Annotated in this window: 40 protein-coding genes and 1 tRNA gene (1 of these 41 only partly in view); 24 read left to right on the forward strand and 17 right to left on the reverse strand. The window is 34.4% G+C overall.

The features are described from left to right. Window positions 1-510: the beginning of a M1 family metallopeptidase gene (locus BLP44_RS08955; RefSeq protein ID WP_091131859.1), read on the reverse strand. Its footprint begins 1,551 nt before the window's first position; only the first 510 of its 2,061 coding nucleotides appear in the window; its start codon is at window positions 508-510; its stop codon lies off the left edge, out of view. Between the two features lie 94 nt (window positions 511-604). Here BLP44_RS08955 and BLP44_RS08960 point away from each other — a divergent pair, with 94 nt between their 5' ends. Genes BLP44_RS08960 through BLP44_RS08970 form a run of 3 tightly spaced genes read left to right on the forward strand, consistent with a single transcriptional unit; the run spans window position 605 to window position 2,235 of the window. Next, a complete protein-coding gene (locus tag BLP44_RS08960; RefSeq protein WP_091131862.1) occupies window positions 605-1,348 on the forward strand; it encodes a Dph6-related ATP pyrophosphatase in 744 nt (247 codons plus the stop codon). 1 nt (window position 1,349) lies between these two features. Next, window positions 1,350-1,730: a peptidase associated/transthyretin-like domain-containing protein gene (locus BLP44_RS08965; RefSeq protein WP_091131866.1), complete on the forward strand. Its 381-nt coding sequence runs from the start codon at window positions 1,350-1,352 to the stop codon at window positions 1,728-1,730. Between the two features lies 1 nt (window position 1,731). Beyond that, on the forward strand, window positions 1,732-2,235 hold the full coding sequence (locus tag BLP44_RS08970) for a hypothetical protein (RefSeq protein WP_091131870.1): 504 nt from the start codon (window positions 1,732-1,734) through the stop codon (window positions 2,233-2,235). 2 nt (window positions 2,236-2,237) lie between these two features. Here BLP44_RS08970 and BLP44_RS08975 read toward each other — a convergent pair whose 3' ends face one another. From BLP44_RS08975 to BLP44_RS08990, 4 genes are all read right to left on the reverse strand, one after another. Continuing rightward, window positions 2,238-2,633, reverse strand: coding sequence for a DUF4348 domain-containing protein (locus BLP44_RS08975; RefSeq protein ID WP_066034688.1), 396 nt, complete (start codon window positions 2,631-2,633; stop codon window positions 2,238-2,240). Then, on the reverse strand, window positions 2,633-3,172 hold the full coding sequence (locus BLP44_RS08980) for a DUF1697 domain-containing protein (protein ID WP_066034689.1): 540 nt from the start codon (window positions 3,170-3,172) through the stop codon (window positions 2,633-2,635). Before BLP44_RS08980 ends, BLP44_RS08975 begins: the two co-directional genes overlap by 1 nt. A gap of 30 nt (window positions 3,173-3,202) precedes the next feature. Then, the gene (locus BLP44_RS08985) at window positions 3,203-4,972 is read right to left on the reverse strand and encodes a hypothetical protein (protein WP_244511709.1); all 1,770 of its coding nucleotides are present in this window, start codon (window positions 4,970-4,972) and stop codon (window positions 3,203-3,205) included. Between the two features lie 145 nt (window positions 4,973-5,117). After that, window positions 5,118-5,549: a hypothetical protein gene (locus tag BLP44_RS08990; protein ID WP_066034690.1), complete on the reverse strand. Its 432-nt coding sequence runs from the start codon at window positions 5,547-5,549 to the stop codon at window positions 5,118-5,120. Window positions 5,550-5,823: 274 nt separating this feature from the next. Between BLP44_RS08990 and recG the strand changes: the two genes are divergently transcribed. Further along, window positions 5,824-7,932 carry an ATP-dependent DNA helicase RecG gene (gene recG / locus BLP44_RS08995; protein ID WP_091131873.1) on the forward strand — a complete coding sequence of 703 codons (2,109 nt, stop codon included), beginning with the start codon at window positions 5,824-5,826 and terminating at the stop codon, window positions 7,930-7,932. A 199-nt stretch (window positions 7,933-8,131) separates the two neighbouring features. On the opposite strand, the gene BLP44_RS09000 is transcribed toward recG, so the two are convergent. The 4 genes from BLP44_RS09000 to BLP44_RS09015 form a co-directional block, all read right to left on the reverse strand. Beyond that, on the reverse strand, window positions 8,132-8,737 hold the full coding sequence (locus BLP44_RS09000; protein WP_066034694.1) for a PAS domain-containing protein: 606 nt from the start codon (window positions 8,735-8,737) through the stop codon (window positions 8,132-8,134). A gap of 62 nt (window positions 8,738-8,799) precedes the next feature. Then, the gene (locus tag BLP44_RS09005; protein WP_091131877.1) at window positions 8,800-9,144 is read right to left on the reverse strand and encodes a hypothetical protein; all 345 of its coding nucleotides are present in this window, start codon (window positions 9,142-9,144) and stop codon (window positions 8,800-8,802) included. 49 nt (window positions 9,145-9,193) lie between these two features. Next, window positions 9,194-10,048 carry a histidine kinase gene (locus tag BLP44_RS09010; RefSeq protein WP_091131880.1) on the reverse strand — a complete coding sequence of 285 codons (855 nt, stop codon included), beginning with the start codon at window positions 10,046-10,048 and terminating at the stop codon, window positions 9,194-9,196. Between the two features lie 33 nt (window positions 10,049-10,081). Further along, window positions 10,082-10,681: a TlpA family protein disulfide reductase gene (locus tag BLP44_RS09015; RefSeq protein WP_091131884.1), complete on the reverse strand. Its 600-nt coding sequence runs from the start codon at window positions 10,679-10,681 to the stop codon at window positions 10,082-10,084. 472 nt (window positions 10,682-11,153) lie between these two features. Between BLP44_RS09015 and BLP44_RS09020 the strand changes: the two genes are divergently transcribed. The 6 genes from BLP44_RS09020 to BLP44_RS09045 all read left to right on the forward strand — a co-directional run bounded on the left by BLP44_RS09020 (window position 11,154) and on the right by BLP44_RS09045 (window position 20,181). After that, window positions 11,154-12,212 (forward strand): efflux RND transporter periplasmic adaptor subunit, encoded by a 1,059-nt coding sequence (locus tag BLP44_RS09020; protein ID WP_091131888.1) that lies wholly within the window; start codon window positions 11,154-11,156, stop codon window positions 12,210-12,212. A 119-nt stretch (window positions 12,213-12,331) separates the two neighbouring features. Beyond that, entirely contained in the window at window positions 12,332-15,430 is a 3,099-nt protein-coding gene (locus BLP44_RS09025) for an efflux RND transporter permease subunit (RefSeq protein ID WP_091131892.1), read from the forward strand. Between the two features lie 36 nt (window positions 15,431-15,466). Then, window positions 15,467-16,777: a TolC family protein gene (locus tag BLP44_RS09030; protein ID WP_091131895.1), complete on the forward strand. Its 1,311-nt coding sequence runs from the start codon at window positions 15,467-15,469 to the stop codon at window positions 16,775-16,777. A 271-nt stretch (window positions 16,778-17,048) separates the two neighbouring features. Then, complete coding sequence (locus tag BLP44_RS09035; protein WP_091131899.1) at window positions 17,049-17,912, forward strand: bestrophin family protein; 864 nt, start codon at window positions 17,049-17,051, stop codon at window positions 17,910-17,912. 177 nt (window positions 17,913-18,089) lie between these two features. Then, entirely contained in the window at window positions 18,090-19,091 is a 1,002-nt protein-coding gene (locus BLP44_RS09040; RefSeq protein WP_091131903.1) for a hypothetical protein, read from the forward strand. Window positions 19,092-19,248: 157 nt separating this feature from the next. Then, window positions 19,249-20,181, forward strand: a complete 933-nt coding sequence (locus BLP44_RS09045) for an AraC family transcriptional regulator (RefSeq protein ID WP_091131906.1) — start codon at window positions 19,249-19,251, stop codon at window positions 20,179-20,181. Between the two features lie 61 nt (window positions 20,182-20,242). Here the strand turns inward: BLP44_RS09045 and BLP44_RS09050 are convergent, their stop codons facing one another. Then, complete coding sequence (locus tag BLP44_RS09050; RefSeq protein ID WP_091131910.1) at window positions 20,243-20,617, reverse strand: DUF779 domain-containing protein; 375 nt, start codon at window positions 20,615-20,617, stop codon at window positions 20,243-20,245. Window positions 20,618-20,842: 225 nt separating this feature from the next. Next, window positions 20,843-22,348, reverse strand: a complete 1,506-nt coding sequence (locus tag BLP44_RS09055; RefSeq protein WP_091132865.1) for an aldehyde dehydrogenase family protein — start codon at window positions 22,346-22,348, stop codon at window positions 20,843-20,845. A 274-nt stretch (window positions 22,349-22,622) separates the two neighbouring features. On the opposite strand from BLP44_RS09055, the gene pheT reads away from it, so the two are divergent. Further along, window positions 22,623-25,043, forward strand: a complete 2,421-nt coding sequence (gene pheT, locus BLP44_RS09060; protein WP_091131914.1) for a phenylalanine--tRNA ligase subunit beta — start codon at window positions 22,623-22,625, stop codon at window positions 25,041-25,043. Window positions 25,044-25,266: 223 nt separating this feature from the next. Here pheT and BLP44_RS09065 read toward each other — a convergent pair whose 3' ends face one another. Continuing rightward, window positions 25,267-26,088 carry an N-acetylmuramidase domain-containing protein gene (locus BLP44_RS09065; RefSeq protein WP_091131917.1) on the reverse strand — a complete coding sequence of 274 codons (822 nt, stop codon included), beginning with the start codon at window positions 26,086-26,088 and terminating at the stop codon, window positions 25,267-25,269. 438 nt (window positions 26,089-26,526) lie between these two features. Between BLP44_RS09065 and BLP44_RS09070 the strand changes: the two genes are divergently transcribed. The 4 genes from BLP44_RS09070 to BLP44_RS09085 all read left to right on the forward strand — a co-directional run bounded on the left by BLP44_RS09070 (window position 26,527) and on the right by BLP44_RS09085 (window position 29,004). Next, window positions 26,527-26,955: a hypothetical protein gene (locus BLP44_RS09070; RefSeq protein WP_091131920.1), complete on the forward strand. Its 429-nt coding sequence runs from the start codon at window positions 26,527-26,529 to the stop codon at window positions 26,953-26,955. Window positions 26,956-26,961: 6 nt separating this feature from the next. Further along, window positions 26,962-27,609: a hypothetical protein gene (locus tag BLP44_RS09075; RefSeq protein ID WP_066034705.1), complete on the forward strand. Its 648-nt coding sequence runs from the start codon at window positions 26,962-26,964 to the stop codon at window positions 27,607-27,609. An 86-nt stretch (window positions 27,610-27,695) separates the two neighbouring features. Then, entirely contained in the window at window positions 27,696-28,364 is a 669-nt protein-coding gene (locus BLP44_RS09080; RefSeq protein ID WP_244511710.1) for a sensor histidine kinase, read from the forward strand. Then, window positions 28,354-29,004, forward strand: a complete 651-nt coding sequence (locus BLP44_RS09085; RefSeq protein WP_091131925.1) for a response regulator transcription factor — start codon at window positions 28,354-28,356, stop codon at window positions 29,002-29,004. The genes BLP44_RS09080 and BLP44_RS09085 overlap by 11 nt, the downstream gene beginning before the upstream one ends. Here BLP44_RS09085 and BLP44_RS09090 read toward each other — a convergent pair. Then, window positions 29,001-29,513, reverse strand: a complete 513-nt coding sequence (locus BLP44_RS09090) for an adenine phosphoribosyltransferase (protein WP_091131926.1) — start codon at window positions 29,511-29,513, stop codon at window positions 29,001-29,003. The genes BLP44_RS09085 and BLP44_RS09090 overlap by 4 nt on opposite strands. Window positions 29,514-29,627: 114 nt before the next feature. On the opposite strand from BLP44_RS09090, the gene BLP44_RS09095 reads away from it, so the two are divergent. Further along, a tRNA-Arg gene (locus BLP44_RS09095) sits at window positions 29,628-29,701 on the forward strand. A gap of 160 nt (window positions 29,702-29,861) precedes the next feature. On the opposite strand, the gene BLP44_RS09100 is transcribed toward BLP44_RS09095, so the two are convergent. Together BLP44_RS09100 and BLP44_RS09105 are read right to left on the reverse strand one after the other, a co-directional pair. After that, window positions 29,862-30,890, reverse strand: a complete 1,029-nt coding sequence (locus tag BLP44_RS09100) for a saccharopine dehydrogenase NADP-binding domain-containing protein (protein ID WP_091131930.1) — start codon at window positions 30,888-30,890, stop codon at window positions 29,862-29,864. A 37-nt stretch (window positions 30,891-30,927) separates the two neighbouring features. After that, the gene (locus BLP44_RS09105) at window positions 30,928-31,641 is read right to left on the reverse strand and encodes an NIPSNAP family protein (protein ID WP_091131934.1); all 714 of its coding nucleotides are present in this window, start codon (window positions 31,639-31,641) and stop codon (window positions 30,928-30,930) included. A 203-nt stretch (window positions 31,642-31,844) separates the two neighbouring features. Between BLP44_RS09105 and BLP44_RS09110 the strand changes: the two genes are divergently transcribed. From BLP44_RS09110 to BLP44_RS09145, 8 genes are all read left to right on the forward strand, one after another. Further along, window positions 31,845-32,177 (forward strand): winged helix-turn-helix transcriptional regulator, encoded by a 333-nt coding sequence (locus tag BLP44_RS09110; protein WP_091131938.1) that lies wholly within the window; start codon window positions 31,845-31,847, stop codon window positions 32,175-32,177. A 648-nt stretch (window positions 32,178-32,825) separates the two neighbouring features. Next, the gene (locus BLP44_RS09115; protein ID WP_091131942.1) at window positions 32,826-33,371 is read left to right on the forward strand and encodes an RNA polymerase sigma factor; all 546 of its coding nucleotides are present in this window, start codon (window positions 32,826-32,828) and stop codon (window positions 33,369-33,371) included. A gap of 75 nt (window positions 33,372-33,446) precedes the next feature. Further along, on the forward strand, window positions 33,447-34,499 hold the full coding sequence (locus BLP44_RS09120; RefSeq protein ID WP_091131947.1) for a FecR family protein: 1,053 nt from the start codon (window positions 33,447-33,449) through the stop codon (window positions 34,497-34,499). A gap of 176 nt (window positions 34,500-34,675) precedes the next feature. Next, the gene (locus tag BLP44_RS09125) at window positions 34,676-38,236 is read left to right on the forward strand and encodes a SusC/RagA family TonB-linked outer membrane protein (RefSeq protein ID WP_091131951.1); all 3,561 of its coding nucleotides are present in this window, start codon (window positions 34,676-34,678) and stop codon (window positions 38,234-38,236) included. Between the two features lie 18 nt (window positions 38,237-38,254). Further along, entirely contained in the window at window positions 38,255-39,613 is a 1,359-nt protein-coding gene (locus BLP44_RS09130; RefSeq protein ID WP_091131954.1) for a RagB/SusD family nutrient uptake outer membrane protein, read from the forward strand. An 8-nt stretch (window positions 39,614-39,621) separates the two neighbouring features. Continuing rightward, a complete protein-coding gene (locus tag BLP44_RS09135) occupies window positions 39,622-41,598 on the forward strand; it encodes a TlpA family protein disulfide reductase (protein WP_091131957.1) in 1,977 nt (658 codons plus the stop codon). Window positions 41,599-41,622: 24 nt separating this feature from the next. After that, the gene (locus BLP44_RS09140) at window positions 41,623-44,220 is read left to right on the forward strand and encodes an alpha/beta hydrolase family protein (protein WP_091131960.1); all 2,598 of its coding nucleotides are present in this window, start codon (window positions 41,623-41,625) and stop codon (window positions 44,218-44,220) included. A 267-nt stretch (window positions 44,221-44,487) separates the two neighbouring features. Continuing rightward, complete coding sequence (locus BLP44_RS09145) at window positions 44,488-47,283, forward strand: M16 family metallopeptidase (protein ID WP_091131963.1); 2,796 nt, start codon at window positions 44,488-44,490, stop codon at window positions 47,281-47,283. 1,019 nt (window positions 47,284-48,302) lie between these two features. On the opposite strand, the gene BLP44_RS09150 is transcribed toward BLP44_RS09145, so the two are convergent. Next, window positions 48,303-51,326 carry a PAS domain S-box protein gene (locus tag BLP44_RS09150; protein ID WP_091131967.1) on the reverse strand — a complete coding sequence of 1,008 codons (3,024 nt, stop codon included), beginning with the start codon at window positions 51,324-51,326 and terminating at the stop codon, window positions 48,303-48,305. A gap of 2 nt (window positions 51,327-51,328) precedes the next feature. After that, window positions 51,329-52,468 (reverse strand): FIST signal transduction protein, encoded by a 1,140-nt coding sequence (locus BLP44_RS09155; RefSeq protein WP_091131970.1) that lies wholly within the window; start codon window positions 52,466-52,468, stop codon window positions 51,329-51,331. Between the last annotated feature and the right edge of the window lie 821 nt (window positions 52,469-53,289).

Here is a 53,289-nt window from a genome sequence, read left to right on the forward strand (position 1 = left end):
TCCGTTTGCAGTTTTTGCTTTTAAAACTCCGTTAGAGACCACCTGATAATCTTTATCATAAGAAATCCCTAAATTGAAAATCAATTTTTCATTTACATCGTCAAAACTCGGAAACCAATTGCTTGTATATCTGCCCTGCCCTTGTGTCCAGATTTGCACTTCATCATTTCCCATGTCAACAAAATAAAGCGCTTGTTTTGGTTTTGCTGTGTAATTGAATGTCAAATGATTTTGCCCTTTACTAAACGGAAAAACCAATTTTAACTCTTTATTGGTATTAACAAACATGATTTCGTTTTCATTGACTTTCACATTCGAAAATTCCATGTTTTTAGCGTCAAGCGAAATTGTATCGGTGTTTTGCAATACCTCAAATTGAAAATCGACAGCTCCAGAAATAAGTTTATCTTTTGGATTTATAGACAATTGCCCTGAAACCGATTTAAAATCAACGTATTGCGTTTGCTGAGCAAATAGAAAACTGGTGAATAATAGAAAAATGTATTTCATTGAAACAATTTTGAAGGCGAAATCCCAAAGTTACAAAGGTTTCCTTTACAAATAGAATGAAATTTGTATGTTTACAGTATTAAAATGACAAATCGTGTCTGAACCTCAAAAAGCCTTATTTAACTGGAGCAGCGGAAAAGATTCTGCTCTGGCTTTATACAAAATACTCCAAAATACTGATTTTAAAATCGAATGCTTACTGACAAGCGTAAACCAGCAATATCAGCGTATTTCGATGCACGGAATTCGTGTTGAATTGCTGCACGAACAGGCGCAGAGCATCGGAATTCCGTTAAAAATTCTAGAAGTACCCGAAATGCCGACAATGGAAGTTTACGAAAAAGTGGTGACTGAAACGTTAACCAAAATAAAGCAAAATGGCATAACGCATTCTATTTTTGGAGATATTTTTCTGGAAGACTTACGTCAATACCGAGAAAATCAATTGGCAAAAATCGGATTAACAGGTATTTTTCCGATTTGGAAAATCCCAACTCAAGATCTAATTCAAGAATTTATTTCATTGGAATTCAAAACCATTGTGGTTTGTGTAAACGAAAAATATTTGGATAAAAGTTTTGTCGGCAGAATAATCGATCAAGATTTCATAAATGATTTGCCTGAAAATGTTGACGTCTGCGGTGAAAACGGTGAATTTCATACTTTTACTTTTGATGGTCCGATCTTCTCAAAACCAATAGATTTTGAAATTGGCGAGATTGTTTATAGAAAATATGAAAAGCCAGAAAAGCAAGATTCATCAAATACAGCCTGTGATACTAATAATGAAACTGCTTTCGATTTTGGATTTTGGTATTGTGATTTAATTAAAAAGTAAAATGAAATTATTGTTTAGGCTCTTATTTGTCATTTTTATCTCTTTGTCTTTCCAAAGCTGTTTGGTCAACAGATGCAAGAGACCTCAAATAACAGGATACATTTATGATGCAGAAACAAAACAGCCTATTGAAAATTGTAAAGTTGGTGAGACTTTAACTCAGTTAAACGGTTCTTTTTCATTAAAAGAAAAACGGTATCGCCAATTTACTTTTTTTGGTTTTGAAGCGCCTACTTTGTCTGTAAATGAACCTATACAAAAAGAAGGTTACGAGCCTCAAAACATTCAATTTATGCAGCCTTTTGGAGGCGGAATGAAAAAAGGAGCGTTACATCATGCAGATACTATTTACATCAAGAAAAATATTTTAAAAACAAACTAACATGGATTTAAAAGAAAATGATGAAGTAAAAAAAGTAATATTCTTTCTGAAAGAAATTGGAATTGATATTATTGAAAAAGAGCTTGGAGAAACTTTTTTGCCAGGATTAGAATTAGGTCCTAACTGCATATATATCGATTACAGTAAATTATTATATCCTGGCGATATTTTACATGAAGCTGGACATCTAGCTGTAACGCTTCCGGCTGAAAGAAAACTAGTTGGAACCGTAGAAATCTCTAAAGATTGGCCAACACAAGGCGACGAAATTGCTGCGCTTTTATGGTCTTATGCAGCTTTAAACCATTTAAAGCTTTCACCTGAATTCGTATTCCATCCAAATGGGTATAAAGGTAGTTCTGAATGGTTTATTTCAAATTTTACTTCAGGAAATTATATGGGATTGCCTCTTCTGGAATGGATGGGACTATGTTTGGGGAAAGAAAAAGCTGAAAAAGAACAAAAAATGCCTTTTCCAGCTATGCAAAAATGGATTCGAGAATGACATTAAGTCGATTGATCGTCAAAAGTTTTCAAAAACCATTTGTTATCTTTTAATTCGAAAATATAATCAATATAAATCCCATTATCTAGCCCGCGCTCTTCAAGAGTGGCTTTGTTTTTCTTTACTAACAATGTACGCTTTAAATATCTTTCATCAGCCTTATTGTTGAGATGAAGCACTTTATATTTTTCCTTTGTCATTGTATAATCTGACAATTCAAAATCTTCATTGTTCGCTTTGTATTTTAAAGGAAAAATAACTCTAGTTATTTGAAATTTAGGATCTGAATTGAATTTCTTAAAAAACTCATTAAAATCTTCTGAAGTTGCTTTTGAGGTTTGCGCCAGAGTCACTGAGCTTAGTCCTAAAAGGAACATCATAAAAAAAAACTTTTTCATTACTCATTATACATTTTAAGCAAGTTCGTAACCGTGTTCCAGTTTCGAATTGTTGCTGTTACGTTTAGTTTTTTCTCGATATATTTTTGATCGAAACGGGTTTTTCCGGCACCAATGTCATATTTAATAAAAATTCTATTTTCATCAATGCTGGCTTCGTCTGGCTTGAATTGGCTTATTTTCAAATCGTTTATACTTTCCTTTTTCAAATTCATTGAAACAAAAGCAACATATAGTTTTTTCATATCGATATCCTTCTCTTTCAAGAACGGATTATTGGCAAAACACGATTCCAAATTTTCTTTGGTAATCATTACTACAGGAACTTCGTGACCAAAAACTTTAAAAATTTCCTGTTTAATCATGAAACCAACTTTTGAAGCTTCTTCTTCGCTATCCACAAAAACATTTCCAGATTGCAAATACGTTCGTACATTTTGAAAGCCAAGATTCTCCAGCATTGCTTTCAAAGCTTCCATTTTCATCATATTATGCCCAGAAACGTTGATTCCGCGCAAAAGCGCTAAATGTGTTTTCATTTTTTTAATTTTTTTCAAAGATAAAAAACACTATTCATCTTCCTCACTGATTTCAATGCCAAACTTTACTAAAAAGTCGTTAAACTTTTGTTTATATTTTGTCTGTGCTTCTTCTACAATTTCATCTGCTTCTTCGTTAGAATCTATTGCATCCAAATTAAACTTTTCTTTCACCCATTCGCGAAACTCTTCCTTATTTTCACTTTCTTCGTAATATTCTTCGTCTTGATAAAAATAAGCTTTATCAAAATCAACAGAAATTTCAGTATCGAATGTTAGAAGCTGAATCAGTTTTTGAGTGTTTTCTGCTACAACATGAACTCCCCCTTCGTCTCCAAAAACAACAATTGGGCAATTATTCAAATCTTTATCAATAATCCAGTATGCATAAGAGCTTCCTGAACCGTTTGCACCTGCAAATTCGATAAAACTATTATAGAATTCTTCTTCTTCAGACCAAGTTTTTATACCCGTTTTATCATCAGTTATGGTAAGCCCAAAACATTCTGAATACGTTTCTACACCATATTCCTGCTCAAATTCAAATAGCTTCACTAAATCTTCAGGCAGTTTATAATTGCCAAATTGAGAAGCATATTCTTCCAATGAAAATCTATTACTGTAATCTGAATACTCTGTTTCATCATCAGCTTCACCGCCTTCCTCAACAACTTCAGCGGTCAATATTTCAAAAGTTTTCATGACCGCATTTTTCACGCAGAAAAGTTCAATTCCTGGAGCATTTTCATCATTCATCCATTGGTATTTCGGATCTCCGTTTTCATCTAGATATTCCAAAATAAGCATAATTTCTTGGTCTTCATGACACCATAAAGCGCGCATTCTTATGCCAAAACCATTCGCAATTTCTTCAGAAATCTGGCTGTATTTTTTTCCTTCATAATCAAAAGGAATAAACAAATAAGTTGTTCCCGAAATATGTCTAACGATTTTTCCGTTTTCTTTCTGTTCTTCAGTTTCAGACAGAACTTCAACCATATTAATAAACTGACTTCGGAAATCAGCATACATATATTTATCCTTTTTGTCGTAATCTAAAATTGAAAGACCTTCTTTAAAAACATCTAAATAATTATTGCCTAATATTTCTTCGTTATAATCTGAATTTTCTACAAAAGAATCTTCTACAATATCAGATAATTTATGCGTTGAAGGCAGATAATTCTCAACAGTTATAATAGATCCGTCGGTATCTTGAACATTGCTGCAAATTAGAATATCTGGTCTGTTGGCGCTTATAATTGTCTGAACGTCTGTGAAACGTTCAAAATGAAACAGCATATCATCACTATAAACCAGCCACGCTGTAAGATCTCCTTTTACAAAAAGTTCACCGTGATTGTATTCACCTGCAAGCGTGTCACATTGCAGACCGCCGCCCAAATAATGCACACTTCCAAACAAGTTAATATTTACTGTTGTAGTTTTACCTAAAACAATTAAAGCCGGAGAATTATCCGTGTCATAAGAACTGATCAGTTTTGTAACGGTTAGATTTCCTTTAAAAATAAAACCTAAAATGAAAATATCGGGATGTTCTTCGGTACTGAAATCCATCTCAAACAAATCCATTTCCACATCATTTTCCGCTAACAGAAATATCGGATTTTCTTCGTAATCGGGAAAACGCCAAGTATCTTCAAAAACATTGTAGATTTTCTGATTCTTGAAATCGGTTAGATCTCCAATGATATTGTGCGCTTCGTGTCTGTTAATTACTTTGAATGTAATACCAGAAAATATCATTGTTTCAAAAGGAACTTTTTCTTCTTTAATCATAATTTGAGGCTTATAATTTAAATGTTTTAACAAATCTAGTAATTATCTTTTTTTATTAAAACAATACTGACTTTTAATTCAAAAAAAAACTCCGCTGGGAAACCAACAGAGTTTTACACTTGAGATATTAAAATAAATATCCCGTTTACCTAACTTTTTTATATTCAAATCCGGGACCGTCACAATTCCTCCATGTACTGAATAATACTCCTTTATTGTCAAGAATCAGTTCCTCAGTTAAATTTCCTAAACAGCTACCAATAATATCACTAGTTTCAGAATAAGTTAATTTAAGATTAGTCTGATCGCTGTTTTTTGTTGCTAAAAAGGTACCTGATGCCGTTGTGGTTGTTCCGTTTATTATTCTCGTTTTCAAAAATGTATTGTCGGTTTTAAAATCATAATACTCTTGCCATTGCGGCTCGCCAGGAATATAAATTGCTAAAACAAAACTAGTTGTATAGGTCGTTAATTTCCATTTTCCGTAATAACCTAGTGCATTTTTTGAAGTCGCATCATCGCTTGAACAAGATACAATGCTTAACATGATGATAAAAACAGTGGCAAACTTTTTCATTTTGATTTTGGTTTTAAGGTTAATCTTTACCTAATTAGACGATTAAATTCTCAAAAGGTTGCGTAAATCAATATTTTATGCGTCTCAAACCAACAAAATATTACCTAACCATTGATCAATTGAAAACTATAATTCATTTTTAAAATTCCCAATTAAAATTTATCTTCGCTTTCTAAAAAGAGAAAAGAATATAGAAGAAAGAAAAAGATAATGCTTGTCTTTTTTCTTTCTTCTTGCCTGTTTTAATCTTGCTTCTATAAAATCTAATCTTCGAATGTCTAATAATCTTCTCGAGACTCCAATTGAATACTTAAAAGGCGTTGGTCCAAGCCGTGGCCAGCTGCTTCGTAAGGAATTGGGTATTCATAAATATGGAGATTTAGTCAATCTTTTTCCGAATCGATACATTGACAGAACGCGTTATTATAAGATTAATGAATTGCAGAATACAGGCTCTGAGGTTCAAATTATTGGAAAAATAATTCACATCAAAACAGTTGAATTTGCTAAAAACAAAAAACGTCTCGTGGCTAGTTTTGTTGATGATACGGGGCAAATTGACTTAAACTGGTTCCAAGGGCATAAATGGATTCGTGAAAGTTTAAAACTTAATGAACCTTTGGTTATTTTTGGAAAATGTTCACTTTACGGAAGCCAATTCAGTATGGCACATCCAGAAATTGAACTATTAAGCGAACACGAAAGAAGTTTGCGTTCGGCTATGCAACCTGTTTATCCTTCGACAGAAGCTTTAGCTAATAAAGGCATTTCGAACCGTACGATAAACAAATTGATGGAACAGCTTTTTTTGGAAACACAAGCGTTGTTTACCGAAACTTTTCCGCCATTTTTAATAGAAGAATTAAAGCTGATTCCGAAACGTGCTGCTTTATTCAATATTCATTTTCCTAAAAGCGCTGAAATTTTGGCGAAAGCACAATTTAGACTGAAATTTGAAGAATTGTTCTTTATTCAGTTGCAACTAATTACAAAGAATCTCATTCGGAAACATAAAATAAAAGGGCATCCATTTGACAAAGTGGGCGAACTTTTTAATGAATTTTATAAAAACCACCTTCCTTTTGATTTAACGAATGCTCAAAAAAGAGTAATCAAAGAAATTAGAACCGATATGGGAAGCAATGCTCAAATGAACCGTTTGCTTCAAGGTGATGTGGGTTCTGGAAAAACGATTGTAGCATTTATGAGCATGCTTTTGGCTATTGACAATGGTTTTCAAGCTTGCTTGATGGCACCTACAGAAATCTTGGCCAATCAGCATTTTTTGGGTTTGTCTGAATTTGCCAAAACATTAAATATCAATATTCGAATATTAACGGGTTCTACAAAAACTTCTGAAAGAAAAATTATTCATGACGAACTGGAAAGCGGAGAACTTAAAATTCTGATTGGAACACATGCTCTGTTAGAAGATAAAGTACAGTTTCAGAATTTAGGTTTGGCCGTGATTGATGAACAGCATCGTTTTGGTGTGGAGCAAAGATCGAAGTTGTGGAAGAAAAATGATATTCCGCCACACGTTTTGGTTATGACCGCCACTCCTATTCCGAGAACATTGGCAATGAGCTTATATGGTGATTTGGATATTTCGGTTATTGACGAATTACCGCCAGGAAGGAAACCGATTCAAACTGTACATCGATACGATACGAATCGCTTGAAAGTATGGAAATTTCTTCGAGACGAAATTGCAAAAGGAAGACAGATTTATATCGTGTATCCGCTGATTCAGGAATCTGAAAAAATGGATTATAAGGATTTGATGGATGGTTACGAAAGCATTTCTCGTGATTTTCCATTGCCTCAATATTCTATTTCAATACTTCACGGAAAAATGAAACCTGCAGATAAAGATGCAGAAATGAAGCGTTTCTCTGAAGGAAAAACCAATATCATGGTTGCTACAACCGTAATTGAAGTTGGTGTAAACGTGCCAAACGCCAGTGTAATGATTATAGAAAGCGCCGAAAGGTTTGGACTTTCGCAATTGCACCAGCTGCGCGGACGTGTCGGTCGTGGTGCGGAGCAAAGTTATTGCATCTTAATGACTGGCCATAAATTAAGTTCTGACAGTAAAACCAGAATGGAAACTATGGTGCAGACCAATGACGGCTTTGAAATTGCAGAAGTGGACTTAAAACTTCGTGGTCCAGGCGACATGATGGGAACACAGCAAAGCGGTGTATTAAATCTACAGATCGCGGATATTGTCAAGGATAGAGAAATTCTTTCTTTAGCTCGAAATTATGCCATGAAAATCCTAAAAGAAGATTCCGCTCTTCAAAAACCTGAGCATTCTGTTTTAAGAAACATCTTCATTGAGTTAACTAAGAAAAAGAATATTTGGAATTATATTAGCTAGGTTCTAAGATGCTTTAAAAAGAAAGGCTGAAAAGGGTAATTAATTAACCTTTTCAGCCTTTTGTAGATTAAACTAAAAAGCTTAGCATCTTTAAAAAAAAAATACTTCATTGAATTCTAATATTCATGTGATTTAGTTTTGCTGGGGGGCAAATTTTGGGGTTGAATATTTTTTTAGAAACAATGAAGTATGTAGTTCATTATTTCTTTTTAACATCACTCTTTTTTTCAAAAAGACCGCTAAATATGCCTTTGCTTATTTTGTTTTTATCATCTTTTCCAGTTGCAATCAAATGATCGATATATTCCATGTAGGTTTTCTTTCTTTCTTCAAGAAAACCCACCAAATACTCCTCTGAAGCGTGCATGCCACTCGTTTCTTCAATCTGCAAAAGTTTCTTGTACAAAGGCTCTATAAATTTTACAATGATATCGTTCGGAACCGATTTTCGGGTACAAAAGAAACCTACAATTTCACCATCGGTATCTGCTACGATTTTAAAATCGGTTACAACCCAGTAATAACGTCCCGTTTTGGCCATGTTCTTTATAATAACATGAATGTTCTCGCTGGATTTGATACTGTCCCATAAGAATTTAAAAATAACCTTGGGCATATCTGGATGGCGAATTATATTATGTGGCTGGCCGACAAGTTCAAATTCATCGTAACCAGAAACATCTATAAAGTCTTCATTCGCGTATAAAATGGTTCCCTTTTTGTCAGTTTTACTAAGCAGTACTTTATTCTTATTCCAGTCCACTTCTCTATCAGAAGGTGTAGGACGGTGCAATCTGGTATCCATAAATTTTACATTTAAATTAATTTACAATTCAGTAAGTATAAAATGAATCCTTTAAACCATTTTCAATTTGACTCGATCTCCAAGACAAGAAGAATATTTCTGATTTTACGAAAAACGGTTTCAAGTTCATTTTCAAGCCATTCAGGAATCTCATTATCAACCGCAAGATTAAGCTGGCGAATATCGTTCACGATCTGAATCAGCTTTTTATACTGAAAATCGAGATCATAAACATGAGAGCTAGTTTGGTAATTTTTAAAAATCTCTCTTACCTCTATTTCAAAATCTGATCGGATTTTAATTTTTTCGATCGAATCTAATGTTATGCTTTCATTCAAAAAATCTTCAATTATTTTTTTAAGATTATGCAGCGTAGGCACTGCAGTTGGTAAATCATACTTAAACATACAATTGGTTTAAAAAATATTAGTATTGTTTTGGGGCTTGGCTCGAGTTCTAACTCCTGCTATTTGTCGATTTTACATGGATATCATTAACTAAATCATCTATTTTTTTGGCGCTTTCCCTCATCATTTCAAGATAACTCAGTAATTTATCATTATCTGTATGTCCTTTCGAAACATCAATAAGCTTTAAAACAGAATTTACAGGCAACTTTAAATCTAAAGTTGTTCTATGAATAAAATCATTATAATCTTTTGTAGCAGACATTGAACTGTATTTCGCCGAAGCCAATTTCATGTTTTCCAACTCGTATTCGTCTGAAATTTTCGAAATGTGATTTTCGCTATGTTCTTTAAAATAATACGCCCAGTAACCGTTCATAAAAAATACAACAGCAGCCAAAACGGTATGGATAATCAAAGTTTCAAGATCAAAATTTACTTGAGAAAAGTAAACCTGAAATCCGTTAGCATCATTATAAATATAGTTTTGAAGATAAGCTAATCCAGCGTGATGTAGAACAACAAGTAAAGTAAGCGGAATTTGAAGTTTCCAGTTCTGATAAATAATTAAAATCGTACTGGCAATAAATACCGTAAAATGCATTTCAAACATTCCGTGCATTTGATAAATGTACTGCGCCATGAAAATTGCCAGAACAACAGACAGAACATACTGGTAAAATTTAGAATTTTTCATGAAAAATTTTGCCGAGTAGTACAACAAAAGATTTAGCGTTCCAACACCAACGCCAATTTCAAAAGTATCGTATTTAAAAGACAGTCCGATACCCAGCAGAAAATATACTGCAAGTACATAATTGATAATTGTATCTGATTTTTGTGTCATTGTAGACATAAAACTGTGCAGATAGTCTTGTTCGTTTAAGCTAGCTTTTGTTTTCATAGGTTATTAGTTTTAGGTTTTTGGAAAAAATAGTTATTTAGTACATTTAGGTAATGAGCAACCGTAAGCTCTAAGAGCTAAGGCGTTAAAAGACGGATTTCCTTTTCTGCTAAGGAGCGAATCGATTGCCATTTGGGCATAATTGCTTCGAGTATCCGTACAATATCTGGTTTTATTGTAATTGCCTCTATAATACAAATTATGCGACTGATCTAGCAAAACAGCCTGAGGTGTTGAAATAACGCCACATTTTTCAGCAATTGATTCGTCAAAGTAAACAGGAATCTCAGCGTCAAACTTTTGCTGAATTTCATCAATAGTAAATTTTTTCTGTTTGTTCAACACAACAATTTTAAAATTGATCTGATCTCCATATTTTTTTATCAAATCACTCACATGTGGCACATTGAATCGAGAACAGGGACATTCGGGGTTAAAGAAATGTATAAAAATGGGTTTATTATCAAATGCACAGCATGGGCCAAGTTCTATATTAGATCCCATCGCAATAGCCTTATAATTCTTTGGAATAGGCGTTGGAAGACTGTACTTAAACTCGTTCTGCCAAAACAGATATCCAATTGAAAGAAGTAAAAATGTAAACCATAAACCGAGAAGTAATTTTTTCCTCATAAATTATTTTTTTTATTATTAACAACAAAGCATAAACACTTGTTAATATAATTATTCATTATATATAATCAAAAACCAAAAAAAACAACTTCTGCATACATATTTTAACATAAAAAGCAAACACAACCGTTAGCCTTTATGTTAAATTTTTTCATTTTGTTTAACATATCAATGTTACAAATAAAATCGATAAACTGCAAAAAAAATCAGACAAATTGCACAAAATTTCTTCCGATGTAGAGACAGCCTGCCTTTGGACCACATAACAAAACATAATTTTGAAGAAGTTTCATTTATTTTTTCAAAAAAAATTAATCTTTAATTAAACCTTTTACCCCGTATCTAGTCTAAATGCAAACCTTTGTACATACAAATGTTAAATAAAAGCTAACAGCTTCCGATTTCACATCAAAAAGTTAAATTTGTAAGCTTACCTAAACATATACCTAAAATCTATATTTACCTCAAGTTTATGAAATTAAAACACCTCATTTACACGCTTTTAATCATTACAATTGGAGGCTTTATTACCTACAGAATTATATCTAACAAGGGAAAAAATGAAGACTCAAAAAAGTTTAATGATAAAAAATCTCCAACAACTGTTAATGGAATCGTAATAAAAACGGCCACTTTTGACAATAATTTAGCATTATCAGGATCTATTGAAGCTAATGAACAAGTAGAAATTCATAGTGAGGTTTCAGGAATTGTTGAAGGAATATTTTTTAATGAAGGCACCAACGTTACTAAAGGACAGGTACTTTTAAAAGTAAATGATATTGAGTTAAAAGCGCAATTAAGACAGGCTTTAACCCGAGAAGATTTGGCCGCTGAAAACGCAAGAAGAGCAAAATTACTATTGCAGAAGGAAGCCATAAGCCAAGAAGAAGCTGATGTTGCAAAAGCTGACCTTGCTTCTGCCCAAGCCCAATCTCAATTAATACGAGCACAGATTTCTAAAACATCTGTTAGAGCGCCATTTTCAGGAAAAATTGGTTTGCGCAACATCTCTCCAGGAACTTATATCACCCCTACTGTTTTGGTGGCAAAACTGGTAAATACCAGCAAATTGAAAATTACTTTTTCAATTCCTGAAAAATATGCCTCAGAAGTAAAGTCAGGATCAGTAATTGATTTTAAAGTTTCTGGATCAGACAAAACGTACAATGCAAAAATTTATGCTATTGAACCAGAAGTAGCCGTAGCAACGCGTACACTTCAAATTCGTGCCCTTGCTGATAATGTTGACGGAAAACTTTTTCCTGGAACTTTTGCAGATATCAAATTGCCTTTAAATATCATTAAAGATGCCATAGTTGTTCCTTCTCAAGCAATTGTACCTATTCAAGACGGTAAAAAAGTATATGTCGCCAATAATGGCCAAGCAAAAGAAGTAATGGTTGACGCAACGACAAGAACAGATTCTTCAATTTTAATTTTAGCAGGATTAAAACCTGGAGATACTTTGATCACAAGCGGTGTTATGTCATTAAAAGACGAAGCTCCAATTAAGGTTAAAGTAAAATAGTTCTAAAGCCAAAAGTCTTAAAGTCAAAAGTCGCAAGACTTGAATATAGATTAAAGATAATAGCGATTTAACAATAAATCAGAAATCTAAAGTCTGAAATCTAAAATCCAAAATTACAAATGAGTTTATCAACTACAAGTATTAGAAGACCTGTTTTAACCATAGTACTGAATCTATTAATTATATTATTCGGTTTTATTGGTTATACTTTTTTAGGTGTTCGAGAATTCCCTTCTATTGACCCTGCGCAGGTATCCATTCGTACCAATTATACGGGTGCCAATGCCGATATTATTGAGTCGCAAATTACAGAACCTCTTGAAAAAGCTGTAAATGCAATTGACGGAATTAGAAATATTACGTCATCCAGCAACCAAGGAAGCAGCAATATCACAATTGAATTTAATCTGGATAAAGATTTAGAAGAAGCTGCGAATGATGTTCGTGACAAAGTTTCTCAAGCCATTAGAAATCTTCCGCAAGATATTGATGCTCCGCCAGTGGTATCGAAAGCAGATGCTGATAGCGACGCTATTATTTCGATGACCGTTCAGAGTGACTCAAGAAACTCTTTAGAATTAAGCGATTATGCAGAAAATGTTATTTCGCAACGTTTAGAAACAATTCCCGGAGTGAGTGGCGTGCAGATCTGGGGACAGAAACGTTACGCGATGCGTTTATGGATTGATCCCGCAAAACTTACCGCTTATGGCTGTACAGTAGCAGATGTGCGTACAGCATTGAATGCACAAAATGTTGAGCTACCATCGGGTAAATTAACGGGTAATAACACTGAACTTACTGTAAAAACAATTGGAAATCTTTCTAAAGCAGAAGAATTCAACAACATCATCATTAGAACAGACGGAGATAAAATTGTCCGATTAAGTGATATTGGAGGAGCAGAATTAGGTCCCGAAAATATCGAAACAAAATTAAGCCAGTCTGGTTTACCAATGATTGGTTTGGCAATTGTACCGATGCCAGGTGCAAACTACTTGGATATTTCGAAAGAGTTTTATAAAAAATATGAAGCCTTAAAAAAGGATCTTCCAAAGGATATCAAATTAAACATTGCTCTTGACAATACGATTTTCGTAAAGAAATCAGTATTAGAAGTTGCCGAAACATTGGGAATTTCTGTAATATTGGTAATCATTATCATCTATTTATTCTTTAGAGACTGGGCTATTGCTTTTAGACCTTTAATTGATATTCCAGTTTCGTTAATTGCTACATTCTTCATTATGTGGCTATTTGGATTCTCAATTAACGTATTAACTTTATTAGCAATTGTTTTAGCAACAGGTCTGGTTGTAGATGATGGTATTGTGGTAACCGAAAATATCTTCAAAAAAGTCGAAGAAGGAATGTCGCCAATTGAAGCTGCAATTAAAGGTTCTAACGAAATTTTTTATGCCGTAATTTCGATTTCTGTAACACTGGCAGCGGTATTTTTACCTGTAATCTTCTTAGAAGGTTTCGTAGGAAGGCTCTTTAGGGAATTTGGAGTGGTAATTGGTGCTGCTGTATTGATTTCAGCATTCGTTTCTCTTACTTTAACACCAATGTTAAACGCCTATTTAATGAAAGGCGGAGAACAGAAAAAATCGAAATTTTATATTAAAACAGAACCATTTTTTGAAAAAATGAATAGCAGTTATGCTGAAGCGCTTTCAAAATTTATGGAAAAAAAATGGATCAGCTTCCCTATTCTTATTGCTTGTTTCGGATTGATTTATTTATTCTTTACTATTCTTCCGAAAGAAACAGCACCTTATGATGACAGAAGCTCTGTAACCATGCGTATGACTACTCCAGAAGGATCTTCATACGAATATACAGACCGTTTTATGCAGGAAATTTCAAAGCTAGTTGACGATTCGATTCCTGAGAAAAAAGTAAGCTTGGTTATTACCGCGCCTGGTTTTGGAGCTTCGGCAACTAACACAGGTTTTATTAGGCTTTCATTAAAAGAACCAGACGAAAGAACGGTTTCTCAAAAAGAAATTGCAGATAAGTTAACAAAATGGACCAAACAATATCCTGATGCTAAAACGGCAGTAATCCAACAGCCTACAATTGCTGTTAACAGACGTGGAGGATTACCGATTCAATACATAATTCAGGCTCCTAATTTTGACAAACTGCGAGAAAAAATTCCTCTTTTTATGAATGAGGTAAACAAAAGCGATGTGTTTTCGACGACAGACGTAAACCTGAAATTTAACAAACCTGAAATTAACGTTACTATTGACCGCGCTAAAGCAGAAAGTTTAGGAATTTCTATTCTTGATATTGCGCAAACTTTACAGCTTTCTTTAAGCGGACAGCGTTTTGGCTATTTCATTAAAAACGGAAAGCAATATCAGGTAATTGGTCAGTTTGATCAAAAAGACAGATCCAAACCTTTGGATTTGACTTCTATGTTTGTAAAAAACAAAAACGGCGAACTGATTCAGATGGATAACGTTGTAAAAGTATACGAACAAAGTAATCCGCCGCAATTGTATCACAATAATAGATATATGTCTGCAACCGTTTCTGCTGGTTTAGCACCAGGAAAAAGTATGGGAGACGGAATTGAGGAAATGGACCGAATCAAAGCTAAGGTTTTAGATGAAAGTTTCACTACAGATTTAGCCGGGGAATCACGAGATTTCGTAGAAAGTAGCTCTAATACTTCTTTCGCATTCGGATTGGCTTTATTACTAATCTTTTTAATTCTAGCAGCACAATTTGAAAGTTTTATAGATCCGTTTATTATCATCCTGACGGTTCCTATGGCCGTTGCTGGAGCGCTATTCTCATTGTGGCTATTCAATCAGACATGGAATATTTTCAGCCAGATTGGTACGGTAATGTTGATTGGTCTGGTAACCAAAAACGGTATTTTGATTGTAGAATTTGCCAATCAGTTACGAGAACAAGGAAAGCCTAAATTAGAAGCTATTTTAGAAGCTTCAGAAGCACGTTTACGTCCAATTTTAATGACCAGTTTAGCCATTGCTTTAGGAGCACTTCCTATTGCATTGTCTCTTGGAGCTGCATCAACCAGCAGAATTGGTATGGGGGTTGTGATTGTGGGAGGAACTATTTTTTCATTGGCTTTAACGCTTTTTGTAATTCCTGCCATTTATTTAATGTGGTCTAAAGCTAGAAAACATTATCCTGAATTTGACCATATTGACGAATACGAAAGAGAAAGCATTAAATAGAAACCAAAACGCAATTTTTGGTTAAAGAAAACAAATATGAATATCAAAAAAACATACTGTACGGTACTTATTCTATTCTTTTGCTTTATTCAGGCAAAGGCACAGGAAGTTCTTACTATTGAACAAGCTATGACTATAGCTTTGGAAAATAATTTTGAAATTAAAATTGCTAAAAACAATTCCAAAATAAACGAAACAAACGTTACAATTGGAAATGCAGGAATGCTGCCAACAGCAACGGCAAACATTACAGATAACAATAGCATTACCAACTCTACACAAGTACGACAAGACGGTACATCTACCTCATTGGATAACGCCAAAAACAATAGTTTAAATTATGGTGTCAGTATAGGTTGGACTGTTTTTGACGGAATGAAAATGTTTGCCAAACTAGATCAGCTGAAAGAACTTCAAAAATTGGGTGACGCAGAATTAAAAAGAACTATTTTAGTCAAAATTGCACAGGTAAATTCGGCTTATTATGATTTAGTGCAAATGCAACAACAATTGGCGGCACTAGACACTACAATAGTAATTTCGAATCAGCGCTTAACTTTAGCAAAAAATCGCTTTAGTATCGGGAAAGCTTCAAAGCTGGAAGTTTTAAATGCTCAAGTTGATTTAAATTCAGATCAGGTTGCTTTGCTTAGACAAAAAGAATCTTATGCCAATGGCAAAATCTTGCTGAATCAGCATTTAGCACGCGATCCAAAGATTGATTTCAAAGTTACAGATGAAGTCAAAGTAGACAACAAATTAGTATTGGCCGATTTGATGGATTTGGCCCAAAAACAAAATCCAGGTTTAGAGGCGCAAATTATCAATAAACGTATCGCCGAATTACAGCTCAAACAAGTAAAAGCAGACCGATACCCTACTTTAAGATTAACTTCAGGATACAACTTTTCTGAAAGTCAGTCTAGTTTGGGTTTTACCAGCGAAACGTCTTCAAGAGGTTTGAACTACGGTTTTAATGCTTCGATGAATATTTTTGACGGTTTTAATCAGCATCGCAACGAGAAAGTAGCCAAACTGCAGATTGAAAATTCTCAACTTGCAATCGAACAGCAGAATACGCTTCTGAATACGCAATTGAGCACTGCATTTCAAACGTATTTGACAAACTTAGAACTAATTGATTTAGAAGAAAATAATGAGAATATTGCTAGGCAGAATCTAGAAATCACGCTAGACAAATTTAAAATCGGTACCATTACAACACTTGATTTTAGAACTGCCCAGCTAAATTATGTCAATGCAAAAGTGCGTTATAGTAACGCACAATACGAAGCAAAATTATCTGAAATTGCTCTTAAAGAATTAGCAGGAAATATTAATTTTTAGCTTTCCTGATTAAAAAACCAAATACGATCTGCTAAATCTACTAAATCTCCGCGTTATTTTTTTTCTCGCAGATTTAGCAGATCTAGCAGATTTTTTTTTATTACCAAGAATCTCGAATTTCTTAAAGACTTATTTTTTTGCATAAGTACATGAGTAAATGTCTGTGTCTATTCTAAATGAATTTAGAATGCCTCAATGAGTTAAAATATTTTCTTCCGTTTTACGTTCAAAAGTTGATTTTTAATTTAAATTTGTTTCAAAACCCACTTCAATGATTACATACAATACCAAAGACTGGTTTACATTTATTTTTCATTTTCATAAATCGGATACTGTTAGAAAACTATTTACGATTATGATTGCAATTGGAATATATGCTGCAATAATATGTTATCTTGAACTTCATTATTTTAAAGTAACTAAAAACGATTATATTCATAATATTCCAATTATGCATGGAATGTTAGGGTTTGTCATTTCGCTTTTGCTTGTTTTCAGAACCAATACCGCTTACGACAGATGGTGGGAAGGCCGTAAACTCTGGGGCGGACTTGTAAATAATAGCAGAAATCTGGCTATTAAGCTTTCGGCAATTTTAAAAGATGAAAATGATAGAAAGTTTTTCAGAAAATATATTCCCATGTATGCCGATATTCTTAATCAGCATTTAAAAGATGAAGACACCAGCAAACAGCTTTTTGAAGATGTTGATCTGGAAATTGATCATCATAAACACAAACCAAATCAGTTGAAAAGAATCATGTATCACAAAATCAACGATTTGTACGATGCAGGAAAAATATCTGGGGAACAACTTATTACTTTAAACGACGAATTGGTTGCTTTTACAGATATCTGCGGGGCATGCGAACGCATCAAAAACACGCCTATTCCCTATTCTTACAGCGCTTTTATCAAGAAATTCATCTTCTTTTACACCATGACGCTACCGTTTGGATATTCAGTAAGTTTGGGGTATCTGGTAGCTCCTGTCGTAGTTTTTATATTTTATGTTTTGGCGAGTTTAGAGCTAATTGCAGAAGAGATTGAAGACCCATTTGGGAATGATGAAAATGATCTTCCTACAAGAAAAATATCCGAAAACATCAAAAAACATGTTGAAGAATTAATATAAATTCAAAACACTTACAAAAACCTAAAAAACAAGTATTTAAGCGATAAAAAAACTCGTTGGACGAGTATTTTTTGAAGTCTGATAAATATGTTATAAAATTTGTAACAGCATTTTAAATTCCCTCCTTTAAAATTGCTTTAATTTTTCTTTGTTACTAATTTTTTAACTTCTTTTACGATGAAAAAAATTATCACACTTGTCTTTTTTGCTTTCCTGATTGTCAATTGCACCTACGAACCTGTAAATACTGACATTCAATCTGAGGCTAAACAAACGAATATTTCAACTGCTTCTGCAACGGCTAAAGGAACTTATTCCAACTGCGATCCAATTTCAATTAATATTATGGCTGGCCAGTTTACCAACGCTGGAAAAGTTTTAATTGAAAATGACGCTACAAATCTTTACGTAACCTATACTGCATTTCAAGATTGGTATTTTAGTGAATTACATTTATATGTAGGTCCTTATGCCAATGTACCATTAGCAAATGGAAATCCTATTCCTGGACAATTTCCATATAAAAAATCTTTTAATCCATTAGTTCAAAGCTATACTTTTATAATTCCTCTTTCTGCAATCGTTCTGGATGCTAACAAATGTTTATTTATTGCTGCGCATTCTAGCATGAAAAACATTGTAAACGGAACTGTTATCAGAACTGAAACTGGATGGGCTGGTGATATTAAATTCCCTGGAAAAAATTGGGCTACTTATTTCAATTACTGTTTGAGAACCTGCGATACTCCGCCACCTCCACCCCTAACTACCTGTGATACTGCCTATATGTTTGGCAACAATACTTTCAACAGTTTGCAACTTTCAGAAAAATGGGGCTGGGTTACGTCTTACAGCAATGTCACAAACGGAACTTATACTTATAACTTGTATGCAGGTGCAGGACAAAATAATATCAATAACGGATATTTGGCTGGAACTGTAACCGTTGTCATTCAAGGAAGCAACGTACAAGTAACCTTAAACGCAACTCACTCTGGAACCGTATTTACAGAATCACACGTGTATCTATCCGACAGTCCGCCAACTACAGCGGCTCCTGGACAATATGGCAACCAGCATACTTTAAACAATACTACCACAGATACTTACAATTTGACTTACAGTGGAGACGGAAGTTTCTGGCTAATTGTTCATGCGGGAGTTTGCACCACCGAATAATTTTGAATTAGTATATAAATTAGGAGAAAAAGAGAGGACCCAAAATTCTCTCTTTTTTATTCTATGCGATCCTACACAAAGCATAAAAAAGGCTTAAATATTCAAAGTGTATATATATTTTTAGTAAATTTAGTTCTTCACCCAAAAATTAAATTTAATGAACAATCAACGATTTTTAGTCAATCCGCTCCAATTATCGCAAGAGAAATCATTAAAAACTCTTGTAGAAAACAGAACGATTTACAACCTTAATAATTGTGAATTAAATCTATTTGAAACCTACGAATCGACTCAAAAAGTCCCATTAAAATTTAATGATTTGGTGGTTACCAGTATGCTGAGAGGCAAAAAAATCATGCATCTTTTTGATGATCCTGAATTTGTTTACCTTCCGGGTGAAACAGTCATTGTACCTTCAAATGTAGAAATGAAAATTGATTTTCCTGAGGCTTCAAAAAACAATCCTACACAATGTTTGGCATTAGCGATTGATCAGGATAAAATTGTTGAAATATTAAACTTCTTAAATGAACAATATCCGAAAGAAGGAACCAATATGTATTGGCAGTTGAATTACCAAAACTACTTCTTTTACAACAATGTAGAAATGGCCGCTACAATTAATAAACTCATAAAAGAATGTATGAGCACTTCAGTTGCGAAAGATATTTTTGCAGATTTAACAATAAAAGAATTATTAATCAGAATTATTCAAACTCAAACGGTAAAATCTATAGACGAAGGAAAATTTTTGGACGCAAACAATCCCATAAAAGAAGTTACAGAATATATCAAACAGAATCTGAAAGAAAATATAAGCTTAAAATCTCTGAGCGAAAAAGCATGCATGAGCACTACCTCTTTCTATCGTTTCTTTAAACGCGAACTAGGAATGAGTCCGATTGAATATATTTTGAATGAGAAAATAAAATGTGCTAAAAATCTTTTGAAGAATCCAACCCTTCAAATTAACGAAGTCTGTTATTTAGCTGGCTTTGAAGATGCCAATTATTTCATTAGATTATTTAAAAAATACGAAGGAATTACGCCGAAACAGTATCAGTTACTTTATATTAATCAAAGGTGCTAAGGTTCTAAGATTCTAAGATTTTTTATCGGAGACTGAAAACTGTGACTGAGACTTAAAACTTTTACTCAATCCTTGTAACCGGCACTAGATTTAACTCTTCTTCTGGAGTGAAAATTCTGTATTCAATTTGAAATGTTTTCTTTAATGGAGTTTCTAATGAAAAACCACCGACTCCGAATGCATCAATTACCGTTAGAGTAAAATGCGCATGTTTCCAGTATTCAAATAAATCTTTATCTACCCAAAATTCGGCGCCTTCAACTGTACCAATGCAAACATCCCCTGTTCGCTGATAATAACCGCCTTTCTCGAAACACTGCGGTTGCGTGCCTTCACAGCATCCTCCTGCCTGATAAAACATTAGGTCGCCATGTTTTTCTTTTAAAACTTTAATCAGTTCTATCGCTTTTTCTGCGGCATCAATTCGTTTAATCATCGTTTTATCTACTAAAATTTAAAAGCAGCAAACTCTATAAAGAAATTTACTGCTTAACATAACCAACTATTTGTATTTACTTACATTCAAACTGTAATTTGATTGTATTGGATATTTGCAAATCAAAATTGCCTGGAGGAAGTTTGCTTAATGCCATTAAATTTTCATTTAACGCCCCATGCATGTCGCCAACCTAAATACTCCAGGATTTTGATTATCTTTTTCTTAGAAGAATCCCAATTTCTTTTTGTCGTAAGAAATCAGCATGTTTTTGGTCTGACGATATTGGCTTAGCATCATTTTATGATTTTCGCGACCAATTCCAGATTGTTTGTAACCTCCAAACGGAGCTCCTGCTGGATAAGAATGGTACTGATTGATCCAGACACGACCTGACTGAATTGCTCTAGGAACCTGATAAATTTCGTGTGCGTCACGTGTCCAAACTCCCGCACCTAATCCGTACATGGTATCATTGGCAATTTCGATAGCTTCTTCGGTAGTTTTGAAAGTGGTTACCGCTAAAACAGGCCCAAAAATCTCTTCTTGGAAAATTCTCATTTTGTTATGGCCTTTAAATAATGTTGGTTTAATATAGTAACCGCCTTCTAGTTCGCCTCCCAATTTATTTTCATCACCTCCAGTCAATAATTCTGCTCCTTCTTCTTTTCCTAATTTGATATAAGACATGATTTTTTCTTTCTGAACAATTGAAGTCTGAGCTCCAATCATTGTCGATTTATCCAACGGATTTCCAGCTATAATGGCTTCAGTTCTTTCAATCACTTTTTTAATGAACTTGTCATAAATGTCTTCGTGAATTAATAATCTAGAAGGACAAGTACAAATTTCTCCCTGATTTAAAGCAAATAACACAGCACCTTCTACGGCTTTGTCAAAGAAGTCATCATCGTGATCTGCTACCGAAGGGAAGAAAATATTTGGAGATTTACCACCCAATTCTAAAGTTACCGGAATAATATTTTCTGTTGCATACTGCATCACTAAACGTCCTGTAGTAGTAGAACCTGTAAATGCTGCTTTTGATACTTTTTTATTGGTTACTAACGGACGTCCTAATTCAGCTCCAAATCCGTTTACAATATTTAAAACTCCAGGAGGAAGAATGTCGCCAATTAATTCCATCAAAACCATAATAGAAATTGGAGTGCTTTCGGCTGGTTTTAAGACAATTGTATTTCCTGCTGCAAGTGCTGGAGCAATTTTCCAAACTGCCATTAAAATCGGGAAATTCCAAGGAATAATCTGAGCTACCACTCCAAGAGGTTCGCTTAACGCAATAGAAACCGTTTGCGAATCTAGTTCTGAAATAGCACTTTCTTCTGCACGAATTACGCCCGCAAAATATCTAAAATGGTCAATTGCCAGCGGTATGTCTGCCGCAAGCGTTTCGCGGATTGGTTTTCCGTTGTCAACCGTTTCTACTGCTGCTATGTATTCTAAATTGTCTTCAATTTTCTGTGCAATCTTATTCAATAAAATACTTCTTTCGGTTACAGAAGTTTTCCCCCAAGTCTTAAATGCTTCATAAGCAGTATCCACAGCCAATTCTAGATCTTCTTTTCCAGAATGCGCTGCTTTAGTAAATACTTTTCCATCAATAGGAGAAACTACATCAAAGTATTCTCCTGTAATTGGTGCGGTAAATTTTCCACCAATATAGTTATTGTATTTTGCCTTAAATTCAGGTCTTTTTACTGCAGTACTCATAATATTCTTTTTTTGATTTACTCCAAATTTAGTTTCATAAAAAGAAACAGAATAGCACTTTTCATTCATCTTGTAGCACAAAAATTACACATTCAGTTTTTTTAGTGTTTTATAATAATCATTTAATAAAATTTTAGCCTATAAATTGCTAAATAATTAGTAGGCAGCATTTTTCGGTCAATTAAAAACAACTAGAAAAAACTACTCAATTTTTTCCTACTCCAACACGCAATCCTTATATTTGTAACCTCATACAAAGAATTAAAGAACTACAATGAAAATATCTTACAACTGGTTAAAACAATTTATTAAAACAGATTGGACATCTGAGCAGACTTCTGAATTACTAACAGATTTAGGTTTAGAAGTTGAAGTTGTCGAAAAATATGAATCTATTAAAGGAGGCTTGGCAGGCGTTGTTGTTGGACACGTTTTGACATGCGAAAAACATCCTGATGCTGATAGATTGAAAGTCACTACAGTTAATATTGGTTTAGAAGCTCCTGTACAAATTGTATGTGGCGCTGCAAACGTGGCTGCAGGACAAAAAGTGCCAGTTGCTACCATTGGAACCGTTTTATATGATAAAGAAGGTGCAGAATTTACCATTAAAAAAGGAAAAATCCGCGGACAGGAAAGTCACGGAATGATCTGTGCTGAAGATGAATTAGGTTTAGGAACTAGCCATGACGGAATTATGGTTTTGGCTGAAGATTTAGTTCCAGGAACTCCTGCGTCTGAAGTTTTCCAAATTGCAAATGATGAAGTTTTTGAAATCGGATTGACGCCAAACCGTGCCGATGCGATGAGCCATTTTGGAACTGCTCGTGATTTGAGAGCTGGAATGCTACAGCGGGGTGTAAACGTAGAATTGATTACGCCTTCTGTAAGCAATTTTAGAGTGGACATGCGTACGCTAAAAATCGACGTAAACGTTGAGGACAATCATTTAGCTCCAAGATATTGCGGTGTAACTATCTCTGGAATTTCTGTTCATGAATCTCCAAGCTGGCTACAGGACCGTTTAAAAGCTATTGGATTAACTCCAAAAAACAATATTGTAGACGTTACTAATTATGTTTTACACGAATTAGGACAGCCTTTACACGCTTTTGATGCTGCGAAAATCAACGGAAAAATCATTGTAAAAACAGTTGAAGAGGGAACTAAATTTGTAACTCTTGACGATGTTGAAAGAACGCTTCACAAAGAAGATTTAATGATTTGCGACGAAAAAGGTCCGCTATGTATTGCTGGGGTTTTTGGAGGTAAAAAATCTGGAGTTTCTGAAGGAACAACATCTATTTTCTTAGAAAGTGCCTATTTTGATCCGGTAAGCATTCGTAAAACGGCAAAAAGACATCAATTGAGCACAGATGCTTCTTTCAGATTTGAAAGAGGAATTGACCCAACTATAACAGAATACGCTTTGAAACGTGCAGCGCTTTTAATTCAAGAAGTAGCTGGCGGAAAAATCACTTCTGATGTTGTGGAAGTGTATCCTAAAAAAGTAGAAGATTTCTCTGTTTTATTGAATTTCAGCCATGTTTCTAAAATCATCGGGCAAGAAATTCCAAAAGATACCATCAAAAAAATCTTGGTTTCTTTAGATATCAAAGTAAACAGCGTTTCTGATACCGGTTTAGGTTTAACAATTCCAGCATATCGTGTAGACGTTCAGCGCGAAATTGACGTAATCGAAGAAATTCTGAGAGTTTACGGTTATAACAATATTAATTTCTCTAAGAAATTTAATGCTACGGTAGCCAATTCGCCAAGAACAGAAGATTATAAAGTACAAAACGTAATTGCTTCTCAATTGAATTCTCAAGGCTTCCACGAAATGATGGCCAATTCGTTGACAACTGCTGCTTACGCCAAATTATCTACTTCATTAAAAGAAGAGCATAATGTATCAATGCTGAATCCGTTGAGCAATGATTTAGCGACACTTCGCCAGTCCTTATTGTTTTCTGGCTTAGAAGCGGTTTCATACAACATTAATAGAAAAAATTCGGATTTAAAATTATTTGAATTCGGAAAAACTTATCATAAGTATTTAAACGGATACGAAGAGCACAAACATCTTTCTTTACTGATTTCTGGAAACAGAAACAAAGAAAGCTGGACAAATCCTCAGAAAACAACAGATTTCTTCTTGTTGAAAGGATATGTAAAAGCAATCTTATCTCGTTTGGGAATTGAAAAAATTTCAAATGCGCCAGTTCAATCTGATGTTTATTCTGAAGGAACTGCGATTACTTACAACAATGATATTTTGGTTGAAATGGGTGTTATTAAAAAGCCTATTTTGAAACATTTCGGTATTAAACAAGATGTTTATTATGCAGATTTCAACTGGGATTTAGTTTTAAAAATAATTACTGGAAAAATTAAGTATTCTGAGATTCCTAAATACCCAGAAGTTCGTAGAGATTTGGCTTTATTAATTGACCAAAACACTACTTACGAAAGCATTTTCAACTTAGCAAAACAAACTGAGAAAGCGCTTTTAAAAGACATTAATTTATTTGACGTTTATCAAGGAGACAAATTGCCAGAAGGAAAAAAATCTTACGCTTTGAGTTTTACTATTCAAGACAATACTAAAACATTAACCGACGCTCAAATCGACAAAATCATGTCTAAATTACAGCAGACATTTGAAACTGAACTTGGAGCGAGTTTAAGATAAAATCTCGTTATATTAATATACAAACCCGACTTGTTTTTAAAAGAACTAGTCGGGTTTTGTTTTTTGCTTTAGGTTTCAAGTTTCAGGTTTCAGGTTTCAGGTTTCAAGTTTCAGGCTTCAAGTTGATATACTTTGAGTATAGTTTTACCGCAAAGAGCGCTAAGATTTACGCAAAGTTTCGCAAAGGCTAAATTTTTAATTTTTAATTCTCAATTTTTAATTCTCACGCATATTTCTGATACGCTTTCATCAGCTTTTCGTCATATTTATTGGTTTTATAGGCTGATCCGTTGTATTTTAAAGCAAACGAAACCCAATTCTTATTTCGCAGCAATCCAATCAAATTATTCTTTTCAAGAAATCGTCCGAAGGCTTTTAGATGCTCTCCTTCGTTCTGATTCATTTTATCTACAAATTCATCTATATTACTATATCCGATAGAGACCGCATTAAAGCCCATAATTTGAAAAAGTCCCCAAGAAGCTGAACAATTTGCCGCATCGGCTATTTTTTTGTCTGAGCCGAGCTTTTTTGCCTTTTCTAATCGCGTATATTCTGCAGTTCCGCCAACGTAATACTTCTTAGTATATTTTTCGAATAAAATGTCCTGTGTATTAGCATTCACATACGTTTTCGGATCGATATTTCTTTTCTTCAATTCATTCCAAAAAATATGCCCTTCAAACAAAATCTTCGGACGTCCGTTAATTAAAAAACCTTTTCCATTGCTTTCGACTTCGTTTACCGCTTTTACAACTGCCAGTTCTAATTTAAACTGATTCGAAAAATCAATTAAATCCTGCTCAGACAATAATTTATTGTTTGTCTGAAAACCATTCTTACTTTTTTCCAAAAGTGTCGACCACGTTTTAAGCCCTACTACTCCATCAACCACAAGATTGTTTTTTAACTGAAAATCTTTGATTGCTATATCTGTTTCTTTTCCGAAATAATCGGAAACAATTACACTGTATTTTAATTTTGCCAAAAGCTCGTTTAAGTAATAAACTTCGGGAGATTTTGTTCCTGCTTTAATAGTTCTCATTAGGTTTGTTTTTGGTGATAATTGATGTTTGAAGAAATAAAAACATCTTTTTACAATTGACGTACTGTAAAATAAGAGCAGTATTGTTCGTGATACTTTTATAGAAACTGAACAATATAAGGGTCGAGAATTGAGATATAGATTGCAAAACAGCCAACTAAACTCAGAACTAATATCGGTTGCAATATGTTCTCAAAAAATAAGCACTAACAGCCAACATTTTTGAATGCCTGTTTTATCTCAAAACTAGCGATGTAAAATTATATTTTTACAAAACACTAAACAACAGCACTTTAACCCGATTTTTTAAATAATTTTACCTAAACAAAAAAGGGTATATTTCCCCTTGCCGGAATTTTCTGTTTCAGATAATTTTGCCCTGTAAACAACTCAAAAATCTGTTAACTAAACATTTAAACCAATTAACAATAAAAAACTATGAAAAATCCACCCGCAAAGCCTAGCCAATTAATTACAAAAGAATTTGCTAGACAATTAAATTCAAATTACAACAATAAAAGAGCTTCTCTTGTTGCTGGGAAAGAAGAAAAAGAAGATGCCAATGCTATTTGGTATTCTTTAGAAGAATTGGAAAACTATATTCATTATATAAAAACTAACGGCGCAAAAGACGGCTACAATGTTGACGGAATCCGTTTTTATTTTGGAGTTTATCCCGATGATGAAAAGCATGGAGAAAAAGCAGGTTTAACTACCTTGTTTTTAGTTCCTACAGGCAAAAAGGCAGAAAACAATACACAAGTTCAAAGTTTTGCTTTAATGAAAGAAGCTGCGTCTTCAGACATAGAAAGCCTAGATCCAATGAATTACGGAAACATCGGAAGACCGCCAAGCTTAATTTACTAAAAAAATATGTTCGAATTTTTAAGATCTTATATCATTTATATGGCTTTATTGTCAGGAACGATTGGTTTGTTTGCACTGCCAAAACTTCCTAGCAATAAAGCTAAATTTTTAGTACTTTTAATCTGGTTTTCTATCGTAATCGAAATTATAGGCTATTATTTCACCGAATGGACTGGTTTGCTGAATTTTTACGTTTATAATTTCTACATGCTTGCCAGCCTTTCTGCCTATATTTTACTTCTAAGAGCCTTATTGACTAAAAAAGATCATAGAATTTCGGCTATTCTTTTTTTAATTCTGTTTATTGTTTCTTTCTTTTTAAATATTTTATATTTCAAAGAAGACATAAACCGTTCTTATACCTATAGTTTTGCAATTGGTGTATTAGTAGTTTTAATATTATCCTGTCTGTATCTGATCGAAATATTCAATTCAGAAAAAATATTGAATTTTAAAAAATCGGTTTTTTTCTGGTATATACTCGGCATACTTGTTTTTCATGTTCCTTTTACACCCTTTATGCTGGCTATCAATTGGTTTCTAATCAAGCAGGACGATTCTATCTTTAGTTTGGTCTTGTTTATTTTAAATTTTCTGGCGCATAGCTGCTTTATAATTGGATTTATATGGAGCGAAAAGAAATACAACTATTAGTTATTTCCCTGGGTATTGTTTTCTTTACCCTAATCGTTATTTTGCTTGTAATTTTCTTCTATTTTTTAAAGAAAAAAAATAAGTTTTTGGTAGAAAAAATGGAAGCCGATTTGTATTTCCAATCTGAATTGGTGAAAACAAGAATTGAAATAAAAGACCAGACTTTATCTGAAATCAGCAAAGAACTGCATGATAATATTGGCCAAATTATTTCGGTTGCTATTATGCAGCTGAATATCTGCATTAGCAGCAAGGATGTCCAAATCAACGAACTTAAAGATTTAAAAACTCTTCTAGCGAAATCTTTAGACGAACTAAGAATTCTTTCGAGAATTATAAACAAAGACAACTTACTTCAAAACAACTTTCTCGAAGCCATTCAGCAGGATTTAGAAAGAATTAAAAAGCTCAAAAAGATTAAATTCAATTTTAAGCAAATTGGAGTAGTTCCTACAATAAATAAAGAGCACGAACTCATTATTTACCGAATTTTCCAAGAAGCGCTTCACAACAGCTTAAAACATTCCAGAAGCGATTTATTTGACGTTCATATCGAAACCACTGATTCTCTTTTTAAATTAAAACTAAAAGACTTTGGAATTGGTTATGACCTAGAAAAGTCAAATTCAGGAATCGGACTAAACAATATGAAATTAAGAGCCAAGCTTATTGGCGCAGAATTAATTCTAAATTCAGACAGCACCGGAACCAGTGTTACTATCGAATATCCTTTAACCCAAGACCATGAAGACTAACCTTAAAAGAAAAATAATAATTGTAGACGATCATTTGCTTTTTTCCCAGTCGCTTGAACTACTGATTAAAAGTTTTGGAGATTATGAAGTTATAGAACGTTTTGAAAACGGAAAAGTTTTTATAGACTATCTGGAAGAAAATAATTCTACTGAAATCGATCTTATTTTATTGGATGTTAATATGCCAGTTCTTGATGGATTAAGTACTATGCAATGGCTTAAAGACAATAGGCCTGACCTAAAAGTAATTGCTTTGTCTGTTAATGATGACGAAGAAATTATAATCAAAATGATTACAAACGGAGCAAAAGGCTATCTGCTAAAAGATACCTCGCCTGAAATTTTTAAAGAAGCAATTGAATGTGTCATCGAAAAGGGTTTCTATTTTACCGAGCTTGTTTCTGGAATGCTGATTAATAAAGTCAACAGTGATAACAAAAAGATCTGTTTAAAAGAAAAAGAGATTGTTTTTATCAAACACGCGTGTACCGAAATGACGTATAAAGAAATCGCATCAGAAATGTGTCTAAGCCCTAAAACCATTGACGGCTATAGAGAATCGCTTTTTGATAAATTGGAAATAAAAACCCGAATCGGACTAGTGCTTTATGCTATTAAGCATAAAATTGTTTTTGTTTAATATGTCAAAGCTGCAAAAACAGGGTATGCCGCAATTTTTTCTCTACCGTTAAGAAAAGTCAGTTCCATCAAGAAATTGCATTGCGCGATTTCGCCTCCTAGTTTTTCAACTAATTCGCAAACTGCTTTTGCGGTTCCTCCAGTTGCCAATACATCGTCATGTATTAAAACTCGGTCTCCTTTTTTTATGGCATCGGTATGCATTTCAAGACTGTCAGTTCCATATTCTAATTCATAAGAAGCTGAAATGGTATCAAACGGAAGTTTTTTGGGTTTCCTTACGGGAACAAATCCAGCATTTAATTCTTGAGCAAGCAGCATTCCGAAGAAGAAACCACGTGATTCTGCACCAACAACCTTGTCTATTTTTTGATTTTCTAAAGAGTTCACCAAAATTCTTAAGCAATTTGTTCGCGCTTCGGGGTCAATTAGCAAGGGAGTTATATCTTTAAACAAAATTCCTTCTTTTGGAAATCCCTGAATATCACGTATATAATTTTCAATCTTCATTTTTTTTTATTTTTCTGTTATTTTTCGCTTGTATATCTCACTTTTATGTCTATCTTTGCACCCGCAATAAGCAATCAACAAAGCTACAAAAAAATAGCTAATTGATAACAAAAAGGCCTCGTGGCGCAACTGAATAGCGCATCTGATTACGGCTCAGAAGGTTACAGGTTTGAATCCTGTCGAGGTCACAATGCCAAATGGCGCCAATTGAATACAATTGGCGCCATTTTTTTATAATGTATTATCCTTGTTTACTTTTTCCTTAGTTTTAATTAATGATTCTGTTGCAGCTGCAAAATATTCTTGTTGGTTTTCCTATAATCCTAAAAAATCATATCCTAAATTCTATCATTTTACGTATGATTTCTCTACCGTAGTAATTTTTATATCATCTTCCTGCAGCGAATTTAAAAAATCTCCCGCTGCAAATGCTTCTCCCAGTGTCTTTACACCGTTTGAAGCTGCTTTTCCTGATAAAATTCTATTAACCGTCTCTACGACTAAGGGAGCAGTCACAGCATAAATATCTTGGCCTTGAGCCGAAATTCTTCTTTCTTCATTACCTTTTAAAGCAACGACTTCAAGACTAAACTGCTGTGAAGATCTGTTTTTTTCATCTGTCGGTTTTGGCTCTGGCGTACTGTTGTTTCTAAGATCGTCTAAAGAGTTCTGACTCAAATACGTATTAACCGAATTTACATTTAAATGGTTCGAAATCGTAATGATTTCTGAAAGAGGCAGACTTACAACTTCTTTGCAGCCTATTGGCTCTTTAAAATTCCATTCTTTTGACGGAGTTGGTTCAAGTTCCTTTAAGCGGTTGTCCTTGAACGTTAATCTTTTGTAGTGGTTTCTATATCCTGTCAATCTTGTCCCTTTTGTAGGATGCCAGGAATCCAGACCAATATACACGTTTATTTCATCTGTATGCCCCCACTCCTTTGTTAATTGAGTTGCCAATATATCGGCCAATCCACCATAAAAGGCAGCTGCTGGTATGATTAAAATTTCTTTATTTTTCGCTTCTTCTGAAAATTCATCAATAATATCCAACACTGGTTTTTGTTCTGCCGATAAATCAATATAATGACTGCCAGACCTTAAAGCTGATTTAATTATGGGTGTCGCAGTATCTAAATATGGACCGGCAGCATTTATAATAATTTTGGCGCCTTTAAAAGCTTCGTCTAATGATTTTGGATTATTGATGTCTGCCACTTTTATTTCTGAATCGGGAAAAAACGGAAGCAAAGCAGTCAATTTCTCCAAATCTCTTCCAGAGAGAATCAAATTTCCATAACCTTGTCTGTAAAGTTCTGCTACAATAAACTTTCCTGTATGTCCGTATGCACCGTAAACTACAATAGTATTTTCCATGAATCGTTTTTTTAGGTATCATCTTATCGATGATTATTTAATATTTGAAAGGTTGTTTTTTTATTTGAATAAGCAATAACGCATTTTGCGTTGTAATTAACTGTTGCATTGATTTTTTAAGTTGATTGCTCATTTCATTAATCAATTTTTGTTTTAATTGATACTCTTTTTTATTTTCAAAAGATGTAATGGCAACCAAAAGATTCTTGTCTTGAAAAACTGGAAGTCTAGGAAAATCATTTTCTTGCATTTCACTAACCCAAAGTGTTGTACTATTGATTCCCACGCTTTCTAAAAATGGCATATATTCAGCATTAAAAAGAGCAATTACTTTGTCCAGTGTACTGTTGCAGCGATAAAAATCCACCACAACAATTTTATGACTTGCGTCTAGGAAATTGGCTGAAATGTTTGTCACAAGCGGACGCAGCAAATAAACGTTATCTGAATTGATCATCATATCATTGGCTCCTTTTCCAAAATCTTTCCAAGTTTTACTGTCAACATAGAAATTATTTAAAAATTTTATTCTTGTTTCCATATTCTTAAACCCCCTAAACCAGAAAAATCTATCATTTACTCGATCAATTTTAAATTGTCCCAAAGTAAAACCGCCAAGATTATGCATTGGAGCAACAAAATGAGCATTGAAGTACTTTTTAAACCCGTCTGCTGTATTGTGCTTTAATAAATAATTGCGAAGCTCTAATACCGTAATTTCTTGATTATTTGATTCCTGGGTATTTGTCATTATTCTAAGTATTTAAAATGATTAAAAACGGAGTAAAAACAACCTATCGCGAATGAAAATCGGAATCTGTTTAATAAAATATATTAATAATTCCTCTAACAAAGAAAACAATATAATATCTTTACCACAAGTACATACAAATAAGTACCTTACATACCAAAACTATACTAATACTGAAAATCAGCATTTTAAAAACAAAAAAAATGGCAAAAAAAATAAACGTAAAAGCATATTGCCCAGTTGATTACGCTTTTCAGCGAATTGGAGGAAAATATAAAGGCCGAATTTTATGGTCGCTAAAAGATGACATCTTACGCTATGGCGAACTAAAAAGGAACATTGAAGGAATCACACCAAAAATGCTCACACAGACTTTAAAAGAATTAGAAGCTGACGGATTGATTTTTAGAAAAGTATATCTCGAAGTACCGCCTCGAGTTGAATACTCGTTGTCTGAAACAGGTATTGAGTTAATTCCTTTCATCAACCAAATGAGTGCTTGGGCTGAAAAACAAATGGCTTTGATTTCGATTTAAAATGCAATAAAATAGCATTTAGAATGTGGAAGTTGCTGTGAAAAAAAAATCTTAATAATCAACGATTTCTATCAATCCCTAACAGTACATCTAAACCAAATTCAGAAAGCCAATGGAAGACAGACTCTACATGTAGTAAGCCAATATCTTTAAATCTTCCAAAAAAGATGTTGAATTTTCTTTATTTAATGTAAGAATAAAAAAAGATAAATGCGTAAATCTGTGGAGCAGCAAAAATAAGCATAAATATTAGTTAGCCCAACGAAAGAATTCGATATTTCTAACACCTTAGTTTGACACTAGGTAATTGTGCAAGTATCACTTGCACAATCGGAAAATGAGTTCCAATCCAATTAAAGATACGATATACTTTAAATTTCGAACAAAAAATCTTTGTTGGCATAAAAATTACGATCATAATAAGACAGCTAAATATTCATTTTGTCGATTCAAAACTTTTAAAACCCAATACATTTAAAAACATCTAAAACAAGAAAAGTAACCTTGAAAACTAGTTTGATTTTAACAAAATAATACACATTATTTTAGCCAAAATCTTCAAAATGATGCGAAAAATTCGAAATATTATCTAATCAACTGATAAAAGTTATAGATTTGTTCAAAATCAAAAGCAATTTCATTCCTTAAATGGAAAATACCACAACAGATATTTTTTTATGGCAACAGATCAAAAAAGGTGATATTACCGCTTTTGAGAAGCTGTATGATACCTACGCTGATGTTTTGCTTACTTTTGCTTTACAATATACTAACGAAACTTCACTTGCTAAAGATGCTATTCATGATGTGTTTTTGGACATTTACAAATACCGAAGCGGTCTTGCCGAAAGTGTAAATGTAAAATCATATTTGTTTAAAATTACACAGCGAAATGTTTTAAAAAAACATAAAGCTACGCAGAAAATATTTTCTCTAAGTACTGATTACGATTCTGTTATCCTAAAAGAGCTTTCTTTTGAAGATGCTTTGATCGAAGAAGAAAATCATACAGCGCTAAACTCCAGACTGGCTTTTGCAATTGAAGAACTTACCGAAAAACAGCGCAAAGCATTATTCTACAGATTTAACGAAGACAAACCTTATGAAGAAATTGCTTCTATTTTGGGCATTTCTATCGAGTCTTGCAGAACACTGATTTACAGGTGTTTGAAAGAATTAAGAAAAAAACTTTAAAAAAAGGTTATTTTTTATGTCTATGTTTTACAAGAGTTGTTCTCTTAGTATTATATACCCCATAAAAACATCGCCTTGCAAATTAACTTTAACAAAATATCGAACGATGAAAAAGACTCTTTAAAGAGTCAAATTCGTCATGGACTAATAGAACTGGAGCAAAAAGAATCCAGAATCAGGAATAAGAAAAGATTAATTGCCTTTTCTGCAGCTGCCAGCGTAGCATTATTGGCCGGATTGTTTATTAGTCGAACTCCAGAAAGCAAACCTAAAACAGATTTAGAGCTTTTTGCTGAAAAAGGAGAAACAACAATGTCTAACGCAGACTTAGAGAATATCTCTCTTGTACTGCAAGACCAAAAAACTATTGCTGTACAGGACAGTTCAGTAATTAGTTACGGAAAAAACGGTGAAAAGGTAACAGTTGGAACGCAGTCAATTAACACAAATGCTAACAGCACTTCTTTTAATAGAGTTAGAGTTCCTTACGGTAAAAGAACGCAGATTGTTTTAACTGACGGTACAAAGGTTTGGCTGAATTCAGGTTCATCCTTAATTTATCCAGCTCAATTTGATGGAGCAATTCGTGAAGTGTATTTAACTGGTGAAGCAGCGTTTGATGTAGCGCACAACAAAGCCAAACCCTTTTTTGTAAAAACAAAAGAATGCGATGTCCGTGTACTCGGAACGGTTTTCAATGTAAGCTCCTATCCTGAAGACCAGACAGTCCAAACTGCCTTATTACAAGGAAAAGTTCGAATTACGTATAACAAAAAAGGACTGTTAAGCAATAAAGAAATTCAGGAAGATTTAATACCTGGAATGATTGCCACAATCGACAAAGATAATAAGCAAATTAAAGTCGAACGAAAGGATGTTGCTTCAATATTATCTTGGAGAGAAGGTTATTTTACTTTCAAAAGCCAGTCTTTGAACACGATTTTACGCAAACTTTCAAAATATTATAAAATTGAATTTATAAAAGGCGATAATTTAAATCTTGATGCTAATTACTCCGGATCATTCGCTTTAAATGAAAAGCTTAATTCGTTGGCAACTACTTTAGCGAGTATTACCAACAGCAACTGTACCGTTAACGCAAACCAAAGAACTATTACAATTAAATAAATAAAAAAATCAATTCTAAAACCACCAAAGCCTATGATAGAAGACCAGAAATAAACATATCAACCTTATTTGTAAAAACTAACCAAAAAAAAACCAAAAGATGTTGGAACCATCTTTTGGCATTGTAGAACAATAGTCAACGCTAATTGACTATATCTTAAATTCAAAACAAAATTATGAATAAAAAACATAATTCAGAAAAGTATTTTTCTGAACGATACCACTATTACCTATATCTGCTGCTTATGAGATCTGTTACTGCATTTATTTGGATAAGTATGTGTAGTTTATATGCGAACCCTTCTTTAGGACAAAATAAAATACATGTTCGTTTCAAGAACACGCCACTAACCGAGGTATTTTCTACTTTAGAAAAACAGACCAACTATGTCTTTTTCTATAATGACGATGTGCTAAAATCTGCCAATACCATTACATTGGACAAAGATGCTACTTTAGAAGAAATCTTAAATAATGCTTTTACCAACAACAATCTTACTTTTGATATTATTGATAAGCAAGTAATTGTAAAGAAAAATAAAAAGAAAGCAGAACAGCTGGAATATGAACTAACAGGAAAAGTTACCGACAAAAATGGTGCTCCGATGGTTGGCGTAAACGTAGTGCTAAAAGGAAAACAAACTTGGGATATTACTAGAAAAGAAGGTGATTACCGAATGAGGGTTTCTCCTTATGATACTATTGTTTTCAGCTCTTTAGGATATAAGACTGTAATCGTAGCCGTTAACAATAAAAGAATAATCAATGCTACACTTGTGCCAGATGTTATGGAACTCCATTCTGTTGAAATTCCTGCTTCTAACGGTTATACTGAAATCCCGAGAGAAAGAGTTACGGGAGCTATTGGAGTGATAGGCGCAAAAGAACTTGCTGAGGTTCCAACAGTAGACATCCAGTCAAGACTGGAAGGAAAACTTGCCGGAGTAAATGTTGATCCCAGAACAGGTTCAATAAGTGTCAGAGGAACAAATAATTTCAGCGGAACAGGACAGCCGTTAATTGTTATTGATGGTTTTCCGCAGTCAAGAGAAGATTTTGCCTTTTCTAAAAGAGGCGTACCGGGAACTTCTATTTTAAGTTTTCTTAATCCAGATGATGTAGAAAGCATTACGGTTTTAAAAGATGCCGCCGCAAGTTCAATTTGGGGATCAATGGCTGCTAATGGTGTTATCGTGATTACAACCAAAAAAGGAAAAAAAGGTGAGCCATCTATAACTTTTAATACTACTACAAGTATTGGAGAAAAAATAGACTTGGGAAAACTTCGTGTTATGAATACTGCACAATACATAGATTATGAAAAAGATCTTGTGGCTGGCGGATTTGTAGCTGATAATATTTCGAACTGGCAAGCCCTTAATCCTAGTGCAGCACAAGAAATAATGTTTAGACAAAAAAGAGGGCAAATCTCTGTTTCTGAAAGAGATGCATTATTGAGCCAGCTGTCGCAAAATGATAATTTGGGGCAGATAAACAGATATTTATTAAGAAATTCAGTTACGACCCAATACGATTTATCTATAAATGGAGGAAACGAAAAAAGCACTTATTATCTCTCTTTAGGCTATAATAAAGATCAGGCTGCAATGCAAGGAAACAATTCCCAATCTTATAATATCACATTAAACAATTCTTTTCAGCTTAAAAGCTACTTAAAGTTAAATACAGGAGTAAATTACGTTCCAAGTACCTATCAAAACAATAACGTTGCAAACGAAGCTCTTTCAAATGTATCGGCCACAGCCTTGCGACCATACGATATGATTGCTGATGAAAACGGAAAAGGAATTGACCGCTATTTCCTTTTCAGACCAGAAGTCGCAAAAGGATTTGAAGCAAAAGGATACTTGCCTTGGTCTTACAATTATTTAGATGAGCTGAATTATTCTAACGTGATAACCAAAGGTGCTAATTTAAGATTAAATGCCAGTTTAACAGCAACAATTACAGATTGGCTAAATTTTGAAGCGTCTGGAATGTACACTAATATTACCAACAAAATCAAATCTTTGAGTGAATTAGACAGCTATTATACTCGAAATATGATTAATCAGGCAACATCAGTTAATACAGCTGGAAAATTAGTTTATGGTATACCCTTAGGATCTTATTTGTATAATACCAATTCCAGCAATGATACTCAGAGTATGCGTTTTCAGATGAATATCAATAAGAACTTTAACGAAAACAACAGTTTGCATTTCTTAGCTGGTTCTGAAATTAGAGAAGAACGCAGAGAAGGTTCAAGCCAGAGATACTACGGTTACAATATTGATACTAACTCAGGACAATCGGTAAACCCTACAGTGTATTATACTACTGTTTACGGATGGCAGAGCATTATTGGAAGCACTGATAATAGTATTAGCAAATCAAGAAACCGTTATTTATCCTATTACGGACTAGGTTCTTATGATTATAAGAACCGTTACCATGTTTCTGGAAGCATTCGTTTTGATGATTTTAATCTATTGGGAGCTTCTAGAAAAAACAGAGCATTGCCATTATGGTCTGTAGGCGGAAAATGGGACATCAATAAAGAAATTTTCTTAAGCGATGTAAACTGGTTAAGCAGTTTAGCATTAAGAGTTACTTATGGAAAATCTGGAAGTTCGCCTGCTGGAGGATTTGGAAGCCAGAGTCCTGTAATCAGTATTGGATCTGTCGATTTCAACACACAATTACCAACAGCTTCTATTTCTATCCCTGAAAACCCTGAAATTAAATGGGAAACAACAGCAACACTAAACTATGGGTTAGATTACGGATTTTTCAAAAATCGTTTACGAGGAAGTCTTGATTTATATTATAAAAAAACGAATGACATTCTAGCAAGCCTTCCTTTCAATCCAACTTATGGGTGGTCATTTGTAACGTATAATACCGCTTCTTTAAAAGGTCATGGTGTTGATCTGTCTCTTTCAGGAACAGTTATAAATACTGCCTTTAAATGGAACACTAACTTTAATTTCTCATATAATACCAATGAAGTAACAGACTCTCGTTATGTATTAAACAGCACTAATCAGTATTTTGGTTCAGCTGCTATGGTTGGAAACAGTATTGGTACTATCTATGCTTACAACTGGGCCGGACTAGATGCGACTGGGCAGTCTCAGGTGTATAAAAAAGACGGTACAATCGTTAACTCTACTCAAGGAATTGCTGCCATAGATAAAGACGATTTGAAAAAAATGGGAACTTCTTTTGCTCCTTATTTTGGAGGATTTCTTAATGATTTTTCTTTCAAGAATTTCAAATTAGGAGTTCAAATAACTTATTATGCAGGACACGTATTTAGAAATACCGTATTACAAAATTATCCTTCATATTCTGGCGTACAGTCTGGAGCTGTTGCTAAAGACGAACTAGTGGCTAACAGATGGAGAAAAGCAGGAGACGAAGCTATTACAAATGTTCCTGGTCTTACCAATATCAGCTTTAACAGCTTGAATCGTTATCAGATGGCAGATATTAATGTGCTTCCTGCGGACAATATAAGATTGCAACAGATTTCTTTAGGATATAATGTGCCATCAGAATGGCTAGAAAAAACATTTATTAAGTCATTAAGTTTCAATTTTGCCGCTAGAAATCTTGGATTGCTTTGGGTTAAAAATGATTTAGGAATCGATCCGCAATACTTGTCAAACGCTAATTACAATACACTTGCACCACAGCGTAATTACTCGTTACAATTTAATTGCACTTTTTAATTTAAAAAACAGATTATCATGAAATTTCTAAAAACCGCATTATATATAATCCTTCCTTTGCTTTTACTAAACTCGTGCCGAGATTATGTTGAAGTTGAACAGGTTGGAAATAACAGAATTTTAAAATATACTTCTGATTACAGGGCATTGGCTAACAACTATAACGATATGACTTCTTCTGGAGGAATCTATCTTATTGCTAATGCAGATGTTGAATTTCCGACAACTTATCAAAACGGAGTAAGTACGATTTGGGCAAACAGCTATACTTGGCAGGAGAGAATTTATGATCCCTCTCAGGGCGATTCAGACTGGATCGGATTATACAAAGCAATTTATTACAGTAACGTAATCCTAGATGGCGTAATGAGCAGCCAAAAAGGAACAGATGCAGAAAAAAAAGAAATCTATGCTGAAGCTTTTGTGCATAGAGCATTTGCTTACTTGCAGCTAGTAAACACTTACGGACCTCAATTTGATCCAGCTTCTGCGAATTCAGAAAAAGCTGTGCCTATTTTATTGAAACCTGAACTGTTTTCTTCATTAGACAGAAGCACTGTTGCTCAAGTTTACGATCAAATTATATCTGATTTAAAGAATGCCTTAGCCAATGATATTCAGGATTCTCCTCCATTTAATGTGCTTCCTTCTAAAAAAGCGGTGTATGCATTACTTGCAAGAACATATCTATATATGGGGCAATATCAGTTGAGTCTTGAAAATGCAGAAAAAGCTTTACAGATGCAAAATGGCCTGATTGATTTAAAAACATTTGCTTCTGGCTACAGTTATCCCGTTCTGATTCAGAATCCTGAAGTAATATTTTCTAAAACTTTACTCAATACCTACAATAGAGCTCCTTTGTCTCCTGATTTATTAAGCAGTTTTGGAACTAATGACTTGCGCTACGATTATTATACAATTGCTGGTAATATCGCCATCTCTCCTACTTACACAGGAAAAGGATTTGGAATTGCGACTTACAGCAATACAAACGGTATAAACGTTGGGGTTTCAGTGCCAGAAATGTATCTTATCGCAGCAGAATGTTATGCGCGAGGCGGACAGCCGCAAAAAGCAGTTGATTATTTAAATATCTTAAGAGCTAAACGTTTTAAAACAGGAACAGCTTACAGTGTTACTGCGGCAACAAACAAGGAAGCTTTGGATTTGGTTTTGGCAGAAAGACAAAAAGAATTCATTGGGCGCGGTTTCCGCTGGTTTGATCAAAGGAGATTAAACTTAGACCCTGTTTACAGAAAAACATATACGCGAGTTTTTAAAGGACAAACCTACACTTTAGAGCCAAACAGCAGCGGATACGTATTCCCAATCAATCAAAATTATATCGATCTAAGCCCTGAACTGGGGAAATAAAAATTACAATGTTTACAAAAATTAAGAATATCAAATTATTGGTATTGGCATTCTGCGCCTTTACCTTACAGGTTACCAGCCAGGAAGTTAAATCAAGATTACAAGGAATGGTAGACATTCCGATTCCTGGAGCAACTTTCAGCATGACGTATGATCCAAAAGGCGGACCTTTAGAAAATATTAAAAATATAAGCGGTTATGCTTACGTTTTTAATGATTACAGATGGGAAATAGAAGACCTGAAAATGAAAAAAAATGGCGCTGTTTACAGTGCCGATTTTACAGTTCCAAAAAACTGTGCTTTTATGGCTTTCAAATTCTATGGCAATACCGAAAACGGATTAGTTACCGATACTAATCAGGATACGGGATATATACTGGTTGCTTTTAAAGAACCAAAAGTAAAAATGCCCGGCGCCGATTTAGCTTGGGCAACTTTTAGAAATAAGAATTTTAATGGCCAGTTTGGAGGTTACTTCAAAGATTTTTCTATCGATGGCGATGCTACAGAATATTGGTTAAAAAAAGAAGTAGCTACTAATGGCAACAGGTTTCCAGAGTTTTTTGATACTTATTTCAAAGTTCTGAAAGTACAAAAACCTGAAAAATTTGATGAATTGGGTACTCGTTTCCTTGGGGATTTTACAAAAAATATGAAAGGAATGCCTGAAGAAGTTTATCTTAAAGTACATCACCTTTATTTGTATGATCTAAAGAACAAAATAAAAGCAGATTCTGTTGAAAATGTAATTGTAAAACAATTTCCAAAAGGAGCATTTTTAAGGCAAAAAGCCTATCAAAAAATTATGCCGACTGCAGATGCGATAGAAAGAAATAAATTAATTGCACAGTTTTTAGATGATTTTCCATACAACTCTGAAGTACCATCATCTCAGAAGTATTTTTATGACAATATTGTAAAAATGCAGTTTACTAATTATTTTGAAAACAAAGATTACAAAACCATTTTGGCTATGATTCCAAACATGAATTTTGCAAATCTGAACGATGCTTATCATCAGAATATTTCTAAAGCACTGTACTTAAAAACTGTTGACGCTACAACTATTGAAACTATCGCGACGCCCATGATTAAACTGATGCAGGCAAAGGTAAACGACCTATCTTATATGTCGGGATTGTACTGGTCACCAAACCAAGCGACAGAAAATGCTAAAAATCAGCTTAACAACGAATTAGTGATCCAGATTCGAATGTATGATATGCTGAAAAAATACAAAGAAGTTTTAGAAACTTTCGAATTGCTTCCGTTTGAAAAACGTTACGAAAAAGCAAGCGTAAACGATATTCATATCAAAGCTTTAGAATCGTTCTACAAACCAATTATTGAGGTTTTAAAAAATGCGGCAAGAGCCAATACTTTATCTGAGGGCGCAACTGCAAAACTGAAAGAATTGTATTTGAAAGAAGGCAAAAAAGAAGCTGATTTCCCTGCTTATTTGGAGCAACTGAAAAAAGAAAACAAAACAGAAGAAAAAATCGCTCTGATTGATATCACCGCTCCTGCAATTAAAGTGCAGTCAGCAGATGGCAAAACAAAAGATTTGGCTTTAAACAGCGGTAAAATTATCGTAATCGACTTTTGGGCAACTTGGTGCGGGCCTTGCAAAAAATCGTTTCCGGCAATGCAGCAATTCGTAAACGACTTTAAAGATGATAAACAAGTAGAAGTTTATTTTATCAGTACTCAGGAAACTAAAGAAGGCTATAAAAAAGAGGCCTTGGCTTATCTAAAAGAAAAAGGTTTAAAAATTACGCCTTATTTTGACTTAGTTAAAAAAGGAGGTGGAACAAACAATGCTTCTTTTGGCCAATATGCCAAAATTTTTAATTCAAGCGGTATTCCTAGAAAAGTTGTGATTAAAGACGGAAAAATCCGTTTTACATCTGAAGGATATTCTGGAAATCCAGGACAATTAGTAGATGAACTTACAAATGTCATCAATGCTTTAAAAAACGAATAATTGCTTTTTGAAAATCAAAAAAATATGAAAAAAATAGTTTTACTATGTGCACTCTCTTTGGGTGCACATAGTTTATCTGCACAGAAAAAAGCAGTAGACGAATCGGCATACCAATCGTGGCAGCGAATTAACAGCAAAGCTTTATCCTACAATGGAAAATGGATGTCGTATAATACTGTTTTTCAAGATGAAGAAAAAGAAAACAAAAAGCAAATCATTATTCAGGAAGCTCCAAAAGGAAAACGATTGGTGCTGGAGAATATCAGTGATTTAAAGTTCATCGGAAAAAAAGACTGGATTCAGTACAGCAAAAATGACAGCACGCTTTTGCAGAATTTAAAAACAGGAGCTAAAAAACTTTGGAAAAGCAAACATTATACAAATGCACTTGACGGAACCGATTTCCTATACTACACTCGCCCTGAGAATCCAAAAGGAAAATTCTTCTTGCAGCGTTTGGTTTGTTACAATTTAGAAAGCAATGACAGTACTTTTGTAAGCAACATTAAGTCGTCACGTTTTTTAAAAAACAAATCAATTGTTTATGTGCAGATAGAAAAAGATCAAGTCTTTCTAAAACATGGAACAATTGGCGGCAAACAAGAAACTATTTACAGCGGAAAAGCTTCTGATTTTGGCGATTTTCAAATAAACGATAAAGAAAATGGCGGCAGTTTTACTTTGAAAGGCAATAACAGCTCCGATTTTAATGTGGTTTATTCTTTTAATCTGAATAATACTTCTACAAAAGTTTCATTCAACTACGATGATATTAAATTAGACGAATCTGGTTATTCGATTTCAAAAACAGCATACGGATTAAACGAAAACACTCGTTTTATTACGCTATTAGTAAATTCTAATAAACGTCCTGAAAATACACAGATTGCAAAATCGAATATTGAAATCTGGAGATCAAATCAGGGAACTATGGAGCGCAGACAGGAATTACTAAGAAATACGAAAACGCTTCCAAGTGAACAGAAATTTATTTATGACATTCAAAATAAAAAAGTAATCAAAATTGCTTCAACAGGCGAATTTGATCAAGTTTTAATTCCAGAATCTGGAAACTTCAAAGGTGTTTTTGCCATTGATAAAAAACCATATGCTGTAGAAGTAGATTGGACTTTTAATGAACGTAACGATGTATATTGGATTGATGCTTCGACAGGAAAATCTACCAAATTGCTTACTGGAATTTTCGGAAGTCCCACTTGGAATCCGCAGGGAACTTTTGCTGTTATGTATGATGAAAAGCAAAAGATCTGGACCGTTTTCGATACCGACTCTATGCAGTTTAAAAACATTAGTTCGCAAATTCCTTACTCAGTTTCTGATGAAAATGTGGACATGAAATCGGCTTATAGCGCATACGGAATTGCAGGCTGGCTAAACAACGGAAATACAGTAGTTCTTTATGATCAGTTTGATTTGTGGGCAATCGATCTTACGAATCAGAAAAAGGCTTATTCGCTCACGCAAGGTTACGGAAGAAAAAACAATGTAGAGCTTCGTTATAATGAAACAGGCTTTATAGGAGATTTAGACACTAAAAAATCAATTACTTTCATAGGTTTTGATATCACAAGTAAATCAAAAGGAGTATATAAATTAGCTAATAATAGTACGATTACAAAAGTATTTGCTAATGCTGATTATAATGTGCGAATTGAAGCTGTTTCTGGAGATAATTCAAGTGTACTATTCAGCAAAGAAAGCTATACTATTTTCCCAGATTTATGGTGGGGCACTGCTAATTTTGGTTCACAATCTAAAATGACAGGTATAAATCCGCAGCAAAAAGAATATGCTTGGGGAACTGCAAAAGTATTGACATGGAAAAGTTTTAACGGAAAAGAAAATCAAGGAAACCTTTATCTTCCAGACAATTACGACAATAAAAAAACATATCCCGTAATTGTTCATTTTTACGAAAAACATACCATAGATTTTAATGCATATCAGCTGCCAGAAGTTAGTTCTTCAAACATTAATATTCCTTCATATTTAAGCAGAGGATATATCGTTTTTCAGCCAGACGTTCATTATGTTTATGGTGATGTTGGAAACAGCGTTTACAATGATGTCATGAGCGGTGTCGACTATTTAATTGCAAATGGTATTACTGAAAAAGGAAAAATCGGAATTCAGGGACACAGTTTTGGAGGTTACGAAACTTCTTTCTTAACCACTAAAACAGATCTTTTTACTTGTGCAATTGTAGGTTCTGGCGTAAGCAACTTTACTGCCAATTATCCTGTTATGAGATCCAATGGAATTTCGACTATGTTTAAATACGAAGCCGATCAATATCGTATGGGAAGTTCAATGCACGATAACCTTGACGGATACATTAAAAATTCGCCTTTATTTGCTGCAAAAAACATTAAAACACCAATTTTGATTTTCCATAATGATAATGACCGCGCAGTTCCTTATCAAGAAGGACAATCTTTATTCTTTGCACTTCGTCGTTTAGGAAAACCTGCTTTATTGGTAAACTATAAAAAAGAAGGACATACCTTAGACGATGCCAGCAATAGAAAAGACTGGACACTCAAAATGCAGCAGTATTTTGATTACTACTTAAAAGGTGCTGCAAAACCAGACTGGATGTAATTTAATTAAAATTATGAAACACATAGAAGCATAGATTTTTTTCTCTTTTTCTTTTGAGAGCAAAGAAGAAGCTAGCTTCGACACATAGAATACTATGTGAATTGATGCAAGTGAAACGCCTTTTATAAGTCTAGCAACTATGCTTCTATGTGTAAAAAAAACTATTGTTTGAGGGGTTCTCTCGAGACCTTCAAATGAATAGCTGGGACTTCTTATACCCTATTCCAACTAAAATTCAATCAAAAAAAAGAACAATAAGGATCAACAATGAAAACAAAATTAATTTTAGCGCATTTCCTATTTTTGGGTTTAACTCAGGTTTCTGCGCAGTTTAAAACTACTTTTCCACTGCCTAAAGAAGTGGCACATGGAACGCTTAAAAATGGAATGCAATATTTCATCATGCACAACGAATGGCCGAAAGACAGAGCCGATTTCTATTTCGTGCAAAATGTTGGAGCAATTTTAGAGAACGATGATCAGGACGGATTAGCTCATTTTCTGGAACACATGGCTTTTAATGGAACGGAACACTTTAAAGGAAAAGGAATTATCAATATGCTGGAAAAACAAGGTGTTTCTTTTGGAAAAGACATCAATGCTTACACGGCTTATGACGAAACCGTTTACAACATAAGCAATGTTCCGGCTGACAACGAAACTTTACTGGATTCTTGCATGTATGTACTTCACGATTGGTCAGGTTATTTACTTTTGGCCGACAACGAAATTGATGCAGAAAGAGGCGTTATTCGTGAGGAATGGCGCACCAGAAGAAACGCCGATTACAGAGCGGGAGAAAAAATAGACAAAGTAGTATTTCAAGGTTCAAAATATGCAAAACGAAATGTTATTGGAGATTTGAATGTCATCAATAATTTCAAATATCAAGTTTTAAGAGACTATTACAAAAAATGGTATCAGCCTCAAAACCAAGCTGTCGTTATTGTGGGAGATATCGATGTGGCGTTAATCGAGAAACATGTTAAAGAAATTTTCGGTTCTATACCAGCCCCAAAGAAAATCAACAAAAGGGAATACGAAAAAATTCCGGTGCAGAAAGACAATCGGTATGTTCTGGCAACCGATAAAGAATTACAGCGTTCGGGAATTTCACTTTGCTATACGATACCAAAACCTTTAGTGCAAAACGAAACTGAAATGGCGAAAAGCATGCAGGAAAGCCTTGCCATGCAGTTAATGAATATTCGTTTTGGAGAATATATCTTGAATAATGAAACGGCTGGTTTATCTTTTGGAATATCTAATAGCAATCTTTCTAGATTAGACAGCAAATTTTCATTGAATATTGCCCCTAAAAAAGGCAAATTTTTAGAAGCTTTTTCAGAAGCGTATAGAGAATATGAAAGAGCTATTCAAAACGGCTTTACACAGCAGGAACTAGACCGCTTGAAAACCAAAATGCGAAGCAGTTATGACAATCGTCTTGCAAATAAAGATAAAATCAGCAACGGATCCTGGGCAGAACAATTTCAGATGTATTTCCTAGAAGCCAATCCAGTTATGACAATGGATCAAGAGTACAAATGGATGAACAGCTTCTTAGATAAAGTTACACTCGAGCAGGTAAATGCCGCTTTTAGAGCTTTAGAACCAAAACAAAGTTTAATCTTATCGGTTTCTGCTCCAGAAGATGCTATAACTAAATTTCCAGAGGCAAATGAGTATTGGAATGCCATGAAAATCATTTCAAATACTAAACTGGAACCGTACAAAGAAGAAGAACTTACAGCTTCATTGGTAAAAGAGCAATTGACAGAAAAAGCGATTGTAAAAACCAGCGATATCAAAGCTTTCGCGAATGCGAAACAATATACTTTAGCCAACGGTGCAAAAGTGATTATTTATCCAACCACATTAAGCAAAGACCAGATTTTGTTTTCGGCTTACAGCGCAGGAGGAAATTCGCTTGCAGACTGGCAGTATCTTCCGTCAGCTCAGATTGCTACTGGTGTGGCTTCATATTCTGGTTTAGGCGATTATAAGTTTACTGATTTAAAAAAGAAACTAACTGGTAAAACGGCTAGCGTGAGTCCCTATATTGGAGGTTTGTATGAAGGTTTTAACGGAAGCAGCAATAAAGAATTTTTAACAACTTTGTTACAGCTTACTTACTTATATTTTCAGCATCCGAGATTTGATACGAATACTTTTGACAAAATTAAAGAACAGTACCAAAACAAACTCAACAATGCTCACAATAGCAACGAAAAAGCATTAAGCGATACAATTTCGGTTTTAAACAGCAATTATAATAAACGCAATTGGCTATTGAATCAAGACTTTATCAATGCTTTTGATTTTAATAAAGCAAAGAAATTCTATACTGAACGTTTTTCTAATGCAGCAGATTTTACTTTCCTTTTCGTAGGAAACGTTTCTGAAAAAGATATTGAAGTAATCAATACGTATTTAGGCAATATTCCATCAAACGAAAAAATAGAAAAATACGTCGATCATAAAATTTACATGAAAGACGGAAATACTGAAAAAACAATCTTCAGAACAATGGATACGCCAAAAACAACTGTTTATCTTCATTTAGAAAATCAAAATGTAATCTATTCTAAAAAGAACAAAATTCTGAGTTTTATAGTTTCGGAATGGCTGAAAAAACGTTATTTAGAAACCATTCGTGAAGAAGAAGGAGGCAGTTACGGAGTACAAGTTGGAGCCAATTTGTCACAATCGCCTTCCCCTTTATACTCTTTAGAAATCAATTTTGACTGTAATCCTGACAAAGCAGATGCGTTAATAAAAATTGTGCACGCAGAATTGGCAAGAGTACAAACCGAAAATATTCCTGCGAATATGCTGGAAGACATCAAACAATCAATCCTTAAGAATCATCAAGAACAGATTAAAGAGAATAGTTATTGGTTAAACGTACTGACATCGTATGTTCGAAACGACGAAACACCATTTGATATGGAACTTCTTAAAAATACATTAAACACCATCACGGCAAAAGATTTAAACGAATTTACAGTAAACGCCTTGAAGAAATCAAACAGTGTAGAAGTGTTTATGAAAGCAAAGTAAGAATCAATTTTAATCCCATTTTTTAGTTTCAAGGTTTAAAATATTCTTATCGATTTTTTTATTTTTTTTATTTTAATTAGTTTTAAAGGCTGTCTGTATGACAGCCTTTTTAGTTTCAAAATCATCTTAACAGCCTCCATTCAAATCTTTTCAGTAATGATTTAAATTTTTACTGAAAGGGATTACCGTGTGCCATAAAACCTAAATCGCTTATAGTAATTCATTGAGCAAACAAAGACAATTCTACGTTAATCATAACATTTTTTTCAAGTCCTCCATAATATTTGTAGAATTGTATGTTAGTTTACAGACATGAACCAATTGAGTTTTTATAATTTTTTGCATCAATCCCCAACAGGACATCTAAACCAAAAATACAAAGCAAATGGAAGACAGACCCTACATATAGTAAGCCAATTTCTTCAAATCATCCAAAAATGATTTTGTAATTTGTCCTGTCGAGGTCACAAAGCCAAATGGCGCCAATTGAAGACAATTGGTGCCATTTTTTATTTATGCTAGTAAACACGGCTGAATTTTAATCATTTTTTATTTTATTTCTTTAAAACTAGCAGCAAGCTGCATCAGGGTATGTATTTAAATGAAAAACAGTACATAGTTGATTTATGATTCGATAACTTAACACTATTCAAACACTAAGAATGACGAGGAACTATGACTCATAATTTCTTTTTTTCCTAATTATTGCTCAAAATCAGAATTAGAATTATTGCTTTCATTCTTTCAAATATAATTGTCGCTCGACTAAAGCAAAAAAATTGGTTTATTTCCTGTCCGCAATACAGGATTTTAGCTTAATAAAGACAATATTAAAAACAAAAAAGATAAGCAATACTGCTCATCTCTAAATTATTGTTCACCGATATTTATTCTATTCCAAGATCTTAGCAATCTAAATTTCCATACCGCTAGCTTTGAAGCAAGACCCAAATTTCCCTAAAACCATTCAATTCCAAAAGGTCGGGAATCAAAAATCCCTTATCGCTAACTTTGAAGCATTACCGGTCTTCTTCCAGCTGCTGCAAAGCTGCAAGCAGGGTATCTTTTATTTTACTGAACAAGCTTCCTATCATTTCTTTATCTTTACCTTCACTGCTCTGCTCCAAAACTTTAATTTCATCAATAATGCTAAAAATCCCCATGCTTTCAATGCTTGGCCTGATCTTATGCATTATCTGGCTCAGAGCTGAAAAATCACCTGAAGATATCGCCTTTTCCGCATTTGGAACCACCTCTTGGATCTGATCAATAAAAACTCTAACCATCTTTTCAACAAACTCAGCATTTCCCCTGCTTATGGATTCCAGATTTTTAAGGGTGTAGAGCTTCTCATTTTCTAGCGAACCCACTCCCCTGGCAATGCCCTCTTGCCGAACTATATGCCTAGAAATGGTTTCAATCAGGTCAAACTCTTCAAAAGGCTTGGTAATGTAATCGTTCATTCCCGCACTTCTGCATCTGTAGACTTCGCTTTTGAAAGCGCTGGCGGTAAGGGCAATCACCGGTGTCTGCAGCTTCAATTCCTCCCTTATTTTTACTGTTGCCTCTATGCCATCCATTTCAGGCATCTGAACATCCATTAATATAATATCGAAACTTTTATTTCTCAAAATCTCCAGAGCCTCCAGTCCATCAGCAGCCTCAGTGACAATGCAGTCGTAGTACTTCAGTGAATTGATGACAACCATCCTGTTGATGACATTGTCTTCAACCAGCAGAACGCTTATTCCAGAAATGTCGACATTGATTTCTTTTTCAGTCTTTCTGATGGCATTGATATTCCCTTTTTCCAAATCAATTACAAAACTGATCTCAGTGCCTTGCCCCTTTTGACTTTTAACCTTAATTTCGCCTTTCATGAGCTGAATCAGCTCTTTTGTAATGGCCATTCCCAGTCCTGTTCCGCCAAATTTCCGGTTAGCCGCTTTGTCCTCTTGAGAGAATTTATTGAATATTTTCTCTGCAAAACTTTGTTCCATTCCTATTCCCGTATCGATTACCGCTATTTCAAGTCTTTGAAAATTTTCAGCATCCTTCAGCACTTCGCATTTTAGAGTTATTCCGCCTCTACTGGTAAATTTTAGGGAGTTTCCAATCAGGTTAAACAGTATCTGCTCCAGCCTCAATATATCTCCTTTGAGTATTTTGTGGACATTTTTGGAAATCTGCCTGCTTAACTTCAGCCCCTTTTTCTTTGCCAATGGCCCAAGCACATTGGCAACATTGGCAATTACCTTCTCAAAAACAAAGTCTTCTACTTCCAGCGACATCTCGCCTGCTTCGATTTTTGATATATCCAGAATATTGTTGATGATAGACAGCAGGTGTCTGGATGCTACAGCGCTGTTTTCCACATATTTTTTCTGCAGATCTGTTAGCGGCTGCCTTTGCAGCTCTCTCAAAAAGCCGATTATGCCATTTAGCGGCGTTCTTATTTCATGGCTCATATTGGCTAAAAAAGCCTCTTTAGCCTTTGAGGCACGTTCTGCTTTGATTTTTTCCTTCTCAAGTTCAATCTCCATCTGCTTCTGCTCGGTAATATCCAAATGAATGCCGATTGATCCAACCAGATTTCCTTTGTCATCATAATTGGGCGCTCCCCCTATTGCCCACCACCTGAGCTGTCCTCCTTTATTTCTGACAGGCATCTGATAAACATCCGATACGCCTTTTTCCCTTAATTTTTTTTTAGCTTCCAATTTTTCTACATTATCGCCGAATGCAAAAGCATCTGAAGCCCTTAAACCGATCAGCTCCTTGGCTTCAAACCCGGATATATCGGCAAAACTTTGATTGGCATATCGGATTATGTCATCATTATCTACTTCTATCAGCCCAAGATTCATATTGGCTATAATATTTCGATACTTCTCCTCTTGAAGCTTTAATTTAGATTCCGTTTTTTTCCTTTCAGAAATGTCCTGCATGAAAGAGCAGAAGAAAACCTCCCCGTTCTGTTCTAAGGGTATTATCGAAACTTCCACGGGAAACTCATATCCGGCCTTATGTAATGCGGGAAGCTCAATCTGTTTGTTTAAGACAGGGCCATCACCTGCCTTGAGATAACGCTTTAGGCCTCTTGAATGTTCTTGGCTGTGCCGTTTAGGTATTATGGTATCATTTAATGTCTTGCCTAAAACCTCTTCCTTCCTCCATCCAAAAATAATCTCTGCCTGGCTGTTCCAAAAAGTTATTTTTCCCGATGTATCAATGGTTACTATCGCATTGAGCGACGAGTTCATGATAATGCGGTTGCGCTCCTCACTCTGCTTGAGCAGATTTTTGCTCTTTGTGCTCTGCGTCACATCGTTGGATTTCCAGAGATCACCAATGTATTCATTCTCCACCATTATGGGTATGTAATCGCGCTCAAAAAAGCGGTTGTCCACTGTTTCAAGTATTTCTCCGGTAACAATTTCTTTGCGAAGCAAAATTTCATCTATCCTCCTTCTGTAGGCTTCTACGTCTTTAAACAGCAGCTGGGCATCATCTATATATTCACTGGACTTTTTGCCAATCATTTCATCAGGCAGAGCCTTAATGCCGCGCATATCGCATAAATGCTGGTTCACAAACAAAATGGTGCCGCTGCTGTCCTCAACTAAAATTCCCGATTGCAGGTTTTCCAATAATGCCTTTAAAAACTGTGCGGTCTGCACTAATTTTTTCTCCGTTTCCTTCCTTTTTGCGATCTCCTCACCTAAATATTTTGAAATAAAAAGAAGATCATTCTTTTCATCTTCTTTAATAGATACATACCTCTCGTCCAGCTCATTTAGGCTTTTATACAAATTTAGAATTGACAGCTGTTTTAAATTGTACTCATTTCTTAAATTCTGATGCACCTCGTTATACTCCTTTTCGCTTTCCTGGAAAGAATGATCCATTAGATCCTTATCCCTTTCGAAAGATAAATACGAATCATTAACCGACTTTATAAAGGATTGGAAAGATGGATTGTCCTGCAGCTCGGCAGGCAGATTTTTATTTATCTGCCTCTGCAAAAGTTTATGAAGCTCCATAACTAATTCATTTCATTAATGCAGGTGATGGTCATGGTCTGATTATGCAGTATGCAGTCTCCAAATGGCTTTAAGGGCGAAATTTCCCCATACGAATAAAATCCTGCAATAGCGGTATTGCCAAAAATCTCTGACACGGCCTCAACTTCTTCATCGATTCTGGATCCCAAAATTAATTTTCTTCCGACGCAGCTGATTAAGAGAGCCAGCTTAGGAGCAAAGCTATTAACCTGCAGACAGGACAAAGCGGCTTCGCTTGCCGCATCTATGAGGCGGTCAAAATTAGCTTTCATGAAGCGCACCCTGCTGCCTGTTGGAACATCGCCCGCAAAAGTCATGGTTTGATTTTTTTCGTCTATTGACAGGATGGTTCGGACAATAGGCTCATCTGTCCCGTCAATTTTAATTGACAGCGGAAAAAGAAGCGCCGAACCTGGCAGTTCTTCAGCATATTTCCCCAAATAAATCTTGTAAAGATCCAATACGTTTCTTCCGTCGATTTCATATAAAACATTCCCTTCTGCTTTTGTAACCAGCCTCTCCAACCCGAAACTTTCCCACCCGCCCAATGAGCCATGTGAAACCAAGAGTTTCTCGCCATAGAATCCGATCGCTATTATCTTGCCCTGTTCCGGCATTCTATTCAATCCGACGAGTGTTTTTTCAAATTTTGCTCCGTCGCCAGCCAGACCGCCTACAATTAGTACCTGCTCTTCTTTCACCGAATTCATTCCATTTGCCAGCTCGCTACCATTCACCTTTCCTCCATCGGAAAGTATGAGAACCAATTTTAAATGATTCTGTCTAAACTTCCTTATCAGCGAAGAGCCTGCCTGAAAACTATTCTCAAAATCTGCTATATCAACTTCGCAGGTTTTAATTTGAGTCGAAGAAAATTTAATTGCTGTCAGGCTTATGGTATTGTCCATCACTTCGTTCCCATAAATTTCCCCGGCTGAAGAGCATAAGACCAATTCCGAAGATGGGAATCTTTTCCTTAACTGGGTGAAAATTTTCCCATCTGCCAATAAATCCCTTGAGCCAAAGCCTAAAACCAGCTCGCAGTCAGCGAAATCTAAATTATCATTATTGAATTCTTTTTTGAAAGAATCGTTTTCAAATAAAATGGCAGCTGTTTTCATTTAAATCGCTTTTTAGTTTGACTGATTTGAATTAAGTTATAAATCCCATTAAGGCCGTTTTAGCGCATTATTGCTTTTTCAGGCTATCAAGCATAATTTTCGAAGCAGGCTCCTTTTAGTGCCTTATTTTTTTAGCAGGAAAGGATCCGTTTTCATTTCTGTCTCCAAAAAATGGGCCTTCAGCAATAGCAGCGTTTTTTTCATACATTGAGCAGGGCCAAAATCGATAGGATGTCCCTATGTTCTCCGGCATTTCCTGAAAATATATATTCGAATAATTTTCTTTATCTATAGTTTCTCAAAAAAAAGAAGCATCTTCAAAAAAAAAGAACACACTCATCTTCAGTTCATTATATTTTTATTATACTAAAATACAAAAAAAATCCTACACATTTGACGCTTAAACGAAAAATATTGCATTTCATCGAGGTTTCATAAGATCTTAAAAAAATAACTCAAGAAGGATTTACGAATCATTTTTTTATAAGGCAAAACTTTATTATTATCGAAATGAGACATAAAAAAAGGCCTTTCTTCAAAAAAAAACACCTTTTGCCTGGCAGCGTGAATAGACTCGAACCATCACCTTACCAATCTCACTAAACCATCCGCGATCAAATAACTCTCAAATATATCTGTCGGTAAAATCAATCGCACTCTTTACCAGCTACACCATCGCCGGCCAAAAAAACAAAATCAAAACAAAAACAACAATAAAAAGATCTCTAAAAACTAACTAACTAACTAACTAACTAACTAACTAACTAACTAACTAACTAACTAACTAACTAACTAACTAACTAACTAACTAACTAACTAAC

This window comes from Flavobacterium anhuiense (assembly GCF_900101855.1).
GTDB classification, from domain to species: Bacteria; Bacteroidota; Bacteroidia; order Flavobacteriales; family Flavobacteriaceae; genus Flavobacterium; species Flavobacterium anhuiense.

What these genes read in the sequence shown, in the direction of transcription:
- BLP44_RS09100 (WP_091131930.1), bottom strand. Translation starts at nt 30,890, where the DNA reads ATGGAAAATACTATTGTAGTTTACGGTGCATACGGACATACAGGAAAG.
- recG (WP_091131873.1), top strand. Translation starts at nt 5,824, where the DNA reads ATGTCTAATAATCTTCTCGAGACTCCAATTGAATACTTAAAAGGCGTT.
- BLP44_RS09140 (WP_091131960.1), top strand. Translation starts at nt 41,623, where the DNA reads ATGAAAAAAATAGTTTTACTATGTGCACTCTCTTTGGGTGCACATAGT.
- BLP44_RS09000 (WP_066034694.1), bottom strand. Translation starts at nt 8,737, where the DNA reads ATGGATACCAGATTGCACCGTCCTACACCTTCTGATAGAGAAGTGGAC.
- BLP44_RS09110 (WP_091131938.1), top strand. Translation starts at nt 31,845, where the DNA reads ATGGCAAAAAAAATAAACGTAAAAGCATATTGCCCAGTTGATTACGCT.
- BLP44_RS09040 (WP_091131903.1), top strand. Translation starts at nt 18,090, where the DNA reads ATGAAAAAAATTATCACACTTGTCTTTTTTGCTTTCCTGATTGTCAAT.
- BLP44_RS09005 (WP_091131877.1), bottom strand. Translation starts at nt 9,144, where the DNA reads ATGTTTAAGTATGATTTACCAACTGCAGTGCCTACGCTGCATAATCTT.
- BLP44_RS08990 (WP_066034690.1), bottom strand. Translation starts at nt 5,549, where the DNA reads ATGAAAAAGTTTGCCACTGTTTTTATCATCATGTTAAGCATTGTATCT.
- BLP44_RS08965 (WP_091131866.1), top strand. Translation starts at nt 1,350, where the DNA reads ATGAAATTATTGTTTAGGCTCTTATTTGTCATTTTTATCTCTTTGTCT.
- BLP44_RS09025 (WP_091131892.1), top strand. Translation starts at nt 12,332, where the DNA reads ATGAGTTTATCAACTACAAGTATTAGAAGACCTGTTTTAACCATAGTA.
- BLP44_RS08980 (WP_066034689.1), bottom strand. Translation starts at nt 3,172, where the DNA reads ATGAAAACACATTTAGCGCTTTTGCGCGGAATCAACGTTTCTGGGCAT.
- BLP44_RS09105 (WP_091131934.1), bottom strand. Translation starts at nt 31,641, where the DNA reads ATGACAAATACCCAGGAATCAAATAATCAAGAAATTACGGTATTAGAG.
- BLP44_RS09075 (WP_066034705.1), top strand. Translation starts at nt 26,962, where the DNA reads ATGTTCGAATTTTTAAGATCTTATATCATTTATATGGCTTTATTGTCA.
- BLP44_RS09130 (WP_091131954.1), top strand. Translation starts at nt 38,255, where the DNA reads ATGAAATTTCTAAAAACCGCATTATATATAATCCTTCCTTTGCTTTTA.
- BLP44_RS09065 (WP_091131917.1), bottom strand. Translation starts at nt 26,088, where the DNA reads ATGAGAACTATTAAAGCAGGAACAAAATCTCCCGAAGTTTATTACTTA.
- BLP44_RS09125 (WP_091131951.1), top strand. Translation starts at nt 34,676, where the DNA reads ATGAATAAAAAACATAATTCAGAAAAGTATTTTTCTGAACGATACCAC.
- BLP44_RS09155 (WP_091131970.1), bottom strand. Translation starts at nt 52,468, where the DNA reads ATGAAAACAGCTGCCATTTTATTTGAAAACGATTCTTTCAAAAAAGAA.
- BLP44_RS09090 (WP_091131926.1), bottom strand. Translation starts at nt 29,513, where the DNA reads ATGAAGATTGAAAATTATATACGTGATATTCAGGGATTTCCAAAAGAA.
- BLP44_RS09085 (WP_091131925.1), top strand. Translation starts at nt 28,354, where the DNA reads ATGAAGACTAACCTTAAAAGAAAAATAATAATTGTAGACGATCATTTG.
- BLP44_RS09035 (WP_091131899.1), top strand. Translation starts at nt 17,049, where the DNA reads ATGATTACATACAATACCAAAGACTGGTTTACATTTATTTTTCATTTT.
- BLP44_RS09145 (WP_091131963.1), top strand. Translation starts at nt 44,488, where the DNA reads ATGAAAACAAAATTAATTTTAGCGCATTTCCTATTTTTGGGTTTAACT.
- BLP44_RS09135 (WP_091131957.1), top strand. Translation starts at nt 39,622, where the DNA reads ATGTTTACAAAAATTAAGAATATCAAATTATTGGTATTGGCATTCTGC.
- BLP44_RS09150 (WP_091131967.1), bottom strand. Translation starts at nt 51,326, where the DNA reads ATGGAGCTTCATAAACTTTTGCAGAGGCAGATAAATAAAAATCTGCCT.
- BLP44_RS08970 (WP_091131870.1), top strand. Translation starts at nt 1,732, where the DNA reads ATGGATTTAAAAGAAAATGATGAAGTAAAAAAAGTAATATTCTTTCTG.
- pheT (WP_091131914.1), top strand. Translation starts at nt 22,623, where the DNA reads ATGAAAATATCTTACAACTGGTTAAAACAATTTATTAAAACAGATTGG.
- BLP44_RS09020 (WP_091131888.1), top strand. Translation starts at nt 11,154, where the DNA reads ATGAAATTAAAACACCTCATTTACACGCTTTTAATCATTACAATTGGA.
- BLP44_RS09010 (WP_091131880.1), bottom strand. Translation starts at nt 10,048, where the DNA reads ATGAAAACAAAAGCTAGCTTAAACGAACAAGACTATCTGCACAGTTTT.
- BLP44_RS08975 (WP_066034688.1), bottom strand. Translation starts at nt 2,633, where the DNA reads ATGAAAAAGTTTTTTTTTATGATGTTCCTTTTAGGACTAAGCTCAGTG.
- BLP44_RS09115 (WP_091131942.1), top strand. Translation starts at nt 32,826, where the DNA reads ATGGAAAATACCACAACAGATATTTTTTTATGGCAACAGATCAAAAAA.
- BLP44_RS09055 (WP_091132865.1), bottom strand. Translation starts at nt 22,348, where the DNA reads ATGAGTACTGCAGTAAAAAGACCTGAATTTAAGGCAAAATACAATAAC.
- BLP44_RS08985 (WP_244511709.1), bottom strand. Translation starts at nt 4,972, where the DNA reads ATGATTAAAGAAGAAAAAGTTCCTTTTGAAACAATGATATTTTCTGGT.
- BLP44_RS09015 (WP_091131884.1), bottom strand. Translation starts at nt 10,681, where the DNA reads ATGAGGAAAAAATTACTTCTCGGTTTATGGTTTACATTTTTACTTCTT.
- BLP44_RS09070 (WP_091131920.1), top strand. Translation starts at nt 26,527, where the DNA reads ATGAAAAATCCACCCGCAAAGCCTAGCCAATTAATTACAAAAGAATTT.
- BLP44_RS09030 (WP_091131895.1), top strand. Translation starts at nt 15,467, where the DNA reads ATGAATATCAAAAAAACATACTGTACGGTACTTATTCTATTCTTTTGC.
- BLP44_RS09045 (WP_091131906.1), top strand. Translation starts at nt 19,249, where the DNA reads ATGAACAATCAACGATTTTTAGTCAATCCGCTCCAATTATCGCAAGAG.
- BLP44_RS09050 (WP_091131910.1), bottom strand. Translation starts at nt 20,617, where the DNA reads ATGATTAAACGAATTGATGCCGCAGAAAAAGCGATAGAACTGATTAAA.